Below are 57,671 nucleotides of genomic sequence, written 5' to 3'. Positions count from 1 at the left end.
TACTTCTTTGCCGCAAACCATCAATTCAAAACGTTCTGTCAATTCGGGATTCTCGCGGTGTTGTTTGCACAAAGGCGACATTTCCTTTGGATAATCTGTGATAAAAGTGGGCTGAATGTAATTTCCTTCGCATTTGGCGCCAAAAATTTCGTCTATTAATTTTCCTTTTCCCATTGTGGCATTCACATCAATTCCCATTCCTCTTGCGGCTTCAAAAAGTTCGCTTTCGGACTTTCGAGAAATATCAAAACCTGTAAAATGTTTGATGGAATCCGTCATTGTAACTCTCGCATACGGCGCTTTGAAATTGATTTGGTGTTCGCCAAAAGTTGCTTCACTTTTTCCGTTAACTGCAATGGCGCAATGCTCCAAAAGATCTTCGGCAAATTTCATCATCCAATTGTAGTCTTTGTAGGCTACATATATTTCCATTGCGGTAAATTCTGGGTTGTGCGTTCGGTCCATTCCTTCGTTACGGAAGTTTTTCGAAAACTCATAAACCCCTTCAAAACCACCAACAATCAATCTTTTTAAATACAATTCGTTGGCAATTCGCATATACAACGGAATGTCCAATGAGTTGTGGTGCGTGATAAAAGGTCTCGCCGCAGCACCACCAGGAATCGGTTGCAAAACCGGAGTTTCTACTTCAAGATAGCCTCTATCATTGAAGAAATTACGCATCGCATTGAACATTTTTGTTCTTTTGATAAACGTTTCTTTTACGTGGTCATTCACGGTCAAATCTACATAACGACGACGGTATCTTTGTTCCGGATCCGAAAAAGCATCGTGTGTTTTTCCTTCAGCATCCGTTTTTACAATTGGCAAAGGTTTCAGGGCTTTCGCCAAAACTGTTAAGCCATAAACGTGAACCGATATTTCGCCCACTTGAGTTTTGAAAACCGTACCGCGAACCCCAATGAAATCGCCAATATCCAACAGTTTTTTGAAAACTACATTGTACATCGTTTTTTCTTCATCAGTAGAAATGTCATCTCTCGAAACGTAGATTTGAATACGCCCTTCGGCATCTTTCAACTCCGCAAAGGAGGCCTTCCCCATAATACGTTTTCCCATCAAACGACCGGCCAGGATCACTTCCTTGCCTTCAAACTTCTCGAAATCGGCGTGGATTTCGCTGGAATAAGCGGTTGTGATTAATTCGGCTGCAGGATAAGGTTCAATACCTAAATTGCGCAATTGGGTGAGTGCTTCTCTACGAAGGATTTCTTGTTCGGATAATGCCATTCTGTTCTGATTTTAAGAGTACAAAGATAACAAATAGATTGCAGATTTCAGAAAGCAGATTTCAGAATTTTTTGGAGCAGAAATATCGGGTTTTTCAATCAACAGTCGTCCCGCTATTCGTTATAATCTTTTGGTGCAAACACTGCTCCAAAAGGATTTTTACTTCTATCGGGGCTAAGTGGCAACTTTTTGTTTTACATAATACTTTTTCAAAAGAACAACAATACTAAAATCCGTGACAATCAGTTAAATCCGTGTCATCCGTCTGCCATTTTTATTTAAAGGAACATTGCCAATAAAAACTTTGTAACTTTGCAGTTCAATATAAGGCAATGAACAAAACCATCCAACTTCAAGATTTAGGACGTCAGGATTATAAAACCACTTGGGAATACCAAGAAAAGATATTCAAAGGCATTGTCGATTTGAAAATCAAAAACCGAAATTCCAACTCCCAACTCCCAACGCCCAACTTCCTGCTTCTTGTAGAACATCCGCACGTTTATACTTTGGGAAAAAGTGGTGACTTGGAAAATTTATTGCTGAACGAAAAACAACTCGAAGCCAAAGGAGCGACTTTCTATAAAATCAATCGTGGTGGCGATATTACCTATCACGGCCCAGGCCAAATCGTGGGTTATCCTATTTTGGACTTAGAAAATTTCTTTACCGACATTCATAAATACCTGCGTTTTCTTGAAGAATCCATCATCTTGACTTTACAAGAATATGGATTAGAATGTGGTCGAAGCGAAGGCGAAACTGGAGTTTGGCTCGGAGTTGGAACACCGTTTGCAAGAAAAATTTGTGCACTTGGCGTTCGTGCTTCCCGTTGGGTGACGATGCACGGTTTTGCATTAAATGTCAACGTGGATTTGGGTTATTTTGACAACATTATTCCGTGTGGAATCCGAGGAAAAGCAGTAACGTCTTTAAATGTGGAACTCGGAGTGGAAAAAGTTGATGAAGCAGAAGTGAAAGCAAAAATATTGAAACATTTTTCTCAATTATTTGGAGCGGAGTTTGTGACTAAATAGGCCACAGATGACACGGATTTAACAGATTGACACTGATTTTATTTGGTGATTAATAATTCATTGTTCGTGGTGCGCACGCAACGAAACTCAAGCTGTTAGTGGTAGGCTTTATTTTACAATGCTGAATTTTATGTCATCGTTAAACATACTTATTAACTCAGGAAGTGTTTTAGTTGCTATTTCGAGGTCATAGCAGATTAGAGGTATTTTGTTAAAAAGTTTATTGTCGTTGCTAGAACTAGTTTCTTCTGTGATTAATAATACATCTTCTCCTTTTTGTATAAAATTTAAAGAAGCTATAACAAGTTTCATATCTGCATCTTCCAAAAAACGTTCTTTTTCAACTTCAAATTCAGCATCAGTAATTTTCTTTTGTTTTTTCACTATGGAATTCACAAAGTTATTATCCAGTAAATGAAAGAATTTTTTTGGATTTGGTATTAATAAGTCAGAAGTTTTAAATGGCTGTTTCGATTCTTTTAAAAAGTTTTTCTCTGTTAAAAATTCTAACTTCTCCAAAATTAACCCTTTTGCTTGATATTGACATTGTTGATAAACTTTGTCAATTATTACAATATTTCCATTAGCTATTTTACTTTGAAAAAAATCAAGTAAATGGTTTTCATTATCAAAAGGTAAATAGTATCGAACTAATGATAATAGTGAGTTTGTATCAATAACTATTTTCATAAGTACGCTTCTAATTTTTCTGGTTTAATATTTAATCGTTTACATACTTCGTATTCATTTATAACACCTTCATAAAATGCAGTCTGAATCGTTGAAATAAATAAAGGGGAATTTATTGGTTTAGGAACAGCTCCTCCAATTTTGATTCCTTTTAATTTATCTAATTCTTTTTTTCTATCTTCTTCTGCTATGCGTAATCTATATTGGTTGTCAAAATCTTCCCTTATGTTATTGTATGAAGATTTTGAAATTTTGTTTTCATATAATAAACGAGTGTAAAGTGATAATTTACTTAAATGCGTAAACTTAGAAATATCTTCAATTTCCTGTAAATAATAATCGTTTTGGGAATTTGCGAATTTTATATCGTTAATAAATTTTTCGTAGTTATTAATTAAGAAATAATAAGCAAAATCATTACACCATCTTTCAATTTTGCTTAAATTTTCACTTGCAATATTTAAAGTTGTTACTTGTTCAACTTCTTCTTTGTTTAGTAAATAATGTCCAAGTTCGTGAGCTAAAGTGAAAATTTCTCGTTTAAAAGATTTTTGTTGTCTTTTTAAAACAATGAAATTTGGTTGTAGAAAAAAACCATCAATATTCGCTTTTTCTTTTTTGTTCCAGGTTTCAATAAATTCAAAAACGAAGATATTATTCGCGCCAAGTTTTCCAATAAAAGCTTTTAAAAAATCGCGTGAATTCAACGTGAATTCAGGGTATAATTTACTTCTGACTTCATTTGCAACTTTTTGAGGCGAATCAGATGTTTTATAGATTTCAATTAATCTTTCAAAACTTAAATCAGATAGTTTAGATATAGTTGAAAGATTTAATTTTAATTCTTCAAAATGATTGACAATTTTTTTTGTACCAATATTTAAATCAGAATTGAAATGAGTTTTTCTAAAAAAAATACTTGCTTCTTTATTAACTTCAATGTCTTTTGGGTCTAAGTAGAAGTTTAAACCTTTATTAAAAATTTTGTCAATTCTTTTTAGAACATTTAAATTAATTTCTTCAGAATAAATGTCACTTATTTCTATTTTCTTTTTAAGACCTTCATTCACAGATGACAATAGATCGTACTTTGTCATATTGTATAATGACAATAAGTATTGAATTCTGTTTATATTATGCTCTGTTTTCAAGAAAATTTATTTTTTTTCAAAATTACAAATTAGATTCTGTTTTGTTACCAAAGTTTGGAAAAACTTAAGATAACTTGGATAAAGTAATCACGTTACCAATATTATACACCTAATTTTGGGTAGATAGGTATAATAAAAAGTCATCCTTCATTTGCTTCTCAAATATATAAATAATTCACTACAAATCATCAAAATAACTTTTATTGAAAACAATCTAAATTTCCAATTTCAACTGTTCTGGCAACAATCGAAACGTCATTCTATGGTATTTTGTCACACCATATTTTCGGATGGCTTCCCGATGTTCCATAGTGGGATAGCCTTTGTTTTTCTTCCAGTTGTACATTGGGAATTCTTCGTGAATAGCATTCATATATTCGTCACGATACGTTTTTGCCAAAACTGATGCTGCGGCAATACTCAAATATTTCGAATCGCCTTTTATAATACTTTGATTGGGGATCGATTTTAATAATTCAATTTCTTCTTTTGTAAATCGTTTTCCAAAAGTGTTTCTCAAACCCAATTTAGCATTCAATGCTCTGTTTCCGTCCACAATAATAAATTCGGGAATTTGGTTTAATTTCAAAATACATTCTTGCATTCCTTTCATAGAAGCATTCAGGATATTGATTTCGTCAATTTCTTTGGGATGTAAATGGGTTACGGCAAATGAAACGGCTTGGCTTTCGATAATGGGCCGGAGCTTTTCTCTTATTTTTTCGGATAATTGCTTGCTATCGTTCAAAATTATATTTTCAAAATCCTCTGGCAGCATTACGGCAGCTGCTGTTACTGGACCGGCAAGACAGCCACGACCGGCTTCGTCGGTGCCGGCTTCTAAGATGAATTTCGAAAAATTAGCAAGCAGCATATTAATTGTATTGGAACAACAAAGATTATAAAATTTTCTTAAAAATAACCCGTGTGTAATTATTAAATCTTTAGAAACAGTAAAATTTGAAACGCATAGAATCATAGAAAAAAGAGTTAGATAGACCAATTCTTGGATTCACATAGCTATGATTTGCTAAAATCAAGCGAAGCGTCTTGGTGAAATTAATAAAAACTATGTTTCTATGCGTTAAAAAATCTAAATTGAGTTATAACCAACGGGCTAAAAATAGCGTGTTTCATCTCCATTTGCCAAAACAATCCCATAAATTAGACTGTTTTTTTATTTGTACCTTTTTTCATTTACCTTTGCCTTGATTAAATAAACGGTTCCCTATAATTATATCCTTTCTCGATGAGAATTTCCTTTCTGGTAGTTTTATTATTTTGTACTACTTTGCTTTTTTCTCAAGAGAAAAACAGTGATAATTCAAACATTCCGAATAATAGTATGGCGAATGATTCATTGAGAATAAAAAAACCTGTAGCCACGATTGATATGTATCGAGTGATTACTTTGGAGCGCGACACCACTTATATCGACACTTCGCTTACGATTCAAAAAAAATACAGTCATAACTATCTGCGAAAAGACCTTTTTGGACTTTTGGCTTTTCCTAACGAAGGGCAAACGTATAATACATTGCAATACAGTTTGAATTCTTTTTCGCCACTTCCAGAATTTGGATTTAAAGCGAAGCACTTTAATTTTCTTGAAGCCAATCAAATTCGATATGGTTCAGTAGCCACTCCTGTTACCGAATGGTATTTTAAATCGGTTATGAAAAAAGGTCAAAATCTGGACGCCTTTTTTTCGGTAAATACTTCTCCAAGATTAAATTTTTCAATAGCTTACAAAGGATTACGTTCTGAAGGGAAATATATAAATCAACTCACAAGTACTGGAAATTTCAGGTTTACTACCAGTTACAACACAAAAAATAAACGATATTTTGCTAATTTTCATTTTACCGGTCAGGATATTATGAATGAAGAAAATGGTGGAATTACTACCGTTGAAGATTTTGAAAGTGGTAACCCAGCTTTTTTACAGCGAGATCGATTAGAAGTTTATTTGACAGATGCTCGATCGTTTCTAAAAGGGAAACGAGTGTTTTTAGATCATTTTTTTAGAATAAATTCCGTGAAGGGAAATAATAATTTGTTTGTGACTCACCAATTTAATTATGAAAATAAATATTTCGAGTACAATCAGCCTACCGTAACTTCGACTGTTGGAGGAACAACTGTATATCGATTTGGTGATTCCTATAAAACTAGTGGCATAAACGACCAAACACATTATAACAAAACCTATAATAAAGTAGGTTTAACGTACGAGAACACAACTTTAGGAAAGTTTAACTTTTTTGTTGATGATTTTTTTAGCAATTATTATTACAACCAAATTTTGATTAAGGATGACCAAACGGTTCCGGCGTCTTTGAGTCGAAGAATAGACAGTTACGGAGGTCAATATGACTATCAGAAAAAGAAATGGACAGGAAAATTTCTTTTCACTAGGTCGTTTACCAATCAATCGCTCTCGAATTTGGATGCTAAAATACAATATGAGCTAAATGAGGAAATGCAACTCTCTTTCCAATATCAAAATGTAAACAAACTGCCCAACGACAACTATAATTTGTATCAAAGTAGTTATGTAAATTACAATTGGTCCAACGATTTTAAGAACGAAAAAATTAATTCAATCAGTGTCAACGCCAATTCTCAGTGGATTAATGTTTCTGTGCAATATTCGACATTTAATGATCATTTGTATTTTGCTGACATTTCAACTGCGGAACAAATTGCTTTAAAACAACAAATAATAGCACCTTCACAGTATGCCAATACTATTAATTATTTGTCGGTAAAGGCGAGTAATGAATTTAAGTTTTGGAAATTTGCATTAGACAATACGATTTTATACCAAAAAGTAGATCAATCTGATTTGATACTGAATGTTCCAGAATTTGTCACTAGAAATACATTTTATTACTCTCAGGAGATGTTTCGTAAAGCCTTGTTTTTTCAAACAGGAATCACTTTTAATTATTTTACTAGTTATAATGGTAACGAATACAATCCTGTAATTGGGGAGTTTTTTGTTCAAAATCAGAAAAAAATGGGCAATTATGCCAACTTCGATTTTTTCTTCAATGCGCGAATTCAAAGGACTAGAGTTTATTTAACCTTAGAGCATTTTAATGCTGCGCTTTCCGGATACAATTATTTGTCCTCTCCAAATAACCCTACTGGTGACTTTATAATTCGTTTTGGATTGGTTTGGAATTTTTTCCAATAAAAATTGAACTTGTATAACTGATATAAGTTTTATATTTGTTGAGTAACTAATACAATCGATGAAAATAATTTCAGAAATACTTTTAGAAGATTATAAAAAAAACTTTCCACAAGGAGTAGAAGAAAAATTTAGCACCCTTTGTGATGCCGAAGTTTCTACGGAATCATTTAGTTTTTACACTTCGGTTGCGTCAGTTTTTTCTAGCAAAATTGAAGGTGAAGAAATAGAATTGGATTCTTATATCAAACATAAAAAATTTGGAATGGAATTTCTTCCAGATTATACCAAAAAAATCGACGATTTATATGATGCCTATTCTTTTGCAAAGTCAAATGCATTGAATAAAAACACTATTGCTGAAGCACATAAACTTTTATCAAAGAATATAGTTGCGAAAAGCCAGCAAGGAAAACACCGCTACCAAAATATGTTTATTACTAACGATGAAGGACAAATTGAATATGTCGCCGCTTTGCCTCATCAGGTGGATGACGAAATGATTCAATTTTATGAAGATATTGAAGCTTTGGTGAAACAAAAATTAAATTTTCAAGAAGTTTTCTATTTCGCAAGTATGATACATTTGGTTTTTGTAAAAATACATCCTTGGAATGATGGCAATGGTCGCTCAGGAAGATTGTTAGAAAAATGGTTCTTGTCGGAAAAACTTGGGCCAAAAGCCTGGTTTGTTCAAAGCGAAAAAAACTATTATCAAAATCATCAATTGTATTATGATAATCTTAGAAGGTTAGGTTTTGAGTACGAAACCTTAGATTACTCTAAAGCGATGCCTTTTCTTGAAATGTTTCCAAAATCACTGTTTGTGTAAAAGTAATAACAATATCAATGGCAATATCAATATCAATATCAATGGCAAAAATCAATTTCTAACCTCTAACCTTTAACCTTTAACCTTTAACCTCTAACTTATCAAATGACCTTCACCGCAATAGATTTTGAAACCGCTACAGCCTTCCACCCTTGTTCTGTTGGGATTGTTACGGTTGAAAACGGCGTTATTGTTGACGAATATGTTACCTTAATCAAGCCGCCAAGAAACGAATACAATTCATTTACGATAGCAGTTCACGGAATTTATCCACGAGATACAGTGAATGCAAAATCATTTGCGCAAGTGTTTCCTGAAATCCAAAAGCGATTACAAAACCGAATAATTGTAGCACACAACGAAAGTTTTGACCGAAATGTTTTGGCCAAATCGATGGCGCTTTACGGTTTAGATTATGAATCGTTGAATATTGGTTCTCGATGGGAATGTACAGTAAAAATTTACAAAGCGAAAGGTTTAAAGCCAACAAAATTAAGCGATTGTTGTCGTGAAATGCGGATTGAACTCAACCATCACGAAGCTTTATCTGATGCTCGGGCTTGCGCCAAATTGTATTTGATGCGTTAGTTGAACAATTTTTTGTTTGTGATAATACTTGAAAATTATTTAAATGCGCTTGTCCTGAACATATTTCTTTTTTTACTACTTTAGTCATCAATATAAAAGTCTAAAAATGAAAGAAAATTTTCTCCATTACCTTTGGAAATTCAAGAAATTCGACACTTTGAATTTAAAAACTTTCAATGGAGAAGAAATTGCCATAATCAATGTTGGACACTATTTAGAACTTGCCGGACCTGATTTTTTCAATGCTCAGATTGTTATTGGCAATCAAAAATGGGCTGGAAATGTGGAAATTCATCTTAAATCTTCCGATTGGTATGTGCATCATCACGAAAGAGACGAAGCCTATGAAAACGTCATTTTGCATGTGGTTTGGGAACACGACACTGAAATTTTCAGAAGCAACAATTCCGAAATTCCGGTTTTGGAACTGAAAAACCATGTTGATTCGGTAACAATAGCCAATTATCAATCGCTGATGTCGCCAAAGTCATGGATTTTTTGTGAAAAGCAAATCAAAGAAATTGATGAATTTGTTTTTAAAAATTGGCAAGAACGTTTGTTTTTCGAACGTTTAGAAAGAAAGTCAAAACCCATTTACGACTTATTAAAACTGACAAATAACGATTGGGAGGCGGTCTTGTTTTGCCTTTTGGCCAAGAATTTTGGGTTGAATACCAATGGTGAAATCTTTTTGAAAATTGTTCAATCCATTCCGTTTTCAATTCTAAGAAAAGAAAGTTTTGAGGTCGAAAATCTCGAAGCTTTATTCTTGGGAAATGCGGGTTTATTAGATGCCGAAAAAGAGGATAATTATTTCAAGGATTTAAAATTCAGGTATTTTTATTTGTTGCATAAATACCAAATGGAGAGGAGATTAGTAGAACCTGTTCAGTTTTTCAAACATCGACCAGATAATTTTCCTACCATTCGATTGTCGCAATTGGCGAATTTATACCACAGTCAACAAAATTTGTTTTCAGGAATCAGTGCTACCAATTCAGTGAAAAGTATTTATAAAATTTTCGAAATTTCGACATCAAATTATTGGGAAAACCATTATCAGTTTGACAAAGAAAGCCCAAAAAAGAAGAAGAAACTTTCCAAATCATTCATCGATTTAGTAACTATAAATACCATAATTCCGCTCCAATTCGCGTATGCAAAAAGTCAAGGCAAAGAAATTTCCGAAGATCTAATTCAATTGATAAACGAAGTGGCTCCAGAGAAAAATGCAATTATAGACAAGTTTAGTTCTTTTGGAATTAAATCGAAAAGTGCTTTTGAAACTCAGTCTTTACTGCAGCTTAAAAATGAATATTGCAACAAAAGTCGTTGTTTAGATTGTGCTATTGGAATGGAGTTATTAAAGAAAATTTCTTAATTTTACCCAAAATCCAAAAAATGCGAGCAGTCATACAACTCAAATATTTTTTCGAAAAACGTGGTTTTCATGTTTCTTCGCGCCTTGCTGATAGATTGGGAATGCGGGTATCGGATGTGAGATTATTTTTTATCTATATTACCTTTGTTACGGCAGGTTTGTGGTTTGGTGTTTATTTAACGCTGGCTTTCTGGATTCGGTTGAAAGATTTAATTCGAGGTAAGCGCACTTCAGTTTTTGATTTGTAACAAGAGTTTGAAAACAAAAAAAGGGATTATAAAGTTATGAAAAACTTTATAATCCCTTTACTATTTTCTCAATTGGATTTTCTCACCTTTTTAAAACTATAAGAATAAATTAATGCATGAATTGCTGCAAAAATTAGAGAAAAATAGAATAAGAAATGATCGTCAACTTCAATGTCGCTATGATGAATAAAAGCAATAATAATTAATGCTAAAACCATTCCTAAGCCAGAGCTAGCAACTGTTTTGTAGTTTTTTAGACTAAAATGACCTTGGTTTAATTTACTGTGTTTCATCCCGTAAAATAGGTATAAATCGAACCCAATCATCATCCAAACGATAAGTCTAATCCATGTGTCTAATGGTAAAAACACCATCATAAATAGGCATACTGCAACTCCAGCAATGGGTACAAATGGAACTAAAGGCGTTCTAAATGCTCTTGGTGCATCAGGCATTTTTTTACGCATAATCAAAACGCCTATGCAAACTAAAATAAAGGCGAATAGTGTTCCAATACTGGTCATTTCTCCAACAACTCTAGCGGGAACAAATGCTGCAAACAGACTCACAATTACCATAAACAATAAATTATTTTTAGCCGGAGTCCTAAATTTTGGATGTACTTCTGAGAATATTTTTGGCATCAAACCATCTTTACTCATCGAGAAAAACACTCTACTTTGACCCATAAGCATCACTAAAATAACAGAAGAATATCCTCCTAAAATTGCTAATAAAATCGCATTGTTAAGCCAAGGATAGGCTGGAGTTATCATTCCGTCAGGCCCTGCAGTTCCCATAGCTTCTACCGCAATCGCAACTGGGGCAATCCCGTCTTTTCCTGCAAATGCCTGATAATTTACCACTCCTGTCATTACGTGAGCAAAAAGAATGTAAAGAATAGTACAAATTGCCAAGGATAATAATATTCCGATTGGCATATCTCGTTTAGGGTTTTTAGCTTCTTGGGCTGCGGTTGACACAGCATCAAATCCTATGTAGGCAAAGAATACTATTGCTGCAGCTCTGATTATTCCTGAAAAACCAAATTCTCCAAATTTCCCTGTATTTTCTGGAATATAGGGGGTGTAGTTTTCAGGTCTAATATATTGCCATCCCACAGCAATAAATACTAGAACTACAGTAACTTTTAGTAAAACTATTATTGCATTAACAAATGATGATTCTTGGGTTCCGCGAATCAATAGGAATGATACGACCATAACTATTAATACGGCAGGAATATTTATAATACCTCCTTCAAAGGGCGAAAGCATATAGGCATCATCTATATGAATGCCATAGCCTCCTAAAAATTTGCCGAAATATCGAGACCAACTAATAGAAACCGTTGCAGCTCCAACGGCATATTCTAAAACTAAATCCCAACCAATTATCCAAGCTATAAATTCACCCATAGTGGCAAATGAATAAGTATAAGCACTTCCGGCAACTGGAATCATCGAAGAGAATTCGGCATAACATAAACCTGCAAAAACACAGCCAAAAGCTGCTACCAAAAAAGAAATAGTTATGGCTGGACCCGCATTTGCAGATGCTGCTAAACCTGTTATTGAAAATAATCCGGCGCCAATAATGGCGCCAATTCCAAGAGCAACTAATCCAGGCGCGGTTAGAGTTTTCTTTAATCCTTTTTCAGAATCATCAGCCTCGGACAAAAGCTGTTCTAATGGTTTTCTTTTCCAAATAGACATATTTTCACATTTATTGTTAATAGTTTTCAAATATATTGTTTTTTTAATGTTTTGGAGATATAGAGAACTGTATTTTTTTTAAAGTCACTCTTTTTAAATTTTTGTCATTATCTTATCTATAAAGTGATGTATTATAAATTATTTCATATTTTTAGGCTTTATAAAACATCCTTTTAATGATTTTAAAAACAATGAATTCCTTTTTTAAGTTTTCTAGAGAGCAGCGCACAGGTATTTTGTTGTTGTTTGCCATCATTATTATCTTTCAATTGCTTTATTATTTTGTAGATTTCAATTCTTTTTCTAAAGCTACTCCCCAAAAAGAAAAGTGGCTTTCCTTGCAATCACAAATCGATTCCTTGAAACAGGAAAAATTGAATTATGTTCCAAAGATTTATCCGTTCAACCCCAATTTCATTACAGATTATAAAGGATACAAACTCGGAATGTCTGTTGCTGAAATCGACAGATTGTTTGCTTTTAGAAAACAAAATAAATATGTGAATTCGCCCAAAGAATTTCAAACGGTGACCAAAGTTTCGGATTCCTTGTTGAATGCCATTTCGCCCTATTTCAAATTTCCGGATTGGGTCAATAACAAAAAAGAATTCAAAGAGTATAAAAAATATGACAATACGGCTTTCGCCAAAAAAGAGAAGATTGTAGTCATCGACATCAACCAAGCTACTCAAGAAGATTTAATTAAAATTTATGGAATAGGAGAGGCCATTTCGATTCGGATTTTAAAATTCAAAGAAAATCTTGGCGGTTTTGTTTCGATGGAACAAATGAATGACGTTTGGGGATTGTCGCCAGAGGTTATCGAAAATTTGAATTCTCATTTCAAGATTTCGGCTTCGCCAACAGTCAAAAAAATTGACATTAACAATGCTTCAATAAAAGAGCTTTCGCTATTTCCTTATTTTAAATATCCAATTTCTAAAAATATAGTAACTTTTCGGAGTATGAATGGCGATATAAAAAATAGTGAAGATTTAACAAAAATTAAAGGTTTGTCTATTGAAAAGGCAAAAATTATAGCCTTATATTTGAACTTTTAAAATTCTTACCTCTTTTACAATGAACTTTGATTACAGCGAAACACAAGTAATGATAGCCGAATCCGCAAGAGATTTTGCCGAAAAATATATTAGACCACATATTATGGAGTGGGATGAATCTCAAAAATTCCCAGTTTCATTATTCAAAAAAATGGGAAAAATGGGTTTTATGGGCGTTTTAGTTCCAGAAGAATTGGGTGGTTCAGGTTTAGGATATCACGAATATATTGCAGTGGTCGAAGAGATTTCAAAAGTAGATCCGTCGATAGGATTATCTGTTGCGGCGCATAATTCGTTATGTACGAATCATATTTTGACTTTTGGTAACGAAGAACAAAAGAAAAAGTGGATTCCAAAGCTAGCCACTGGCGAGCACATTGGTGCTTGGGGATTGACCGAACATAACACTGGTTCCGATGCAGGAGGAATGAATACAACTGCTGTAAAAGATGGAGATGATTGGATTGTAAATGGATCCAAAAATTTTATCACACACGGAATTTCAGGAGATATTGCTGTAGTTATAGTACGCACTGGCGAAAAAGGCGATTCTAGAGGTATGACTGCATTTGTTTTCGAAAAAGGAATGCCAGGATTTACCTCAGGAAAAAAAGCCAATAAATTAGGAATGCGCGCTAGCGAAACAGCTGAATTATTCTTTGATAATTGCCGAGTTGCAGACGCCAATAGATTAGGTGATGTAGGACAGGGATTCATTCAATCGATGAAAATTTTGGACGGTGGAAGAATTTCTATTGGAGCATTGTCATTAGGGATTGCGAAAGGTGCTTATGAAGCTTCCTTAAAATATTCGAAAGAAAGACATCAGTTTGGAAAAGCGATAAGCGAATTTCAAGCAATAGCTTTTAAACTAGCCGATATGGCCACCGAAATTGAAGCTTCAGAATTGTTGTTGCACAAAGCGGCTTACTTGAAAAACAATAACCGCAATATGACTACGCTCGGAGCAATGAGCAAAATGTATTCTTCAGAAGTTTGTGTAAAAGTTTCAACTGACGCCATTCAAGTTCACGGCGGTTACGGTTATACAAAAGATTATCCAGTAGAGAAATTCTTCAGAGATTCGAAATTATGTACCATTGGTGAGGGAACGACTGAGATACAGAAGTTGGTGATTTCGAGGAATATTTTGAAAGAATAAAATAAAATTGAATAAGATTATAGAGCCAAGAACAAAGTAATTGTAATTTGGCTTTTTTTTTAGTCTGTCATCTATTTGTCTATTGTCTTTAATCTGAAAAAATAATTCATAATTCATAACTCATAATTCAAAACTTTGATTACTTTTGCAACCTTAACGAAAGGGGGTGATAAAATTATGTTAATTATACCAATTAAAGACGGAGAAAATATCGATAGAGCATTAAAGCGCTATAAAAGAAAATTTGACAAAACTGGAACTGTTCGTCAACTAAGAGCGCGTACTGCTTTTATAAAACCATCAGTTATCAATAGAATCAAGATTCAAAAAGCTGCTTATATCCAGAATATGAGAGATAACATCGAGAATATTTAATTATTTTCTGTTACAATAAAATACCGTTAGTCATTAAAGTTTAATACCTTTGATGCTAACGGTTTTTTTATGATTAATAATAAGGACGCATTTAAAGATTATCTTCAATTGGAGAAAAAATATTCTCCACATACCGTAAATGCGTATTTGAATGACATCAATTTCTTCGAGTTGTTCAATAAAAATCAATTCGATCAAGAAAATATAGATCGCGCCAACTACAATCAGATCAGAACTTGGATAGTTTCGCTTGTAGATGATGCTATATCGAATGTTTCGGTAAATAGAAAAATGCAATCTTTAAAAGCGTATTATAAATTTCTATTAAAGACCAAGCAAATTGAACTTAGCCCGATGCTGAAACACAAAGCTTTAAAAACTCCTAAAACACTTCAAATTCCGTTTTCGGAAAATGAACTTACAGCCGTTTTGGATCAAATACAAAATCCAGTAGGGTTCGAAGAAATTAGAGATAAACTTATAATAGACTTGTTTTATACTACGGGAATTCGACGTGCAGAATTAATTCATTTGAAAACGGTAAACGTCAATACGTCAAATCACACCATAAAAGTTCTAGGTAAAAGAAATAAGGAAAGAATTCTTCCGTTGTTGCTAATTATTTCGCAACAATTAAATTTATATTTTTCAGAAAGAGCAGGTTTAGAGAAAGTTATGGATAGTGACTTTTTCTTTTTAACAAAAAAAGGATTAAAATTAAGTGAATCCTTTGTGTATCGATTAATAAATACATACTTTAGTACTGTCTCCGAGAAAGTAAAGAAAAGTCCCCATATATTAAGACACACATTTGCGACTCATCTTTTGAACAATGGAGCCGATTTAAATTCAGTAAAAGAATTATTAGGACATTCAAGTTTGGCATCGACACAAATATATACACATAGCAGTTTGTCAGAACTCAAAAAAGTCTATGAAGATGCCCATCCAAGAAATCTAAAATAATTCGAAAAATGTTTAACCAACTAAAAAAAATGATTATGAAGGTAGATGTTCACGCAGTTAACTTTACAGTTGACAGAAAACTAGTAGATTTTGTTCAAGAAAGAATGGTTAAATTGGAAAAATATTACGACAAAGTAGTATCTTCTGACGTTTATTTGAAAGTTGAAAAGACGAGTGACAAGGAAAATAAAATCGTAGAGATGAAAATAATTGTCCCGGGAGACGATTTTTTAGTAAAAAAACAATGCAAAACTTTTGAAGAAGCAATAGAGCTTGCGGCAGAATCTATAGAACGATTGTTGGTAAAAAGAAAAGAAAAAATCAATACACATAATTAATCTAAATTTTTCATAAAATTGTTTTGATTAAAAAACAAAAAGATATACATTTGCAGTCCGTTAGAAATAGCGGACTTTTTTTATTGTATTTGCCAGCGTAGCTCAGTTGGCTAGAGCAGCTGATTTGTAATCAGCAGGTCGTGGGTTCGAGTCCCTCCGCCGGCTCTTTTTTATTCCAAATGCGATTTGGAATTTGTTCTTTAAATTATTGAAATTTAAAAAAAAATGGGGAGATACTCAAGCGGCCAACGAGGGCAGACTGTAAATCTGCTGTGTGAACTTCGCAGGTTCGAATCCTGCTCTCCCCACAAAATGAAGTTTAAGGTTTACATAGTTTAAGGAAACAACTTTAAACTTTTAAACAATGTTAAACAAAATTTCTCTGCCGACTTAGCTCAGAGGTAGAGTGCTTCCTTGGTAAGGAAGAGGTCACGGGTTCAATTCCCGTAGTTGGCTCAAAAAAAGTATAAAATTGAACACTAATAATAACTAAGATTAAAAATTAAGTAAAATGGCAAAAGAAACCTTTAACCGTAACAAGCCCCACTTAAACATTGGAACAATTGGGCACGTGGATCACGGAAAAACAACTTTAACTGCAGCAATAACTAAAGTGTTATCTGATGCTGGTTACTGTCAAGCAAAATCATTTGATCAAATTGATAATGCTCCAGAAGAAAAAGAAAGAGGTATTACAATTAATACATCTCACGTTGAGTATGAAACTGCAAACCGTCACTACGCACACGTTGACTGTCCTGGTCACGCGGATTACGTAAAAAACATGGTTACAGGTGCTGCTCAAATGGATGGTGCTATTCTTGTTGTAGCAGCTACAGACGGACCAATGCCACAAACACGTGAGCACATTCTATTAGGTCGCCAAGTAGGTATTCCTAGAATGGTTGTATTCATGAACAAAGTGGATATGGTTGATGACGAGGAATTGTTAGAGCTTGTAGAAATGGAAATTAGAGACTTATTGTCTTTCTACGAATATGACGGAGACAACTGTCCAGTTATTCAAGGTTCTGCACTTGGTGGATTGAACAACGATCCAGCTTGGGTACCAAAAATTATTGAATTGATGGCTGCTTGTGATTCTTGGATTGAAGAGCCAATTCGTGATACTGCAAAACCATTCTTGATGCCAGTTGAAGATGTATTTACAATTACAGGTCGTGGAACTGTTGCTACAGGTCGTATCGAAACAGGTATTGCTAATACAGGAGATCCTGTTGAAATCATTGGTATGGGAGCTGAAAAATTGACTTCTACTATTACAGGAGTTGAAATGTTCCGTAAAATCCTTGATAGAGGTGAGGCTGGAGATAACGTAGGTTTATTGTTAAGAGGTGTTGATAAAGCTGATATCAAAAGAGGAATGGTTATCATTAAACCAGGATCTGTAAAACCACACGCTACTTTCAAAGCAGAGGTTTATATCTTGAAAAAAGAAGAAGGTGGTCGTCACACACCATTCCATAATAACTACCGTCCACAGTTCTACGTACGTACAACTGACGTAACAGGAGTTATCACTTTGCCAGAAGGAGTAGAGATGGTTATGCCAGGAGACAACTTAACAATCAATGTAGCTTTATTAAGCCCTATTGCAATGAATGTTGGACTTCGTTTTGCTATCCGTGAAGGTGGTAGAACGGTTGGTGCTGGACAGGTAACTGAGATAGTAGCATAATCCTAATAAATAATTTATAAAGCCAGTAACGTCTTCGGGCGTTACTGGTTTTTAACGAACGGGCGTAGTTCAAGGGTAGAATAGCGGTCTCCAAAACCGTTGATGGGGGTTCGAATCCCTCCGCCCGTGCAAAAAAATAAATCATAATGACAAAAGTTGTTAATTATATATCAGAAGCATTTGAAGAATTAAGATCAAATGTGACTTGGCCAGTTTGGGCAGAAGTACAACGTCTAACGATTGTTGTTGCTCTTTTCTCCGTATTATTTGCTTTGGCAACTTGGGGAGTAGATGAAATGTTTGCAAATGTATTAGAGAAATTTTTCACCTGGATAAAAGCGTAATTTTTTTGTTATGGCAGATAATAATTTGAAAAAATGGTACGTTGTTCGTGCAGTAAGTGGACAAGAGAATAAAGTAAAAGCGTACATCGAAACTGAAATCGCAAGATTAGGAATGGGTGATTATGTTTCGCAAGTTCTAGTTCCTACTGAAAAAATAGTTACTGTAAAAGAGGGAAAAAAAATAATCAAGGACAAAGTTTACTTTCCCGGTTATGTAATGATAGAAGCAAACCTAATAGGAGAAATTCCTCACATTATTAAGTCTATAACAAGTGTAATTGGTTTTTTAGGTGAAATAAAAGGTGGAGAGCCAGTTCCTTTAAGACTTTCTGAAGTAAATAGAATGTTAGGTAAGGTAGATGAATTGGCTGTAAATACCGATACTCGATCTATCCCATTCAATTTAGGTGAGACAATAAAGGTTATTGATGGTCCTTTCAACGGTTTCAATGGAACTGTTGAGAAAATTAATGAAGAAAAGCGTAAACTTGAAGTGATGGTTAAAATTTTCGGAAGAAAAACGCCATTAGAATTAGGGTTTTTGCAAGTTGAAAAAGTATAATTTTTGTTACATCTATAATAAACCACATTATCGCTTCCATTGTTAATGTGTTAAATTTTTAAAAAAAATGGCTAAAGAGATTAGTAAAGTAGTTAAACTACAAGTTAAGGGAGGTGCTGCGAACCCGTCGCCACCGGTTGGACCTGCTTTAGGTGCTGCTGGTGTTAATATCATGGAATTCTGTAAGCAATTTAATGCTAGAACCCAAGATAAACCAGGTAAAGTTTGCCCAGTGCAAATTACAGTGTATAAAGACAAATCTTTCGATTTTGTTGTAAAAACACCACCTGCTGCTGTTCAATTAATGGACGCGGCAAAGCTTAAATCTGGTTCAGGAGAACCAAATCGTAAGAAAGTAGCTAGCGTTACTTGGGATGTTATTAAAGCAATTGCGGAAGACAAGATGGTTGATTTAAATGCATTCACAATCGAGTCTGCTATGAGCATGATCGCAGGAACAGCTAGATCTATGGGTATAACTGTAACAGGAGATTCTCCTCTAAAACAAGCGTAAGACATGGCAAAATTGACAAAAAAGCAAAAAGAGGCTTCATCAAAAATTGAAAAGAACAAATTATACTCTTTAAAAGATGCTGCGGCATTGTTAAAAGTAGTTGCTTCTGCAAAATTTGATGAGTCGGTTGATATCGCAGTGCGTTTGGGTGTAGATCCAAGAAAAGCGAATCAAATGGTTAGAGGTGTAGTAACATTGCCTCACGGAACTGGTAAAGACGTAAAAGTATTAGCATTGGTTACTCCAGACAAAGAAGCGGAAGCTAAAGAGGCAGGAGCAGACTATGTAGGTCTTGACGAATATTTACAAAAAATTAAAGATGGTTGGACAGATGTTGATGTAATCATCACAATGCCAAGTGTTATGGGTAAATTAGGTCCATTAGGTCGTATTTTAGGACCTAGAGGTTTAATGCCAAACCCTAAGACTGGTACTGTAACTATGGACATTGCAAAAGCAGTTGCTGAAGTTAAAGCTGGTAAAATTGACTTTAAAGTTGACAAAACCGGTATCATACATGCAGGAATTGGAAGAATTTCTTTCGATGCTGATAAAATTGTAGATAACGCTCACGAAATTATTCAAACATTAATCAAACTTAAACCAACTGCGGCTAAAGGAACTTACATCAAAAGTATTTACCTAACTAGCACGATGAGTCCAGCAATTGCTTTGGATCCTAAAGCAGTATAATTGGTAGTTAAAAATTTTTAGTATGACTAGAGAAGAAAAATCAATCGCGATTGAAGATTTAACTGCACAGTTAGCTGGTACAAATATTATTTATGTATCTGATATTTCTGGATTAAACGCAGAAACAACTTCAAACTTGAGAAGAGCTTGCTTTAAAGCAGGTATAAAATTAGAGGTAGTTAAAAATACTTTGCTTGCAAAAGCAATGGAAGCTTCGGCTAATGATTATGGTGATTTACCATCTGTATTGACAGGTAACAGCGCCATCTTTATTTCTGATGTTGCTAACGCACCTGGAAAAATTATCAAAGATTTCCGCAAAAAGAATGCTAAGCCAATTTTAAAAGGGGCTTACATCAATGCAGAAGTTTACATTGGAGACGATCAACTAGATGCTTTGGCAACTATCAAATCGAAAGAAGAACTTGTTGGCGAAATTATTGGATTACTTCAATCACCAGCCCAAAGAGTTATTTCTGCTCTTCAAAACCAATTCGCTAATGTCGAAGAGGTTGCTTAATTAAACTAGTATTTAGTTTGAATTAAGTGCATTAAAACGCGCACAATAAACAATAATATTTTACAAATCATTTTAAAACGATAGAAAAAATGGCAGATTTGAAACAATTCGCAGAACAATTAGTTAGCCTAACAGTAAAAGAAGTTAACGAATTAGCAACAATATTAAAAGACGAGTATGGTATCGAACCAGCAGCTGCAGCAGTAGTTGTTTCTGGTGGTGGTGATGCAGTAGCTGAAGAAGTTCAAACTGAATTTACAGTAGTATTAAAAGAAGCAGGTCCTTCTAAATTAGCTGTTGTGAAAATGGTAAAAGAACTTACAGGTTTAGGTCTTAAAGAAGCTAAAGATGTAGTAGATAGCGCTCCAAGTAACGTTAAAGAAGGTGTTTCTAAAGATGAGGCTGAAGGTCTTAAAAAATCTTTAGAAGAAGCTGGAGCTGTAGTTGAATTAAAATAATTCAACCCTCTTTAGAGAATAGGTTTAGGTCTTGGGTACGCATCCAAAGACCTAAACCATTTTTCGTATAATAAAAATTTCCCCCATTTTATTATAAAATAGTTTAAAATACAAAAGTGTTTTTAAGTCAATACGATGAAAGAAAATAAAACTAAAGAGCTTGCTCTAGCATTATTTTTAAAGAGGTATTGATTAAAAAAGAAAGTATTGGTTAAACTGTGTTTTACACAAAAAATTACTTTTTTTTAATCAAAATTTTGTCCATAGATGATAACAAATCAGACTGAAAGATTGAATTTTGCCTCTACAAAAAACATACCTCAATATCCAGATTTTCTAGATGTTCAGGTAAAATCGTTTAAAGATTTCTTCCAATTGGAAACAAAATCTGACGAAAGAGGCGACGAAGGTTTATACAATACCTTCATGGAAAACTTTCCAATTACAGATACAAGAAATAACTTTGTATTGGAGTTCCTCGATTATTTTGTAGATCCACCACGTTACACAATTCAAGAATGTATTGAAAGAGGGCTTACGTACAGTGTGCCTTTAAAAGCTAGGTTAAAACTATATTGTACAGACCCAGAGCACGAAGATTTTGAAACTATTGTTCAAGATGTATATCTTGGTACAATTCCTTATATGACTCCTTCTGGTACTTTTGTAATCAATGGCGCCGAGCGTGTTGTTGTTTCTCAATTGCACCGTTCTCCAGGGGTTTTCTTTGGACAATCATTCCATGCAAATGGAACAAAATTATATTCTGCCCGTGTAATTCCTTTTAAAGGTTCTTGGATAGAATTTTCAACCGATATCAACAGTGTTATGTACGCTTATATCGACAGAAAGAAAAAATTACCTGTAACGACTTTGCTTCGTGCTATCGGTTTCGAAAGAGATAAGGATATCCTTGAGATTTTCGACCTTGCTGAGGAAATTAAAGTGTCTAAAACAGGACTTAAAAAATATATTGGTAGAAGATTAGCGGCTCGTGTGTTAAACACTTGGCATGAAGATTTCGTGGATGAAGATACCGGCGAAGTTGTTTCTATCGAACGTAACGAAATAATCCTTGACAGAGATACCATTATCGACAAAGATAATGTGGAAGAAATCATCGATTCTAACGTTAAATCTATTTTGTTGCACAAGGAAGATAATAATGCAGTCGATTATTCTATCATCCACAACACGCTACAAAAAGATCCAACCAATTCTGAAAAAGAAGCCGTTGAGCACATCTACAGACAATTGCGTAACGCAGAACCGCCTGATGAAGAAACTGCTCGTGGTATTATCGATAAATTATTCTTCTCTGACCAACGTTACAATTTAGGTGAAGTGGGTCGTTATAGAATTAACAAAAAATTAGGGTTAGATACCCCGATGGAAAAGCAAGTCTTGACCAAAGAGGACATCATCACTATCATAAAATATTTGATCGAATTAATCAATGCGAAAGCAGATATTGATGATATCGATCACTTGTCAAACCGTCGTGTTAGAACAGTTGGTGAACAATTGTCTCAACAATTCGGTGTTGGTTTGGCTCGTATGGCTAGAACCATTCGTGAGAGAATGAACGTTAGAGATAACGAGGTGTTTACACCAATCGATTTGATTAATGCCAAAACATTATCATCGGTTATCAACTCTTTCTTTGGTACCAACCAGTTGTCTCAATTTATGGATCAAACGAATCCATTGGCTGAGATTACGCACAAAAGAAGATTATCTGCACTTGGACCAGGTGGACTTTCGAGAGAAAGAGCAGGGTTTGAGGTGCGTGACGTTCACTATACGCACTACGGACGTTTATGTCCAATTGAAACTCCTGAGGGGCCAAACATTGGTTTGATCTCATCCCTTGGTGTTTATGCTAAAGTAAACGGAATGGGTTTCATCGAAACGCCATATCGTAAAGTAACTAAAGGAGTGGTAGACTTAGTTTCTACTCCGGTTTACTTAAGTGCAGAGGAAGAAGAAGGAATGATGATTTCTCAGGCAAATATCGAAATGGATGCCAATGGTAAAATTCTTGCTGACAATGTAATTGCACGTCAGGAAGGTGATTTCCCGGTAATTGATCCTACAAAAGTAGATTATGCCGATGTTGCACCTAACCAAATCGCTTCGATTTCAGCTTCATTAATTCCTTTCTTGGAACATGATGATGCGAATAGAGCGTTGATGGGATCTAACATGATGCGTCAGGCTGTACCCTTGTTACGTCCTGAAGCACCAATTGTTGGGACAGGTTTAGAACGTCAAGTAGCTTCAGATTCAAGAGTTTTGATCAATGCTGAAGGTCCTGGAGTTGTTGAATATGTAGATGCCAATATCATTAGAATCAAATACGACCGTTCCGAGGAAGAAAGAATGGTAAGTTTTGAAGAAGATGAGAAAACATACAATTTGATTAAATTTAGAAAAACCAATCAAAGTACCAGTATCAACTTAAAACCTATCGTAAGAAAAGGGGACAGAGTGGTTCTTGGACAAGTATTGTCAGAAGGATATGCAACCCAAAATGGTGAATTAGCTTTAGGGCGTAACCTAAAAGTTGCGTTTATGCCTTGGAAAGGATATAACTTTGAGGATGCGATTGTAATTTCTGAAAAAGTGGTTCGTGACGATATTTTTACTTCTATTCACGTAGATGATTATTCATTAGAAGTGAGAGATACTAAATTAGGTAACGAAGAATTGACAAATGATATTCCAAACGTTTCTGAAGAAGCTACTAAAGATTTAGATGAAAACGGAATGATTAGAATTGGTGCCGAAGTAAAACCTGGCGATATTCTAATTGGTAAGATTACTCCAAAAGGAGAATCAGATCCTACTCCAGAAGAGAAATTGCTTCGTGCAATCTTCGGGGATAAAGCAGGGGATGTGAAAGATGCATCATTAAAAGCATCTCCATCTTTACACGGTGTGGTTTTAGATAAAAAATTGTTCGCAAGAGCAGTAAAAGACAAACGCAAACGTACTCAGGACAAAGACGCTTTGGCTGCTTTGGAAATAGAATTTGAAACTAAATTTGTTGAATTGAAAGACAAATTGGTTGAGAAATTGTTCTTAATCGTAAACGGAAAAACCTCTCAAGGTGTAATGAATGATTTGGGTGAAGAAGTATTACCAAAAGGTAAAAAATACACTCAAAAAATGCTTTATGCTGTCGAAGATTTTGCTCACTTGAGTAAAGGACAATGGGTAGCTGACGATACAACAAATACTATGGTGAATGATTTAATTCATAACTATAAAATTAAGTTGAACGATTTACAAGGAGCATTGCGTAGAGAGAAATTCACAATTACTGTTGGTGATGAATTGCCATCAGGGATTTTGAAATTGGCTAAAGTGTATGTTGCCAAAAAACGTAAACTAAAAGTTGGGGATAAAATGGCGGGACGTCACGGTAACAAAGGTATTGTTGCACGTATCGTTCGTCACGAAGATATGCCTTTCTTAGAAGATGGAACACCTGTAGACATCGTGTTGAACCCACTTGGAGTACCTTCACGTATGAATATTGGTCAAATTTACGAAACAGTTTTAGGTTGGGCTGGAATGAACTTGGGTAGAAAATTTGCTACTCCAATTTTTGATGGTGCATCTCTAGACCAAATCAACGAATTGACTGATGAAGCTGGAATTCCACGTTTTGGACATACCTATCTTTACGATGGAGGAACCGGAGAACGTTTCCACCAGGCTGCAACAGTTGGAGTAATCTATATGTTGAAACTGGGTCACATGGTTGACGATAAAATGCACGCACGTTCAATAGGACCATACTCATTAATTACACAACAACCATTGGGTGGTAAAGCTCAATTTGGAGGTCAGCGTTTTGGAGAGATGGAGGTTTGGGCACTTGAAGCTTATGGAGCATCAAGCACACTACGTGAAATATTGACCGTGAAATCGGATGACGTTATTGGTAGAGCCAAAACTTACGAAGCAATCGTTAAGGGAGAATCTATGCCAGAACCAGGATTGCCTGAATCATTTAATGTATTAATGCATGAATTGAAAGGTCTTGGACTTGACATTCGTTTAGAAGAATAAATAAATTTTGTCCACTAGTAGAGACGCGATTAATCGCGTCTCTACTTTGGCATTTATAAGAGTTTTTAGGATTTAGACCCGTAACCCGTTCCGATTTTTTATATAGTCTATATAATTAGCACTTCAAAAATTTTGTTTGAAGTTTAGAGAAGTAATCCGAGGAAGTAGAGGCAAAGAATTACTAAGTCTGTACAAAATCAATTTTTAATTGCAAATAAATCAATAGTAATAACTATGATGAATACTAGAAATAATAACAATAAAGATAAGAATCCTGTAAAAAGATTCAGCAAAATTTCGATAGGACTAGCTTCTCCTGAATCTATCTTGAAAGAATCAAGAGGTGAAGTTTTAAAGCCAGAAACTATCAATTATAGAACACACAAACCAGAGCGTGACGGACTTTTCTGCGAAAGAATCTTCGGACCAGTAAAAGATTTCGAATGTGCTTGTGGTAAATACAAAAGAATTCGTTACAAAGGAATCATTTGTGACCGTTGTGGTGTTGAAGTTACCGAGAAAAAAGTACGTAGAGACAGAGTAGGACACATCAATCTTGTTGTGCCAATTGCTCATATCTGGTATTTCCGTTCGCTTCCAAATAAAATTGGTTACATATTAGGTCTTCCGTCTAAGAAATTAGACATGATAATCTATTACGAAAGATATGTTGTAATCCAAGCGGGTATTGCTAAAACTCCAGAAGGAGAATCAGTACAAAGATTGGATTTCTTGACTGAAGAAGAGTATTTGAATATTTTAGACACACTTCCTGCAGACAATCAATATTTAGACGATTTTGATCCTAATAAATTTGTTGCCAAAATGGGAGCAGAATGTATTATGGATTTATTAGCTCGTATTGACCTTGATGAATTGTCTTATCAATTGCGTCACTCTGCTAATAATGAAACGTCTAAACAACGTAAAACTGAAGCATTAAAAAGATTGCAAGTTGTAGAGTCATTCCGTGAGTCTAACTTGAACCGTGAAAACCGTCCTGAGTGGATGATTATGAAAGTTGTTCCAGTTATTCCACCAGAATTACGTCCTCTTGTGCCGCTTGATGGAGGTCGTTTTGCAACTTCCGATTTGAATGATCTATACCGTCGTGTAATTATACGTAACAACCGTTTGAAAAGATTGATGGAGATTAAAGCTCCAGAAGTAATCTTGAGAAACGAAAAACGTATGTTGCAAGAATCAGTAGATTCACTTTTCGATAATACTCGTAAAGCATCTGCTGTAAAAACAGAATCAAACCGTCCTTTGAAATCACTTTCGGATTCCCTAAAAGGAAAACAAGGTCGTTTCCGTCAAAACTTACTTGGAAAACGTGTGGATTATTCTGCTCGTTCTGTAATTGTTGTTGGGCCTGAGTTGAAATTATTCGAATGTGGTATCCCTAAAGATATGGCAGCCGAATTGTACAAACCTTTCGTTATCCGTAAATTGATAGAAAGAGGAATTGTAAAAACAGTGAAATCGGCTAAGAAAATAATAGACAAAAAAGAACCAGTAGTTTGGGACATCCTTGAAAATGTTATCAAAGGACACCCAATAATGCTGAATCGTGCTCCTACTTTGCACAGATTGGGTATTCAAGCATTCCAACCAAAATTAATTGAAGGAAAAGCAATCCAATTGCACCCTTTAGTTTGTACTGCATTTAATGCGGATTTTGATGGGGATCAAATGGCAGTTCACTTGCCGTTAGGACCAGAAGCTATTTTGGAAGCACAATTGTTAATGTTGGCTTCTCACAATATCTTGAATCCAGCCAATGGTGCGCCAATTACAGTACCTTCTCAAGACATGGTTTTGGGTCTATATTATATGACCAAAGAGCGTTTATCGACTCCAGAACACAAAATTTTAGGCGAAGGCTTAACTTTTTATTCTGCAGAAGAAACAAATATTGCATTAAATGAAGGTCGTTTAGAATTGAATGCTCGAGTGAAAATTCGTGCCAAAGATTTTAATGAAGCTGGTGAATTAGTGTACCAAATTATCCAAACAACTGCTGGTCGTATCTTGTTTAACGAAGTAGTTCCAGAAGCTGCAGGTTATATCAATGATGTTTTGACTAAGAAAAACTTGAGAGATATTATCGGACACGTTTTGAGCGTGACCAATGTACCTACAACAGCTGCCTTCTTGGATAATATGAAAGATATGGGATATAAATTTGCCTTCAAAGGTGGATTGTCATTCTCATTGGGAGATATTAGAATCCCAGATGAAAAACCAAAATTAATTGCAGATGCCAGAGAGCAAGTTGAAGGTATCTCTGCAAATTATAATATGGGTCTTATCACTAATAACGAACGTTACAACCAAGTTATTGACGTGTGGACTTCAACAAATGCACAGCTTACGGAAACAGCAATGAAAAACATTAGAGAAGACCAACAAGGTTTCAACTCGGTGTATATGATGCTTGATTCTGGAGCAAGGGGTTCCAAAGAACAAATCCGTCAGTTAACTGGTATGCGTGGTTTGATGGCTAAGCCAAAAAAATCTACTGCTGGTGGTGGTGAAATTATTGAAAACCCGATTCTTTCCAACTTTAAAGAAGGTCTTTCGATCCTTGAGTACTTTATCTCTACTCACGGTGCTCGTAAAGGTCTTGCGGATACGGCTTTGAAAACAGCCGATGCGGGTTACTTAACCAGAAGATTGCATGACGTTTCTCAAGATGTAATTGTAAATACGGTTGACTGTGGTACTTTAAGAGGTGTTGAAGTTTCAGCACTGAAAAAGAACGAAGAAATCGTAGAAACTTTAGGCGAAAGAATCTTAGGACGTGTGGCATTGCAAGATGTTATCAATCCTTTGACAAACGAGCTAATCATAGAAGCAGGAAATCAAATTACTGAAGCGTATGTTAAATTAATCGAGGCTTCTCCAATTGAAAAATTAGAGGTTCGTTCTCCATTAACTTGCGAAGCTACAAAAGGGATTTGTGCTAAATGTTACGGTAGAAACTTGGCAACAGGAAAAATGACCCAAAAAGGAGAAGCAGTGGGTGTAATTGCCGCTCAATCCATTGGAGAACCTGGGACTCAGCTTACATTGCGTACCTTCCACGTTGGTGGGGTTGCGGGTGGTATTTCTGAAGAATCAGGTATTGTTACAAGATTTGCTGGTAAACTAGAAATCGAAGATTTAAAAACGGTTAAAGGCGAAGACAACGATGGTAATGCAGTTGATATTGTAGTATCTCGTTCTACCGAATTGAAATTAATTGACGAAAAAACAGGCATTCTATTAAGTACAAACAATATTCCTTACGGTTCAAGCATCTTTGTTAAAGATGGTGAATCTGTAGCTAAAGGAACTTCTATTTGTAAATGGGATCCGTATAATGGAGTTATTGTTTCGGAATTTACAGGTAAAATCGCTTACGAAGATTTAGAACAAGGACAATCATTTATGGTTGAAATTGATGAGCAAACTGGTTTCCAAGAAAAAGTAATTTCTGAAGGTAGAGCTAAGAAATTGATTCCTACTTTATTAGTTTACGGTAAAGACGGTGAATTGATCCGTTCTTATAACTTACCAGTTGGAGCCCACTTGATGGTTGAAAATGGAGAGAAAATTAAAGCAGGTAAAGTATTGGTTAAAATTCCACGTCGTTCTTCTAAATCAGGAGATATTACAGGAGGTTTACCAAGAATTACTGAGTTGCTTGAAGCTCGTAACCCATCTAACCCAGCAGTCGTTTCTGAAATTGATGGTGTGGTTTCTTTTGGAAAAATCAAAAGAGGTAACCGTGAAATTGTAATCGAATCTAAATTTGGTGAGGTTAAGAAATACTTGGTGAAATTATCTAGCCAAATTTTAGTACAAGAAAATGACTTTGTAAGAGCGGGCGTGCCATTGTCTGATGGTGCTATCACTCCGGAAGATATTTTGAGAATTAAAGGTCCAGCTGCTGTTCAACAGTATTTGGTTAATGAAATTCAAGAAGTGTACCGTTTGCAAGGGGTAAAAATAAATGACAAACACTTTGAAGTAGTAATACGTCAAATGATGCGTAAAGTAAGAGTTCAAGATCCAGGAGATACTTTATTCCTAGAAGAACAATTGATTCATACTAAAGATTTTATCGTTGAAAATGATAAATTGTACGGTATGAAGGTAGTTGAAGACGCTGGAGATTCAAGTGTTTTAAAACCAGGTCAGATTATTTCACCTCGTGAATTGCGAGATGAAAACTCACTATTGAAACGTACAGATAAAAATCTTGTTGTAGCTCGTGATGTTATCACAGCAACTGCAACACCAGTTTTACAAGGTATCACAAGAGCATCACTTCAAACGAAATCGTTCATTTCTGCTGCATCGTTCCAAGAGACTACTAAAGTATTGAACGAAGCTGCGGTTGCAGGTAAAATCGATTACTTAGAAGGATTGAAAGAAAATGTAATTGTAGGTCATAGAATCCCAGCTGGAACAGGTATGAGAGAATATGATAATACTATTGTAGGTTCAAATGAAGATTACAATGAAATGATGGCAAGTAAAGAAGAATACATTTATTAAGATATGAACAATCAAATACCACAACAAGGACAACTCGATATTGAGTTGGATGAAAAAACGGCCGAAGGAATTTATTCCAACTTGGCAATCATTAATCATTCTTCATCTGAGTTTGTATTGGATTTTGTAAGTATCATGCCTGGTATTCCTAAAGCCAAAGTGAAATCGAGAATTGTCTTGACACCGCAACACGCCAAAAGGTTATTGAAAGCCATTGGAGAAAATATTCACCGTTTTGAAGTCGCTCACGGCGAAATAAAAGACACCGAACAACCTCCAGTTCCACTTAATTTTGGTCCCGCGGGACAAGCATAAATTACAAAAGGCTCCAGAAATGGAGCCTTTTGTTTTATAGAAAAGAATAGGTTCAGTTGTAATTACCAGATTTAAAACACTTTAAATATCATCATTTTGTGCTTTAAACGACTATTATTGTGATTCATCGAAAATATTTTTTAGTAGCTTAGTATTGATTTAGTTTTGGCCTCAGATAAGAGAATATAAACAAACTCTTTGCAACTAAATAACAATGAATCAATTTCCTAAACAATACGGTAACAAAAATAGCAACATTCTTTTAATGACAGTTGCCTTTATTTTAGTATCAGTTGGAACTACTTTTGGTCAAACAACAGTTGAATATAAATCTGATTTAAATTCTACAATTACTGCTAATACTGCCGAAACCATTGTTGTAAAACAAGAAGACGCTTCTACTAATTCTAATATGAATTTTGTGCTTTGGTTTATGGGTACAAAACAAGATCCAAATGCAAAAATTTTACCATCAGGATCAAATACTAAAAAACAATTTATGACTTCAGGTTCTGCACCCAATCGATTGTTGATTAAAGCTTTCTTGAAAAAAGCGGTTAACTACGAAAGTGTTATAGTTTAAAAATATTTTTATTACACATAGTAAACTCCCACCTTGGTGGGAGTTTTTTTTTGTTATATACAACCGTTTCTTAATCATTTCATAATGGAAAAAAATAGGTCTAGTTTTTTATTTTTATTTTTTTTGTCAATCTAAATTGTGAATTTAAAAACACGAAAAGTATTACATTAAATATATTGTGTAATTCACTAGAGCATCTGTTTTGTTAAAATGTTTAAAGGTTTGGTTGTCATTTTTTTAAAAACTAATTGAATCATTATTCTTTATAAATACTAAATAAATACAAACTACAATGAACAAAATTATTCTAGGTTTTTTTCTGGCAAAAAGTAAAACAACAATTAATGGATTGTTAGTATTGTTTGCCATAGTATTGATGAATACGCAGGTAAGTTGGGGGCAAGTAAATATTACTCCTATTCGTACAGATGTTTCAGGTTTTACGAATTGGACTGATGCTGTTGTTGCGGGGACTACTTATGTGCAATTATTACAAGCTACATCTTCAACAATTAGCCCAGCAATGGATTTTAATAGTTACACAAACGAAACTTTGAATTTTAAGGTAAGAACATTTGGAGGCAGTACAGCTGCCGAAATCATTTTAACAGTATGGATTTCTATTGATAATGGAACCAATTGGACTAGTTTAGGAACAAGAACGCCAACTAGTTCAACCTTATCGGCACAAACAGCTTTTGATATAAGCGCTTATAGTGGTACTCAAGTTAAAATAAGATTTACAGTTGGAGGAACATCAAATTCTATTGGAGTTGGAATTGACGATATTTCAATATCAGGAATTGTATATTCATCTGGTCCAGAAATTAACGTAAAAGGTAATGCTGTTTCAATTGTAGATGGAGCAACTCCAGCATCTATAACTAATGCTACTGATTTTGGCACAGTGGCTACAAACACAAATGTTACAAAAACCTATACTATAGAAAATACAGGTTCTTCCGATTTAGTTTTAACAGCACCATATGTTCAAAAATCATTGGGAACTACAGTGTTTGCAATTACGCAACCAGTATTAACTACAATTCCAACGGGAAGCTCAACTACTTTTTCGGTTACTTTCAATAGTTTAACAGCGTCAACTTTTGATGATGTTATTGAAGTATTAAGTAATGATTCAGACGAGGGTGTTTATAATTTTGCCATCAAAGCAATAGCACAAGCACCAACGCCAAACATTTCTTTAAAAGGGAATAATACTACTATTGTAGTTGGAGACACAACACCGAGCACCGCCGACCATACCGATTTTGGAAATGCAGCTAACAACACAAATGTGGTTAAAACCTACACAATAGAAAATACAGGAACGGGAAATCTAACCGTTAATACTATTTTGATGAATGTTGGTGCAACCAAATATACTATCGGGGGTATTTCACTTCCTGCAACAGTCCTGGCTGGTGGTTCTACTACATTTACTTTAACTTTCAACAGTGCAGTTGCAGGGACTTTTGCAGATACAGTAAATCTTAATAACGATGACCCAACAGATTCAACTTATACTTTTGGGATTACCGCTAAAGCTGTAGCCCTTAACTTTGGAGTTGGAGATATTAGTATTACTGCATTGTCTAATGACACACCAGATGGAATTTCGTTTGTAAACTGGGTACCAATTCCTGTGGATGCTGAATTGATTTTTACAGATAATGCTTGGGATGGTGCAGCATTATTAGTGAATGAAGGTACTTCATTGGTTTGGAAAAACAATACTGGAAACATTGTTCCAGTAGGCACAGTAATTTACATAAATACATTAACTGCTTCTTTGTCAGCTGATTTTGGATCTGTTACTGGTGCTTTGGACGGTTTGTCGGCCTCTGGAGAAAATCTTTTTATGTATGAAGGATCTGGAGTTAGTCCAAATTTTATTTATGGTTTGTCAAACTTGGCTTGGTTAACAACGGGAACGGTTACTTCAAACAGTTCGTATTTACCAACAGCATTAAATGTGACAAATGGTAATATTGTAACTGGCGATTTTGATAATGTTGAATATAGCGGATCTTTAGCTCTTAAAGATGAAAAATCATCATTTTCTGCATACAAAACATTGGTTAATGACCCAGTAAATTGGACAAAAAACAATACTCCTTTTATTTTGAATAGTTTAGATTTTGAATTAGCAGCCGTATGGGAAACTGCCGCGTGGAATGATGCACTAACGCCAACAGCATCATTAAAAGTAGTAATAAATGATAGTTACAGTACAACAACAAACGGTACATTTTCAGCCAAAAAAGTAACCGTTAAAGCAAGAGGTTCCTTGATTATTAATTCAGGAACAAATATTGTTGTTCAAAATGAGGTAATAAATAATGGTAGCCTTGTTGTCGAAAATAATGCCAACTTAATTCAAGTAAATAATGTGTCAAATACAGGCGTTATTACTGTAAAACGAAACAGTAATTCTTTATATCGTTTAGATTATACTTTGTGGTCATCACCTGTTGCAAATCAGAATTTAGAAGATTTCTCTCCATTGACATCACAATCACCAAGTCGTTTTTATACATTTGATACGACTTATAATACCGGAGGTATAAAAGGTGCGTATAGTGCAATTGAAACCCCTACTGTAACCAACTTTACTGCTGGAACAGGTTATTTGATACGTATGCCTAATACTGATGCTTTAACTGGATATGATGCTGGTACAGCTAGTTTGGCTTACTCTGGAGTATTTACTGGAGTACCTAATAATGGAGATGTTCCTGTAACCTTAAGTTATATTGATGCGCCACGTTCCTATAATTCAGTCGGAAATCCATATTCATCTGTAATTGATGCAAATACATTTATCACAGCCAACACAGCCAACATTGAAAGTACCTTGTATTTTTGGAGGAAAAAAAATGGTTCAGGTACTGCTTATGCTGCTTTTAATCCACTAGGAGGAACATTGACATACTCATCTACAGCAAGTGAAGTTTCAAATGGAAAAATACAAGTAGGTCAAGGTTTCTTTGTTCAGGCTAAAAATGCTATAACTGTTCCTGCATTTTTCACCAATGCTATGCGTGAAACAAGTCCAGCAAGCACACAGTTTTTCAAAACTAAGAAAGTGATTGCACAAGACCGCATTTGGCTAAACTTGACTAATACAACAGGAGTGTTTAGCCAATCTTTATTAGGTTACATAGTTGGTGCCACTCAAGGACTAGATAGCTATGATGGGAAATACATAAATGATAGTCCAATAGCTTTAACATCAAACATCAACAACGAAGAATATACCATTCAAGGGCGTTCTGCTTTCGATACGTCTGATATAGTTTCTTTGAATTTCAAAACAAATGTTGCTGGTGATTATACGATTGCTATTGACCACGTTGATGGATTGTTTGCTACTGATCAAGATATTTATTTAGTAGATAGCAAAACGGGAGCTGAAACCAATTTGAAAACAAGTTCGTACAGCTTTACCGCAGTATCAGGAATAGACAACACAAGATTTTCTCTGAAATATCAAAAAACATTGAGAGTTGATGATTCTATCTTCAATGAAAATAATGTAACTGTGTATTCTAAAAACGGAATTCTTTATCTGAATTCAGGAGAAATGGTTATCAATACCATTCAAGTATATGATGTGCAAGGAAGACTATTAGCAGAACGCAAAAATGTGAAAGCAACTACTACAACATTAGAAAATCTGATAGCAAACAACCAAGTGCTCTTGGTAAAAGTTTCTGGCGAGAATAACCAAGTAGTTATCAAAAAAGTAGTGAATTAAAAATCCGAAAAAACATCAAAAAATGAAAAATACAGTATTAAAATATTATATAGCGGTTTTCTATTTATGTTCAACCTTTGTAATGTTTGGACAGCCTGGAACGGGTTCAGATAATGGTGGAGTTGATGATGGAGGCACAGGAGATACTACTCCAGGAACCCCGATAGATGATTATGTTTGGGTTTTGGCCATTATTGCTATACTCTTTGTTTTTTTGAAGTTTAGGGCAATCCAAAAAAATAAGATTCAAGGATAATCCACAAAACGTTTTTTAAAAGCAAAAATCCTGTTCCAATTTTTTGGAGCAGGATTTTTGTTTAAAAAATGCGGTCAAATATAGTTGGTTTTTTTTCTTCTCATTTGAAGCGTTTCAATAGCTATTCGAATGGGAGTAGGGGTTATTCAAATTCCGAAGTAAAAAACAGCTTTACATTTGGATATTTGCTTTGTGTCATTTGAATCGTAAAATCAGAATCGGCAAGAAAAACCAATTGATTGTACTTATCGTGAGCCAAGAATTTTTGTTTGATTCTTCTAAATTCCTTAAACTCATCGCTTTTAATGTCATTGGGTTTTACCCAGCAGGCTTTGTGTACGGGGAAATTTTCATACGTACATTTTGCTCCATATTCGTGTTCCAATCGGTATTGAATCACCTCGTATTGAAGCGCTCCCACAGTTCCAATAATTTTTCTGTTATTCATTTCAAGTGTAAACAATTGTGCTACTCCTTCATCCATCAATTGATCAACGCCTTTGTCGAGCTGTTTGGCTTTCATTGGATCGGCATTGTTGATGTATCTAAAATGTTCTGGAGAGAAACTCGGAATTCCTTTGAAACTCATTAGCTCACCTTCTGTCAAAGTATCCCCAATTTTGAAATTTCCAGTATCGTGTAGTCCTACAATATCACCCGGATAAGAGATGTCAACGATTTCTTTTTTCTCTGCAAAGAAAGCATTGGGACTGGAGAATTTTAAATTTTTCTTTTGGCGAACGTGATAATAGGGTTTGTTTCTTTCGAAAGTACCCGAAACTATTTTGATAAAGGCCAAACGGTCTCGGTGTTTCGGATCCATATTGGCGTGGATTTTAAATACAAATCCACTCATTTTTTCTTCTTTTGGGTCAACCAATCTGGTTTCGGAATCTTTTGGTCTTGGCGATGGCGCAATTTGAATAAAACAATCCAAAAGTTCGCGAACACCAAAATTATTCAAAGCCGAACCAAAAAATACGGGTTGCAGTTTTCCGTCTAAATAATCCTGACGATCAAATTTGGGATAGACTTCATCAATCAATTCGAGTTCTTCCCGAAGTTTGTTGGCTGGTTTCTCTCCTATTATTTTCTCTAATTCAGGATTTTTAACATCCTGAAAAGCGATGGTTTCCTCAATATTCTTACGGCTGTCTCCACTAAAAAGGTTGATGTTTTCTTCCCAAAGATTGTAAATTCCTTGAAAATCATAACCCATTCCTATCGGAAAACTCAAAGGTGTTACTGTTAAACCCAGTTTTTGTTCCACTTCGTCCATCAGGTCGAAAGCATCTTTTCCTTCACGGTCCAGTTTGTTGATGAAGACAATGATAGGGATGTTTCTTAGTCTGCATACGGCGACTAATTTTTCCGTTTGCTCTTCGACCCCTTTGGCTACGTCAATAACGACGATTACGCTGTCAACCGCAGTTAGTGTTCTGAAAGTATCTTCGGCGAAATCCTTGTGACCTGGTGTATCGAGGATGTTTATTTTTTTATCTTGGTAATTGAAAGCCAAAACCGAAGTGGAAACCGAAATTCCCCTTTGGCGTTCAATTTCCATAAAGTCACTCGTGGCCCCTTTTTTAATTTTATTATTCTTCACCGCACCTGCTTCTTGAATTGCGCCTCCAAAAAGGAGTAGTTTTTCTGTTAAGGTGGTTTTACCGGCATCGGGATGCGAAATAATCCCAAAAGTTCTTCTACGTTGTATTTCTTCTAAAAAGCTCATCTTTGTATAAATAGTTTGCAAAAGTACTATTTATAAATGCGAATTCAAAAAGCAATTAATTATCATAAAAAAGCTTGGTAGAAAATAAAATTTAATAAACTCTAAAGTCACAACTTGAGTATTTATTATTTTGAAACGCAAAGGATATGATTCGAAAAAATCTAGGCTAAATAACATAGAACAATAAAATTGTTCAGCTCCTTAATTTTTAAAGTAGTATAACGTTTTCGTTAATAACATTACACTTTTTTAATTTTCTGTTAATTATGGAAATAGTATATTTGTAACTAAATAAAATATATTTCAACATTTAAATTAAAAAAAATGAGTATTATTATCAAAATTCACGCAAGACAAATTTTCGATTCAAGAGGGAACCCTACTGTAGAAGTAGATGTAGTTACAGAAAACGGAGTAATAGGAAGAGCAGCAGTTCCATCTGGAGCATCAACTGGAAAGTTCGAAGCAGTGGAATTACGTGACGGAGGGAAAAATTTTCTTGGAAGAGGAGTTCTTAAAGCGGTAGAAAATGTAAATACTTTAATTGCTGAAGAATTAGTTGGAACATCAGTTTTTGAACAAAACTTGATTGACCAAACTATGATTGAGTTAGACGGAACTCCTAATAAAGCTAAACTGGGTGCAAACGCAATTCTTGGAGTTTCTCTTGCCGTTGCTAAAGCAGCTGCAAATGAACTAGGAATGCCATTATATAGATATATCGGTGGGGTTTCTGCAAACACATTGCCGGTTCCAATGATGAATATCATCAATGGTGGTTCTCATTCCGATGCGCCTATCGCATTTCAGGAATTTATGATAATACCGGTAAAAGCAACTTCTTTTACACACGCATTGCAAATGGGAACTGAAATTTTCCATAGCCTTAAAAAAGTATTACACGATAGAGGATTGAGCACTGCTGTAGGAGACGAAGGTGGATTTGCTCCAAATTTAGCTGGTGGAACTGAAGATGCTTTGGAAACCATTCAAAAAGCGGTTGAAGCTGCTGGATATAAATTTGGTGACGAAGTAATGATTGCTCTAGACTGTGCTTCTTCTGAATTTTATGAGAACGGAAAATACGATTATACTAAATTTGAAGGACCAACAGGAAAAATCAGAACTTCTGCCGAACAAGTAGAATATATGGCTGAATTAGCGTCTAAATACCCAATTATCTCTATCGAAGATGGAATGGACGAAAACGACTGGGACGGATGGAAAATGCTTACCGAAAAAATTGGAGACAAAGTGCAATTAGTAGGTGATGATTTGTTCGTAACTAATGTAGAGCGTCTTTCTACTGGAATTGAAAGAGGAATTGCTAATTCAATCTTGGTAAAAGTAAACCAAATTGGAACTTTAACCGAAACTATTGCAGCTGTAAATATGGCTAAAAATGCTGGTTACACTTCAGTAATGTCACACCGTTCAGGAGAAACAGAAGACAATACTATTGCTGATTTAGCAGTAGCTTTGAACTGTGGACAAATCAAAACAGGTTCGGCTTCTCGTTCTGATCGTATGGCAAAATACAATCAATTAATTAGAATAGAAGAAGAATTAGGAAATACCGCCTATTTTCCTGGTAAAAATGCATTTAAAGTAAAATAAGCATACGATTTTTGTTTAAAAGCCATTTACGAAAAGTAAGTGGCTTTTTTTTTGAGTTTTAACAAAAACGTTGTGGTTTTCATTTTTTAATTCCCTTGGAATTCCCTAAATTTGAAAAAATAATTTTATTAAGATTTATTACGAAATACTATGTCAAAAACAGCAAAATTAGAAATTGACGGAAAAATATATGAGTTGCCAATTTTTATTGGAACTGAAAATGAAATGTCCATCGACATTAGCAAACTTCGTGATTTATCTGGAGCAGTTACTCTAGATCAGGGGTACAAGAATACGGGTGCTTGTAAAAGTGAAATCACATTTCTTGATGGGGAAGAAGGTATTTTGCATTACAGAGGCTATTCAATCGAAGAATTAGCCGAAAAAGCTCATTTTCTTGAAGTGTGCTATTTGTTAATTTTTGGAGAATTGCCAAACGCAGCACAATTATTAGAATTTGAAACCCACATCAGAAGATATACTTTGGTGAATGAAGAGATGAAAAGTATTATTGATGGCTTTCCTAAAACGGCTCACCCAATGGGAGTTTTGTCGGCTTTGACAAGTGCCTTGATTGCTTTTAATCCTTCGGCTGTAAATCCAGAAAACCCAGACGAATTGTATGAAGCAGTTTGTAAACTTATGGGGAAATTTCTTGTAATTGCTTCTTGGACGTATCGAAAAAGTCAAGGATTTCCTTTGAATTATTACGATAACACAATGGGATATGTTGAAAATTTTATGCAACTGATGTTTAAATTGCCAACTCAGCCTTATAAAGCTAATCCTGTAATTGTTCAAGCGTTAGATCAATTGTTTATCCTTCATGCTGATCACGAACAAAATTGTTCTACTTCTACTGTGAGAATGGTAGGCTCTTCGCACGCGGGCTTATTTGCTTCGATTTCTGCAGGTGTTTCTGCACTTTGGGGACCATTACATGGTGGAGCCAATCAGGCAGTTCTTGAGATGTTAGAAGAAATTTACGCCAACGGTGGTGATGCTGATAAATATTTGGACAAAGCAAAAGATAAAAATGATCCTTTCCGATTAATGGGTTTTGGACATAGAGTGTATAAAAACTTTGATCCAAGAGCCAAAATAATCAAAGCAGCTGCCGATGAAGTATTGAAAACATTGGGTTATGATGATCCAATTTTGGGAATTGCAAAAAAATTAGAAGCTGCTGCTTTAACTGATGAATATTTTATTTCCAGAAAATTATATCCAAATGTCGATTTCTATTCCGGAATTATTTACAGAGCTTTAGGAATTCCTACTGATATGTTTACCGTTATGTTTGCCATCGGTAGACTGCCGGGTTGGATAGCACAATGGAAAGAAATGAGACTCAACAAAGAGCCTATCGGAAGACCACGACAAATTTATACCGGTTATCCTTTGAGATCGTTTGTAGGAATGGATAAAAGATAATACAATCAGTCCTAATAATAAAGACCACTTCAATCGGAGTGGTTTTTTTGTGTCTTTTTCTTGGTGTTTTGTCAATTGTATAGGGTGTTTTTGTGCCAATTGAATCTATACAGAGCTATTGTTTTTTTTTTGTTAGTCGAGTCTTTCGGCTTCGCCCAAGACAGGCTAAAGTTGAGATTTTATAATGGTTCTCGCCTTACGGCTTCGCTCAGGATGACGAGTTCGAACGGAATAAGACCAATTTATGCATCTCAATGGTATTATTTGTTTTACCCAAAAGGCAGATGCTATTTAGCGGGATCTTAAAAATAGATATAAACAAAGTTTCTCTGAGTCAAAGAGCTTTTTTATCTTTGACAAAACCAAAACTGTTATTATGTTAAAATTAAACATAAAAAATGAGACTTCAAGATTACGAGCTGTTGTGCTTGGAATAGCCAATAGTAATGGACCAACACCAACAGTAAATGAAGCCTATGATCCCAAATCACTAGAACATATCTTGGCAGGAACCTATCCAAAAGAAGCGTATATGATTCCCGAAATGGAAGCTTTTAATAGTGTTTTTGAAAAATATGGAGTGACGGTTTTTCGTCCAGAAATCATTGCCAATTACAATCAAATATTTGTCAGAGACATTGGTTTTGTTATCGATGATGTGTTTATTAAATCGAATATATTGCCTGACAGAGCTCATGAAGTTGAGGCTATTCAATATGTAATCGATCAGATAGAACCTTCTAAAGTGGCAATTCCACCAGAGGAAGTACATATAGAAGGAGGAGACGTTATGTTGTGGAACGATTATATTTTTATAGGAACTTATAAGGGCAGCGATTACAGAGATTATATTACTGCAAGAACAAACATTCAAGGGGTTCAGTATATTAAGGATTTATTTCCCAATAAGATTGTCAAGGAATTCGACTTGATAAAATCTAAAATCGAAGCCAGAGACAATGCCTTGCATTTGGATTGTTGTTTTCAACCAGTTGGAGAAAATAAAGGAATCATATACAAACGGGGTTTCCGAGAAGAAGCCGATTATTTGTTTTTGGTTCAACTCTTTGGTGAAGAAAACTTGTTTCATATCACCAGAAAAGAAATGTATCATATGAATTCGAATGTTTTTTCAATAGATGCTAATGTGGTGGTTTCTGAAAAGAAGTTTACCAGGCTTAATAAATGGTTGAGAAAAAATGGATTCATTGTTGAAGAAATTCCGTATTCCGAAATTGCCAAACAAGAAGGATTGTTACGATGTTCTACCTTGCCGTTGATACGAGGTTAGAGGTGCGAAGTAAGAAGTATAAGAAATAGGAAGTTACAAATTAGAGATAAGAAATTAAAAGTAGAGAGCTGTCAATCAAAATCGATTCGGCTTTTCTAGAACTATAACCAGTTAACCCAAAAAACATGAGTCAAACTACAAATTCCATTCTAATGATTCGCCCAGTGGCGTTCCGAATGAACGAACAAACGGCTGTGAATAATTATTATCAAAAAGTCCTAAATGGATTATCTAAAGAAACTGTAAATGCCAAAGCGCAACAGGAGTTTGATACTTTTGTAACCAAACTTCGAATGGTGGGAGTCCATGTTATCGTAGTCGATGATACTTTAAATCCCAATACGCCAGACAGTATTTTTCCGAATAATTGGATATCCTTTCACGAAAGTGGTGATGTAGTTTTGTATCCCATGTTTGCCGAAAATCGTAGAGAAGAACGTAGGGAAGATATTTTAGATATTCTAGAAGATAATGGTTTTATTATCAACGAAATTATGGATTATACTTCGGCTGAAGCCGATGGTTTTTATCTTGAAGGCACAGGAAGTTTACTTTTAGATAGAGAGAACGAGAAAGCCTATTGTGCTTTGTCACCTCGTGCTGACGAAGAATTATTCATTGAATTCTGTGAGGATTTTGAGTATTCTCCAGTGATTTTTGAAGCTTTTCAAACGGTTAACGGTGAGCGAAAACTAATTTATCATACCAATGTGATGATGTGTATAGGCGATACTTTTGCTGTGATTTGTGCCGATTGTATCGATGACAAAAAGGAACGCAAAATGGTTTTGGACAGTTTGAAAGGAGATGAAAAAGAAATCATTCTGATTACCGAAGACCAAGTCAATTCTTTTGCAGGCAATATGCTTGAAGTTAAAGGCGCTGATGAAAGACGCTATTTAGTAATGAGCCAGTCCGCACATCAAAGTTTGACTAAAAAGCAAATTGCGCAACTCGAAGAACACGTTACCATATTGAGTTCCAGTCTTGACACTATAGAAGCTTGTGGAGGTGGAAGTGCCCGTTGTATGATGGCCGAACTGTTTCTTCCAAGAGAATAATTGCCAATGGCTACAGTAAATTTCCTTTAATTATACTGATAAGTGCGCTCACAATATATTGAATTCCTATTGCAATTACGATGAAACCAACTATCCTGGAGATAGCAACGATTCCAGATGCGCCAAGGATTTTTGAGAGATAATGAGCGCTTCTCAAAATAATGAATATGGCAATGGCGATAGCAAAAATGGCGCAACAAGAAATAATAATTTCATTTGTGGTATGATGCTCCTGATAGAATGCAATTAATAATGATATAGAGCCAGGTCCTGCAAGCATCGGAATCGCTAAAGGGGTTAATGCAATATCGTTTCTTAGTTGGGCATCCGTTTCTGCTTTTTTATTAATTCCTCGCTTTTTAGTAAACTTACCCGAAAGCAATGAGAATCCTGAGCTTACAATAATGATTCCTCCAGCAATTCGAAGCGCTTCAATACTGATACCAAAAAAGGTCAAGACGTATTGACCAACAAAAAGGGAAACAATTAGGATTAGAAACACATCTATTGCCGTCCATAACGAAATTCTGGAGCGCTCCTTTTTAGAATCGGATTGGGTAAGTCCTACGAAAATTGGCACAGTTCCAATAGGATTTAGCACAGAAAATAGTGCAGCAAATAAATAGATAAAAAGATCCATATTGACTTGTATTGAGGGTGTAAAAGTAATGTTTTTATTGTTTTTTGATTCTGTTTTTTTTCGGAAGGCTTCTCGATATAATTTTTGAATAGTAAAGCTGTCGTATTACTATTCAAAATCACTCAAAGTGACGTGTGTTAAAGAATAATGATAATTGCTCGTCAGTTCGATTTCGCAGCCGAGAACTACTGTAGCAACTCGACTGCGCTCGATGTGACAAAAATTAATTGGACTTTTATATTATTCTTATTGAACTTAGATTTTAAATATACTCCCCTTTAGCCGTTTTTTGACTACTTTTGTACCATAGAAATACAGAAAATGAAAAATAAAAAAACGGTGGTTCTAGGCGCTAGTGCGAAACCAGAAAAATATGCTTTTAAAGCCATCACAATGTTAGTCGAAAAAGGACATTCAGTTCTAGCAATAGGTCAAAATGCAGGGGAAGTAGCAGGGATAAAAATCCAAACTAAGGCTATTCCTTTAAAAAATATCGATACAATTACTTTGTATTTGAATTCTACACGTCAACGTGATTATTACAATTACATTGTTGAATCAAAGCCCAAAAGAGTACTATTCAATCCAGGAACCGAGAATCCGGAGTTTTACCAACTATTGGAACTGAATAATATAAAAGTTGAAGTAGCCTGTACTTTAGTGTTATTGGCTACTAACCAATATTAGGTTGATTTTTTTGAATCTCCTTTATTAATAAGAATTAAGCAACTAACCTCATTCGTTTTCAAAGCGAATGAGGTTTGTTTTTGTTGTATCCTTTGCTCTTATTCTAGACCTAATACAATAAAAACGGTTACTCATACCGTTTTTTTGACCATTTATGGATTTTTATTGAATTTGAATTAGTTTATTTAGATTTTTGTATTGACTTAGTGTGTCAATTTCAGAGGGAATAGGAATATCAAATAAACTATAAGTTGTAAAAACATCGGATTGGTTTTATTTGAATTCAATGATATCTGTATTAAATTTAGATGAAATGTGGAAAACAGGAATAATAATTTAAACTAGGTTTGGATGGATTATGAAGTTTAGCATAGTTTTTTTAGCTGTTTTTTTTATTTCAATTTACTGAATTTTACTGAGTTTTTTTTGATGGAATACAATGGGATTATTGAAGGAATTATTTTTATATAATTTTTGGTTTTTGTATTTAAAAGGAGTCTTAATAGTACAAATGAATGTTTGTTTTTTATCTTTGTAATCAAAAATAAAGATTTTCTTTACTCACAAGATTGTGAGTAGGAAAGGCGAAGCCGTGTAGAATTGTCATTCATTTAATTTGGGTTAGAAAAGGGCTGTTTGTTAATGCTTTAAGGTTTAAGGGTTTAAAATTCATTGGGTTTTAGTTTTGGATCAGATTGGCAGTTTGCACTCGAAAAGACAGAGGGAATGAGAAGCGTTTTTTATAGTTATATAAAGTTTTAATATTATACAAGCATTATTATGGTGAACTTAGAATCAAAAATTTACATCGCTGGTCATCGAGGTATGGTGGGTTCCGCGATTTGGAGAACACTTATTGCCAAAGGTTACACCAATTTGATTGGAGCCACAAGTAGTGAATTAGATTTGCGAAATCAGCAAGCGGTTCAGGATTTTATTTCGGCAGCAAAACCAGATGTTATTATTGATGCAGCAGCTAGAGTAGGAGGGATCTTGGCTAACAATAATTATCCCTACCAATTCATCATGGAAAATATGCAAATTCAAAATAATTTGATTGACTCGGCTTTACAAGATGGAGTTGAAAAGTTTATTTTCTTAGGAAGTTCATGTATATATCCTCGACTTGCGCCTCAGCCATTGAAAGAAGACTTTTTGCTTACGGGTGATTTAGAGCCTACAAATGAATGGTATGCCATTGCTAAAATCACCGGTGTAAAAGCATGTCAAGCGATTCGCAAGCAATTCGACAAGGATTACGTCAGTTTGATGCCTACTAATTTGTACGGCACTTACGATAATTTTGATTTAAATACTTCGCACGTACTTCCAGCGATGATGCGAAAATTTCACGAAGCCAAGGAAAATAATCATGCTCCTGTAACCCTTTGGGGCAGCGGAACACCCTTAAGAGAATTTTTGTTTGTGGATGATATGGCCGAAGCGGTTGTTTTTGCATTGGAAAATAAATTGCCAGACTATTTGTATAATATAGGAACTGGAGTAGATTTGACCATTAAAGAACTGGCCGAAACCATTCAAAAAATAACAGGACATCAAGGCGAAATCATTTGGGATGCCACTAAACCAGACGGGACTCCACGTAAATTGATGGATATTTCTAAAATGCACGAACTGGGTTGGAAACACAAAGTAGATTTAGAGCGAGGCATCCAAATGACTTATGATTGGTTTGTGAAGAATGTTGAGAATGTGAAAAAAGTGGCGTTTTAAATAATGGGTGAATCGGTTAGCCTTCTCCCTCGACATGCTTGGGATCTACTAGCTCAGGGTAACGCGTTAATCGATTAATGAAAATTTTTAATGTAACACTCAATTAACAAGTTAACCAATAATTCATTAACCAAATTAAAAACACAAATATTAGACATATATGAGCACTACTAAACAAAAAACAGCACTAGTTACAGGAATTACAGGTCAAGATGGATCTTATTTAGCTGAATTATTATTAGAAAAAGGGTATCAAGTTCATGGAGTTAAAAGACGTGCCTCTTCTTTTAACACTCAAAGAATTGATCATATTTATCAAGACCAACACGAAACAAATGTTGATTTTAAATTACATTATGGAGACTTGACGGATTCTACTAATATTATCAGAATCATTCAGGAAGTACAACCAGATGAAATCTATAATCTTGGAGCTATGTCACACGTAAAAGTTTCATTCGATTCTCCAGAATATGTGGCTAATGTGGACGGAATAGGTACTTTAAGAATATTAGAAGCGGTACGAATTCTTGGTCTTGAAAAGAAAACCAGAATCTATCAAGCCTCTACATCAGAATTGTATGGAGGTTTAGCCGAAAATAAAAATGCAGCAGGATTTTACGATGAGAATTCTCCGTTCTATCCCCGTTCTCCTTATGGTGTAGCCAAGATATATGGTTTTTGGATTACCAAAAACTACCGTGAAGCTTATGATATCTACGCTTGTAATGGAATTTTGTTTAACCACGAATCGCCAAGACGAGGAGAAACTTTTGTTACCCGAAAAATTACTATGGCCACTGCTGCCATAGCTTTGGGGAAACAAGATTGTTTGTATTTAGGGAACTTGAATTCACAACGTGACTGGGGACATGCCAAAGATTATGTAGAAGCGATGTGGAGAATTTTGCAACAAGATAAAGCTGAAGATTATGTTATTGCCACAGGAGTAACCACTTATATTCGTGATTTTGTACGTTACTCTTTTGCTGAAGTTGGTATCGAATTGGCTTTTGAAGGTGAAAATGAAAATGAAACTGCCAAAGTAGCGGCTTGTAACCATCCTGATTATCAATTGCCAATAGGTACCGTGGTGGTTCGAGTAGATCCACAGTATTACCGCCCTACAGAGGTAGATTTGTTGATTGGGGATCCCAGTAAGTCTAAAAAATTGGGTTGGACACCTCAATATGACCTAGCCGGATTGGTTAAAGAAATGGTAGCAAGTGATTTGGAAATTTTAAAAAGGGTTAGATAGAGAGTTAATTGGTTAAAAGATTATTGTTAAAAGGTAATTATTCTAACAGAATTATTAATGTTACTTTCATTTAACAAGTTCATCGATTAAGTCATAAAGCAAACTAAAAAAAATACAAGCAGCTCATCGTGTAGCTAAAAATACTAGAATTCTTTAAATTCGAAATACGTAGTATAGTAGTTTGGTATTTATGAGTTAATAGTAAACCTAAATTAATAAAATGAAAAAAATAGTAGTTATTGGTTCGGGAATTTCCGGGCTAAGTATTTCCCGAATGCTTTCAGATGAATATGATGTTGAAATTGTTGAAAAAGACCCAAAGTTTGGAGGTTTAATAAAATGCGAAAGAATAGAAGGAAATCTATTTCATCGTGTAGGCGGACATGTATTTAACAGTCGCAATAATGTAGTTTTAGATTGGTTTTGGAGTCATTTTGACAAGGATAAGGAGTTTTTAAGCGCAACTCGTAACGCAAAGATTAGATTGAATGGCGAGTTTGTAGGTTATCCTATTGAAAATTACCTCTATCAATTACCTGAACAGCAATTGAAACCGATTGTCAATGAATTAATGGACAAATTATCGGAAGAGAAACTTCAAACTACTGATTATTCCAATTTTAAAGATTTCTTAATTGGTAATTTTGGCGAGGAACTTTATAAACTTTACTTTGGACCCTATAATACTAAAATTTGGAATGCTGATCTAGCAGAAGTTCCTCTTGAATGGTTGGATGGAAAATTACCAATGCCTAAATTACGGGAAGTATTATTGAGTAATATTTTAAAAAATGAAGAATCGACAATGGTTCATTCTACTTTTTTTTATCCCCGCAGAGATGGTTCTCAATTTATAGTAAATAGGTTGTCAGAGGGATTGTCAATTAATTGTTCTTATCAAGTTCAGTCAATCGATTTTATAGAAAATAAGGGATTATCCATTAACAATAATGATAAAATTGTAAATGCTATAGTTTATTGTGGCGATGTAAGACAGTTAAGTGAAATTGTTCATATAAAAGACGATGCTTTGCAGTTAGCCATGAAAAATGTTACTGATTTAGTTTCTAATGGAACATCCAATGTTTTATGTGAAACAGACGATAATGATATTTCTTGGTTGTATTTACCAGAAGAGATATTTAAAGCTCACCGGATCATTTACACTGGTAATTTTAGTGAGACCAATAATGAAGGTTCTAACCGAAAAACTTGTGTTGTAGAGTTTTCTGGGAAACAAGATCAGCAAGAAATGATAAAGGAGTTAGGTAATTTACCTGGAAATTTAAAGCCACTCGCTTTTAATTATGAACCTAATTCTTATATTATACAAAATCATAATACTAGGAAAAATATTGCTCTCCTTAAATCATTATTAAAGCCTTATGGAGTTTTTCTTTTAGGTCGTTTTGCGGAATGGGAGTATTATAATATGGATAAATGTATTGAGGCAGCTATGGAACTTAAAGAAGAAAACTTTTAAATAAAAAAATATTTAAATAGGTCAAAATTTAATTTTTTTCAAATAGTTGCAATATGAAAATAAAAGCCTTAATCTCAGAAAGGAGATTAAATAAAAAAGCTCATATGGATTTAGTTTATGAGTGGGAAGATGTATTTGCTGAAAAGATGAATTTAGAAATTGAAACACCTTCCTCTATTTATTTATTTATTAATAGACTTTTTAGAAAATTCAATTTTGATTTTTTGTGGGTTTTTAGGAATACCACTAAACTTATGTTTGTATTAAGAGCTAACAAAACAAAATCTGACGGGTTTAATTCAAGAAAAGTTATACCAATGATTATAGATTTTTTTGAAAAACAAGAGGATATAAAACTGTTTTATGAAGGTTTTAAGAGGCATAAATGTTTACTGATATCAAGTTTAGAAGCCTATGAGTTTCTTATGAATAATAGTGTTGCTGTTCCTAAACATACTAAGCTATATCATTTTCCTTTATCAATTCCCGATCTTTATCGTATTGAACCCACTGTTAAGTTTACTAAAAAATATGATTTAGTATTATTAGGAAGACAGGATCCAGTTTTGGAGGAATTTGTGAAGATTTATAGTTCAAAGAATCCAAATTTTGTATACGTCTATCGTATTATGGAGCAAGACGGATTCAAATATTATACTTCAAAAAATGAATTTTTAGCGAATAACAATTCAAGAGAATTTTATTTTGAATTGATGAAATCATCCAAAGTTGGACTATATTCTACTCGCGGTTTAAGTGAAACAGTTACTAATGGATTTAACCAAGTTACCCCAAGGTTTTTCGAATTATTAACTTCGGGTTGTCATGTTTTAGCCCGTTATCCTAAAAATCCGGATACCGATTTTTTTAGTCTAAATGAATTTTCAGAATCAATTGAAAATTATGAACAATTTGAAAAGCAGATGACTTATGCTTTGACACACGAAGTTGATATAAGAAAATATGCAAATTATTTGAATCAACATTATACATCGAGAAGAGTTGAACAGTTAAAATTGATAATTAAAGACATCCAACACCTTAATTAAATTTCACAACTCTTATTTTATTTACAAGCAAGAAAATTATTATTTTAATTGTCTATTTGATGATCATAGAATGTTCTTTAACGATAAAATAAAAAATCATATTACTCATTTATTTAATGAAAAGAGTTACGGAACTTGTAAAACAAATTGTAAAGCATAAAATTTTTCAAAATTTTTCTTATTTATTATTGGGAAATGTTGGAATGCAGTTATTGAATCTGATAGCTGTGATGATTATTGCCAAAGTATTTAAGCCTGAATTGTTTGGGGTTTATTCGTTTATGATGGCTCAGTCGATGTTATTGGCAGTAATTGCTGATTTGGGAATACGCACCATTTTAATTCGTACTGCTGCAAATGGTAGTACTCCAATCTTAAATAAATATTTAAGTATTGCTACTATTTCTGGCTTAATTGGAAATTTATTTTTATTTAGTATTTACCTGATCTATAATTTATTTTTTGGGGAATTAGTTTTTTTTCAGATAGTATTAATTAGTTTATATAGTGTTGTTTTATCCTATAGTAACAGTTTAGAAAGTGTTTATTTGGGCAAACAAAAGATGTTGCCTGCTGTAGTGACTAATATATTGACCTCTATATTTTGGTTGTTTTTTGTGGTTTTTATTTTAAATGGAGCCATATCAATTAATTTATTCTTTTTAGTTTTTATTTTAATTTTTGCATTAAAACCACTTATACTTTTAATTATACTTTACAAAAAGTTTAACTTTCAATTTGAGATTAGCAACTTCAGATTAGATTTTAAATCGGTTTTTTTGCCAGCTATACCTTTTTTGGGTTTAGCTTTAATTTCATTACCCGCTAATAATTTAGCTAATAACTTCTTGGCTTATAATTCCACCTTTGAGCAAGTAGGTTTTTTTACTTTATCACAAAAATTTACATCTCCAGTTTCAATGGTTTTGTCTATATTGTTTTCCTCACTTTTTCCAAATTTTTCTATATTATGGTCTGATAATAGAAAAGATTTTCAACAAATTATTTATAAAAGCGTCCCTGTTTTCATTCTTTTTGGTACATTTTTGGTGGCGATTTTTTTAATGATTATTGATCCTGTTTTCAAAATGTTTTTTTCAATTCAATATTATAGTGTATTATTAATATTAAAATTTCAAATATGGTATGTGTTTCTGTTTGGCGTAGCTAGCTTAATAGGTACTGTGTTCACTGCGATGAATCAAGATAAATTACTATTCAAAATGGCAGTTTTAAACAGTGTAATTATTACGCCAGTTTTATGGATTGGGAGTTATTATGGAGGTTTTGGTCTTTCTGTAGGGTATCTAATAGGTTTTACAATTTTTTTGATTATTGAATGGTTTGTTTTTTCAAAGAAATTAGAAATGCCAATAAAAACTAATTATGTGTGGTTATTTCCAATACTTGTATTTTTTATCTATAATGCATTCTATTTTTATAATTTATGATAAATAAGAAATTCTATTTAGTAGTTTATGTATTCCTACTTATTGTTTATACTAGGTTTTTTGAATTTAGACCAGCGGAAACTCTTTTTATTAGGTCAACTGTTTTAGTGTTTTTTGTTCTTTTAGCTTTTACTATTAGGAGGCTTACTTATGAAAAAGGACATTTTATCAAACCAATTAAATTAATTATTTTTTCTTTTTTTCTTGCTATTATTCCTAGTGCTCTATTTTGGAGTCAAGATATATTTCAAAGTCTTGTCGCTATTGCTCCCTATTCTTATTTTTTATTGTTTTTATTTTTAATTGAGGCAAGAATCAATAAGGATGTTATTATAAAGACATTACTTGTTTTAGCTTATGTTGGTTTAATTTTATTTTTGTACCAATTTTTTTTCACAACAACAGTTCTCTTTGGTGGAAAGGAAGAATTTTTAGAAGATAGAGGAGTGATTCGTATTTTGTTTCCTGGAGAAGGGTTTACGTTTTTTGCTCTATTTTACTATTTGAATAAATTGAGTAAAAAATTCAAATTAAAACACCTATTATTATTATTGCCTTTTTTGGTGATGATGTTAATGCAAGTTACTCGTATATATATATTGGCTTTTGGTTTGATTGCGATTTATCATTTTATGATAAAATCAAAAGTTAAATATCGTATAGGTGGAATAATAATTTTTTTGGTATGTTACTTATATTACAACAATACTGAAAATGCTATTGTTAAAGGGATTCGAGATGCAACTGAAAATGATGTTGAACAAAAAGAAGATTATATTAGACTAATTGAAGCTGAGTATTTTTTATATGAGTTTTCAAATCATACTACTACCTATTTATTAGGGAATGGAGCCTATAATTATAATTCTTCTTACGGAAAAAAAATATTGAGCTTGAATGAAAATGAACACTTTTTTTTAGAAGACATAGGGATTGTTAAAGGCTATATTCTTTTCGGGATATTATTTGTTTTTGGATATATTTTGATCTTTATAAAATCATTTACTATAAAAATACCCCATAATCAGTTGTATCTTAAATATTATATTTGGATGATTTTGATATTGTCATTTACCACTAGAGCCAATACCAGTGCTGGATTTGGAGTTGTTTTAGTGAGTGTTTTGTATCTATTTGAGTTAGCCTATCTTGAACAGAATAATTTAATTGAAACAAAAAGTACGGGTATGTTAAAAAGAAATTTCAAACAATACAGTCCTTCAAAAACTTAAAAGCAACTTAACTGTTTTCTATTATAAATTCACGGTCTTTTTTTTTGTAAAACTCAGTACAGTCGGAGATCAGATTGACACGATAAAACAAATAAGATTTAATAATACCAAAGTTGTTTTGTCAGATATACTTTGATTGTAATTTTACTGTTGCTAATTATAAATACAATTGAGAATGAAAAATTATAAAAGATTGACTTCTATTTCTTCAAGTACACTTAAAGCAAGTAGTTTTGATACTTTGTACGAATGGGAAAAAATTATTTCGGAAAAACTGAATTTAAAAATTGAAAAACAAAATAAGGTTATCACTTGGATTTATCGTCAAATAGAAGTCAGGTTAAAAATGAGAGATCTTTTTCATTGTTTAGTCCCAAACTCTTCTATTTCCTTATTATTTGTGATGAAAGCAAATACTCAGAAATCTTGTAGATTAACTAAAAATACAATTCCTGTAATCATTGATTTTTGGTTGGCTGAAAATCAGTTGAATTCCTTTTATAGTAATTTTAAACATTGCCCTTTAGTTCTGATAACGAGTGCAGAGGTTTATCAGTTTTTGCTTGATCATAATTGTCCTCTAAATATAGCACATTGGCCATTATCCTTACCTGATTATCCTAAATTATCTCCTGATGCAGTCTTTGATAAGAAATGGGATTTAGCATTGCTGGGACGCACCAATCCTTATTTTTTAAATTTTTTGGAACGATATTGTGAAAAGCATCCTGATTTTGAATATGTGCTAGGTACTAATAATATAGACAATCGATTTTTTTATACCAATAAAGGAAAGAAAGTTGGACATGCTATTGGCAGAGATGCTTATCTAGATATTTTAAGGGCAACAAAAATTTCATTTTATACCACTCCCGGTTTGGATTTAGCAAAAACGGAAACCAATTTTTTCAATCAAGTTACGCCAAGATTTTTAGAATTGATTTCTGGGGGGTGTTTAGTAATGGCTCATTATCCTAAAAATGCTGATACAGACTATTATGAAATGGATAGCTTCTGTAAAGATATAGATTCATATGAAGAATTTGAAAAACAGCTGGACATCTTGAGGGATATTAAAGCGATTCCAATTAAAAAATACTCGGAATATTTAAGCAAACATATTACTTCACAAAGGATAAATTTATTTTTGAAGCTTTTAGAGCAAAATCTAATAAAAATATAAAATAGGATGATTATAAAAAGATTAAAGAGAGCTAAATTAATTTTTTCAAGGCATAAAATAGCATGGAGATGGATTTTTCTTAATTCAATTGTTACTCCAATGTATTCAAAGCATTTGCGTGCATTTATATTACGAAAAATGGGATCTAAAATTGCAAAAGGAGTTTCTATTTATAGAAATTGTTATATTTGGGATGGTTCAAAAATAGAAATTGAAACGGGTTCTACTATAGGCTTCAAAGTTCATTTAGACGATCGCAGAGGCATAAAAATAGGTAAGAATGTTACAATTGCTTCAGAAGTAATGATCTGGACGTTGCATCACGATTATAATGATATTCATTTCAAAGCGATTGGTGCCCCAGTGATTGTAGAGGATTATGTATGGATTTGTTCTCGGGCTATTATTTTACCTGGCGTTACTATTGGAGAAGGGGCAGTTATTGCTTCAGGATCTGTAGTTACTAAAGATGTAGCTGCTTGGACAGTTGTAGGTGGGGTTCCTGCAAAAAAAATATCCGAAAGAGAAAGAAAACAATATGATTATACTCCAAACGAATATTGGATTCCTTTTGTCTAGAATAAAAAAAAATCAATTTAAAAATAAGTATTCAAAAGTGCATTTTGTTTTAATGAATTTACTCTTTAAGAAAATTACCAATTAAATTATAGGAATGAGATTGTTATATTATACTAAGCCACCTTTTTTAGATTGTGATTTACCTTATTTAAAGTCGCAAAAGGAAAATATTAGTGAATTGTATACAATTATTGATTTACCGTCTTTTTTCTTACGTTCTTCAGTATTGGATATTGCCAAACAAATCTCAAAACCTGGAATATTTAAAGCTTCTCAATATAAAGAAATTATTTTTTTTGAAGATTACTTGGATCTCGATAAAACGTATGTTGTTAATAGGACTAATAAAAAAGTATTTTCGGTATCCAATCTAATATTGAATTTTAAACTCTTTTTTTTTATTTTAAAAATAAGACCTACTATAATTCATTCCACAGTATTTTATGATTTTCAAGAACTTTTTTTGTATTTTTTTAGAAAAAAAACTATTGTAACAGTACATGATCCTTTTCCGCATTCGGGAGAAGGGAATTTTAGAAAATATTTTTTCAGAAAATTAGGCTTTACTTTACTCAATAATTTTATTATACTCAACAAAAAGCAAAAAACACAATTTATTGCTACCTATAAATTAGAAAACAAAAATGTTTACGAAAGTAATTTAAGTATTTACAATGTTTATAATTTATATTTAGGGCAATTTTCTGAAAATAAACCACTGAAAAGTATTTTGTTTTTTGGCAGAATATCTCCATACAAAGGAATAAACATACTACTAGAGGCTATGAAATATGTACACAGCATTCATCCAGATGTAAAACTTATTATAGCTGGAAATGGCGAATATTATTTTGATAAGACTGAATTTGAACAATTAGATTATATAGAATTCCGGAATAGATACATTCCTAATGCCGAATTAGTAAAGCTTATCAAAGATTCTCTATTTGTTGTTTGTCCTTATATCGACGCAACGCAAAGTGGTGTGGTAATGACTTCATATGCGTTTTGTAAGCCTGTAATTGCGAGTAATATTGGAGGATTATCAGAGATGGTTATTGATAAAGTAACAGGTTGTCTTGTAGAACCTAATGACATCATTGAATTGCAAAACTCTATTATTGAATTAGTGTCTAATAAAAAACTATTAGACACAATGGAAAAGAATGTTTTTGATCATTTTCATCAAGGACAAAGAGGTTGGACTAAAATAAGTAAAGATTTATTTATAGTTTATAACACAATTATTAATGATAATAAAAAATAATTTATATGAGCCGAAAAGCAAGAGTTATAGCCTTTTATTTACCTCAATTTCATCCAATTCCTGAGAATGACGAAAATTGGGGAAAAGGATTTACAGAATGGACAAATGTTGCACAAGCAAAGCCTTTATTTAAAAATCATGACCAACCTCGCATACCTGCTGATTTAGGTTTTTATGATCTTCGACTTCCAGAAATTCGTGAAGCTCAAGCTCAAATGGCTCAGGAACATGGTGTTGAGGGTTTTATGTATTGGCACTATTGGTTTGGAAATGGAAAAATGTTATTAGAAAAACCATTTCAAGAAGTTCTTGCTTCTGGAAAACCCGATTTCCCTTTTTGTTTAGGCTGGGCAAACCATTCTTGGTCTACAAAAACATGGGTAAAAGATAAAAAATTGAAAAGGGACAAGATGATAGTGGAGCAATTATATCTTGGAGAAGAAGACTATCGCAAACATTTTGATTATGTTTTACCCGCTTTCAAAGATGAACGATACATTACAGTTGATGGATGTCCCATTTTTGTAGTTTATGATCCGTTAGCGATACCCGATATTGAAATTTTTATCAAAATATGGAGAGAAATGGCTTCTGCAAACGGACTAAAAGGGATTCATTTTGTGGGGTTGAGATCTGGACGCTTAGCTAATTTAGATAAAATTCTAAATATGGGATTCGATGCTGTAAATTCAAGAGGAATGTGGGAAGCTGAATGTGCCGCAGTAGGTAATAAATGGTTGAAAATGCTTAGAAGTCAAATTTCCTTCAAATTAGGTGGTGCTGTATTGCAAAAATATGAATATGAAGATATCATAAAAAATCTTTTTTCAGAAGAAGAAAAAATAGAAAATGTTTATCCCACTATTTTACCTGGATATGATCGAACTGCTCGTTCCGCTAGACAGGCTATAATTTATCATGGGAGTACTCCAAAACTCTTTGGTAAACATGTTGATATGGCAATAAAACTAATTGAAAACAAAAAGGATGAACATAAAATTGTTTTCTTAAAATCTTGGAATGAATGGGGGGAAGCCAATTATATGGAACCCGATTTGAAATATGGATTAGGCTATTTGAAAGAACTTAAAAAACGAATTTTTGGAAATTAAGAAAACTTTGAGCATACCATTTGTTCTTTTACAGTTGTTATAATAAGGCCTATTTGGTATCATTATTATATTAAAAAATATAAATTGAATTTCATCTAAGAGTTAATAGACAAAATATTTTGGTTATTAATTTTTTATAGTAAAGAAAAATGAAAATATTAGTTACCGGAATAGCTGGGTTTATAGGCTTTCATGTTGCCAAAAAGCTATTAGAGCAGGGCTTCGAGGTTTTTGGCTTTGATAATATCAATGATTATTATGATGTGAATCTGAAATATGCTCGTCTGCAAGAATTGGGATTGGAAAGAAACTCTATAGCAACAAACCAACAGGTTCAAAGCAGTAGCTATCCTAAACTCAGGTTTGCCAAGTTGTCTTTGGAAGATCGCTCTGTAATGGAAGACTTATTCAGGACGGAACAATTTGATTTGGTTTGTCATTTAGCAGCTCAGGCCGGGGTTCGGTATTCGTTAGAAAATCCGCACAGCTATGCAGAGAGTAATTTGATAGGTTTCTTGAATATTTTGGAGGGCTGTCGTCATAACAAAGTAAAGCATTTGACTTATGCTAGCTCGAGTAGTGTTTATGGATTGAATGAGAAAATGCCACTTTCAGCAACCAATTCTGTCGATCACCCAGTAAGTTTGTACGCCGCCACCAAAAAGGCCAATGAATTGATGGCGCATTCGTACAGTCATCTTTATGGCATGCCCACTACTGGTTTGCGATTTTTTACGGTTTATGGGCCATGGGGACGACCTGATATGTCCCCAATTTTGTTTGCGTCGGCTATAGCCTCGGGTAACCCTATCAAGGTTTTTAATCATGGTAAAATGATGCGGGACTTTACTTATATCGATGACATTGTTGAAGGTATTTTGCAAGTATTGGTTGCACCTGCCACATCCAATGCGGATTGGGATGCTTTGAACCCTAGTACAGCAAGTTCAAAAGCGCCCTACCGAATATATAACATTGGCAACGCCACGCCAATAGAATTGATGTATTTTATTGAAACTATCGAAAAGGCTATGGGGAAAGAGGCTGCAAAAGAGTATTTGCCGATGCAAGCTGGAGATGTTCTGAAAACATTTGCCGATGTATCGGAGTTGGAGCAGCAATTTGATTATCATCCGACCACCTCAGTTGAAGAAGGAGTGCAACTGTTTGCAGATTGGTTTAAGAAATATTATAAAGCATAAATTTTTAAAAGTAATATGAAAATTGCTTTAGTCAACTATCGTTATTTTGTTTCAGGAGGCCCTGAACGCTATATGTTCAATATCAAAGAGGTTTTGGAAAAGCACGGACATATTGTGGCACCTTTCAGTATCAAACACAACAAGAATATTAAGAGTGACTATGAGCCTTATTTCTTAGATGCTATAGGGACAGGAAATGAAGTGTATAACCACGAATATCCTGCGGATTTAAAAACTAAAATTCAAGTCGTGGGTCGTATGCTTTATTCTTTTGAAGCCAAACGAAAGTTTAAGCATTTTTTGAAAGAAGTTCAACCAGATATTGTTTATATTCTTCATTTTCAGAACAAGCTATCCTGTAGTATTATTGATGCTGCTAAGGAAATGAATATTCCTGTGGTGCAACGGATTTCAGATTTTGGGCATATTTGCCCGAATGCTCATTTATATAGGGAGAAGGTCGGTATATGTGAAAGTTGCACGAGTAAAAGTCTTTTTCAAGCGGTAAAACACAAATGTATTTCAAATTCATATTCGCATTCCGCATTAAAAGCATTTTCATTGGCCATAATGAATATCAATCGAGTTAAAGATAAGGTTGATGGGTTTGTTTTTCCTTCTTCATTTACAAGGAATAAATATATAGCAAAAGGATTTGATGTAAAGAAAACATTTCATATTCCAACTTTTTTCAATGCAGAACAATTAGCACAAAGCAAGGAAATTAGATACGGTAATTTTGCCGTTTATGTAGGACGACTAGAGAAAGAAAAAGGTATTGAGACATTGATTAATGCTTTTCTTAAAACGAATCACAAACTTAAAATTATAGGATTTTCAAATGATAGTTATGAGACTTCTTTAAAAAATATGGCTCAGGGAAGAGAGGATCAAATAGAGTTTATAGGTAAATTGGATTTTGAAGAAATTTCACATTATCTACAAGAATGTTTATTTACAGTAGTGCCCTCAGAGTGGTTTGAAAATTTCCCTAATACGGTTTTAGAAAGTTTTGCGTTTAAGAAAGCGGTTTTGGCAACGAATATTGGTTCTTTACCTGAAATTGTAAATGAATCTAATGGATTTTGTTTTGATTATGCTTCGTCTGATTCTTTGAGAGAAAAGATTAATTATATGTTTTCGAACAAAGAGGAAGCTCAAATCAAAGGAGAAAACGGATTTAAAGATCTAAGTGCTAGTTATTCAGCCGATTATCATTACAGCCAACTTATTTCTGTCTTTAAAAGGATTAAAAATAATTAACTCTTTTAAACCTCGGTATTGTAATTATTTGATTTTTTTGATTGTCCGCAATTACCTATAATTGAATTAA

The 57,671-nt window shown here is 33.9% G+C and carries 47 protein-coding genes, 4 tRNA genes and 1 pseudogene (1 of these 52 running past the window's edge); 45 read left to right on the top strand and 7 right to left on the bottom strand.

Annotated elements, in window-relative coordinates:
- Positions 1 to 1,251, bottom strand: partial view of a lysine--tRNA ligase gene (lysS, locus tag FNW17_RS10920; RefSeq protein WP_144071644.1) — the 5' portion only. It extends 459 nt beyond the left edge of the window; the window shows 1,251 of its 1,710 coding nt (coding positions 1–1,251); its start codon is at positions 1,249 to 1,251; the stop codon falls past the left edge of the window.
- A 332-nt stretch (positions 1,252 to 1,583) separates the two neighbouring features.
- Between lysS and lipB the strand changes: the two genes are divergently transcribed.
- Positions 1,584 to 2,288 carry a lipoyl(octanoyl) transferase LipB gene (gene lipB, locus FNW17_RS10915; protein WP_143389560.1) on the top strand — a complete coding sequence of 235 codons (705 nt, stop codon included), beginning with the start codon at positions 1,584 to 1,586 and terminating at the stop codon, positions 2,286 to 2,288.
- 108 nt (positions 2,289 to 2,396) lie between these two features.
- On the opposite strand, the gene FNW17_RS10910 is transcribed toward lipB, so the two are convergent.
- The 3 genes from FNW17_RS10910 to FNW17_RS10900 form a co-directional block, all read right to left on the bottom strand.
- Complete coding sequence (locus FNW17_RS10910; protein WP_126563280.1) at positions 2,397 to 2,978, bottom strand: DUF4411 family protein; 582 nt, start codon at positions 2,976 to 2,978, stop codon at positions 2,397 to 2,399.
- Entirely contained in the window at positions 2,975 to 4,075 is a 1,101-nt protein-coding gene (locus FNW17_RS10905) for an ImmA/IrrE family metallo-endopeptidase (RefSeq protein WP_143389561.1), read from the bottom strand. Before FNW17_RS10905 ends, FNW17_RS10910 begins: the two co-directional genes overlap by 4 nt.
- Before the next feature lie 268 nt (positions 4,076 to 4,343).
- Positions 4,344 to 5,003, bottom strand: a complete 660-nt coding sequence (locus FNW17_RS10900; protein WP_144071643.1) for a ribonuclease HII — start codon at positions 5,001 to 5,003, stop codon at positions 4,344 to 4,346.
- Positions 5,004 to 5,378: 375 nt separating this feature from the next.
- Between FNW17_RS10900 and FNW17_RS10895 the strand changes: the two genes are divergently transcribed.
- The 5 genes from FNW17_RS10895 (at position 5,379) to FNW17_RS10875 (ending at position 10,377) form a co-directional block, all read left to right on the top strand.
- Positions 5,379 to 7,331: a putative porin gene (locus FNW17_RS10895; RefSeq protein ID WP_143389563.1), complete on the top strand. Its 1,953-nt coding sequence runs from the start codon at positions 5,379 to 5,381 to the stop codon at positions 7,329 to 7,331.
- Positions 7,332 to 7,389: 58 nt separating this feature from the next.
- Positions 7,390 to 8,160 (top strand): Fic family protein, encoded by a 771-nt coding sequence (locus FNW17_RS10890; RefSeq protein ID WP_143389564.1) that lies wholly within the window; start codon positions 7,390 to 7,392, stop codon positions 8,158 to 8,160.
- A 105-nt stretch (positions 8,161 to 8,265) separates the two neighbouring features.
- Positions 8,266 to 8,748 (top strand): 3'-5' exonuclease, encoded by a 483-nt coding sequence (locus tag FNW17_RS10885; protein WP_143389565.1) that lies wholly within the window; start codon positions 8,266 to 8,268, stop codon positions 8,746 to 8,748.
- A gap of 106 nt (positions 8,749 to 8,854) precedes the next feature.
- Positions 8,855 to 10,129 (top strand): DUF2851 family protein, encoded by a 1,275-nt coding sequence (locus FNW17_RS10880; RefSeq protein WP_144071642.1) that lies wholly within the window; start codon positions 8,855 to 8,857, stop codon positions 10,127 to 10,129.
- Between the two features lie 20 nt (positions 10,130 to 10,149).
- Complete coding sequence (locus FNW17_RS10875; RefSeq protein WP_143389567.1) at positions 10,150 to 10,377, top strand: PspC domain-containing protein; 228 nt, start codon at positions 10,150 to 10,152, stop codon at positions 10,375 to 10,377.
- Between the two features lie 68 nt (positions 10,378 to 10,445).
- Here FNW17_RS10875 and FNW17_RS10870 read toward each other — a convergent pair whose 3' ends face one another.
- Positions 10,446 to 12,092, bottom strand: coding sequence for an amino acid permease (locus FNW17_RS10870; protein ID WP_144071678.1), 1,647 nt, complete (start codon positions 12,090 to 12,092; stop codon positions 10,446 to 10,448).
- A 176-nt stretch (positions 12,093 to 12,268) separates the two neighbouring features.
- On the opposite strand from FNW17_RS10870, the gene FNW17_RS10865 reads away from it, so the two are divergent.
- From FNW17_RS10865 to FNW17_RS10760, 22 genes are all read left to right on the top strand, one after another.
- Complete coding sequence (locus tag FNW17_RS10865; protein WP_143389568.1) at positions 12,269 to 13,153, top strand: ComEA family DNA-binding protein; 885 nt, start codon at positions 12,269 to 12,271, stop codon at positions 13,151 to 13,153.
- Between the two features lie 19 nt (positions 13,154 to 13,172).
- A complete protein-coding gene (locus FNW17_RS10860; protein WP_143389569.1) occupies positions 13,173 to 14,315 on the top strand; it encodes an acyl-CoA dehydrogenase family protein in 1,143 nt (380 codons plus the stop codon).
- A gap of 177 nt (positions 14,316 to 14,492) precedes the next feature.
- Entirely contained in the window at positions 14,493 to 14,690 is a 198-nt protein-coding gene (rpsU, locus tag FNW17_RS10855) for a 30S ribosomal protein S21 (RefSeq protein WP_143389570.1), read from the top strand.
- 69 nt (positions 14,691 to 14,759) lie between these two features.
- Positions 14,760 to 15,656: a tyrosine-type recombinase/integrase gene (locus FNW17_RS10850; RefSeq protein ID WP_143389571.1), complete on the top strand. Its 897-nt coding sequence runs from the start codon at positions 14,760 to 14,762 to the stop codon at positions 15,654 to 15,656.
- A 35-nt stretch (positions 15,657 to 15,691) separates the two neighbouring features.
- Positions 15,692 to 15,994: a ribosome hibernation-promoting factor, HPF/YfiA family gene (hpf, locus tag FNW17_RS10845; protein WP_126563208.1), complete on the top strand. Its 303-nt coding sequence runs from the start codon at positions 15,692 to 15,694 to the stop codon at positions 15,992 to 15,994.
- A 91-nt stretch (positions 15,995 to 16,085) separates the two neighbouring features.
- Positions 16,086 to 16,159 (top strand) — tRNA-Thr (locus FNW17_RS10840).
- A gap of 62 nt (positions 16,160 to 16,221) precedes the next feature.
- A tRNA-Tyr gene (locus tag FNW17_RS10835) sits at positions 16,222 to 16,302 on the top strand.
- A gap of 76 nt (positions 16,303 to 16,378) precedes the next feature.
- A tRNA-Thr gene (locus FNW17_RS10830) sits at positions 16,379 to 16,450 on the top strand.
- 55 nt (positions 16,451 to 16,505) lie between these two features.
- Complete coding sequence (tuf, locus tag FNW17_RS10825) at positions 16,506 to 17,693, top strand: elongation factor Tu (protein WP_143389572.1); 1,188 nt, start codon at positions 16,506 to 16,508, stop codon at positions 17,691 to 17,693.
- Between the two features lie 58 nt (positions 17,694 to 17,751).
- A tRNA-Trp gene (locus FNW17_RS10820) sits at positions 17,752 to 17,822 on the top strand.
- 17 nt (positions 17,823 to 17,839) lie between these two features.
- Positions 17,840 to 18,037, top strand: coding sequence for a preprotein translocase subunit SecE (secE, locus tag FNW17_RS10815; protein ID WP_143389573.1), 198 nt, complete (start codon positions 17,840 to 17,842; stop codon positions 18,035 to 18,037).
- 10 nt (positions 18,038 to 18,047) lie between these two features.
- Positions 18,048 to 18,599: a transcription termination/antitermination protein NusG gene (nusG, locus tag FNW17_RS10810; protein ID WP_143389574.1), complete on the top strand. Its 552-nt coding sequence runs from the start codon at positions 18,048 to 18,050 to the stop codon at positions 18,597 to 18,599.
- A 67-nt stretch (positions 18,600 to 18,666) separates the two neighbouring features.
- Entirely contained in the window at positions 18,667 to 19,113 is a 447-nt protein-coding gene (gene rplK, locus FNW17_RS10805; RefSeq protein WP_143389575.1) for a 50S ribosomal protein L11, read from the top strand.
- A 3-nt stretch (positions 19,114 to 19,116) separates the two neighbouring features.
- Positions 19,117 to 19,806: a 50S ribosomal protein L1 gene (gene rplA, locus FNW17_RS10800; protein ID WP_144071641.1), complete on the top strand. Its 690-nt coding sequence runs from the start codon at positions 19,117 to 19,119 to the stop codon at positions 19,804 to 19,806.
- 22 nt (positions 19,807 to 19,828) lie between these two features.
- Positions 19,829 to 20,326, top strand: a complete 498-nt coding sequence (gene rplJ / locus FNW17_RS10795; RefSeq protein ID WP_143389577.1) for a 50S ribosomal protein L10 — start codon at positions 19,829 to 19,831, stop codon at positions 20,324 to 20,326.
- A gap of 89 nt (positions 20,327 to 20,415) precedes the next feature.
- Complete coding sequence (rplL, locus tag FNW17_RS10790; protein ID WP_144071640.1) at positions 20,416 to 20,784, top strand: 50S ribosomal protein L7/L12; 369 nt, start codon at positions 20,416 to 20,418, stop codon at positions 20,782 to 20,784.
- 267 nt (positions 20,785 to 21,051) lie between these two features.
- Positions 21,052 to 24,864, top strand: coding sequence for a DNA-directed RNA polymerase subunit beta (gene rpoB, locus FNW17_RS10785; protein ID WP_144071639.1), 3,813 nt, complete (start codon positions 21,052 to 21,054; stop codon positions 24,862 to 24,864).
- A gap of 234 nt (positions 24,865 to 25,098) precedes the next feature.
- On the top strand, positions 25,099 to 29,412 hold the full coding sequence (gene rpoC, locus FNW17_RS10780) for a DNA-directed RNA polymerase subunit beta' (protein ID WP_143389580.1): 4,314 nt from the start codon (positions 25,099 to 25,101) through the stop codon (positions 29,410 to 29,412).
- Between the two features lie 3 nt (positions 29,413 to 29,415).
- Positions 29,416 to 29,727 carry a DUF3467 domain-containing protein gene (locus FNW17_RS10775; RefSeq protein WP_144071638.1) on the top strand — a complete coding sequence of 104 codons (312 nt, stop codon included), beginning with the start codon at positions 29,416 to 29,418 and terminating at the stop codon, positions 29,725 to 29,727.
- 214 nt (positions 29,728 to 29,941) lie between these two features.
- Positions 29,942 to 30,310, top strand: a complete 369-nt coding sequence (locus tag FNW17_RS10770; RefSeq protein WP_143389582.1) for a hypothetical protein — start codon at positions 29,942 to 29,944, stop codon at positions 30,308 to 30,310.
- 292 nt (positions 30,311 to 30,602) lie between these two features.
- Positions 30,603 to 34,070 (top strand): choice-of-anchor D domain-containing protein, encoded by a 3,468-nt coding sequence (locus tag FNW17_RS10765; RefSeq protein WP_144071637.1) that lies wholly within the window; start codon positions 30,603 to 30,605, stop codon positions 34,068 to 34,070.
- 22 nt (positions 34,071 to 34,092) lie between these two features.
- On the top strand, positions 34,093 to 34,326 hold the full coding sequence (locus FNW17_RS10760) for a signal peptidase (protein WP_144071636.1): 234 nt from the start codon (positions 34,093 to 34,095) through the stop codon (positions 34,324 to 34,326).
- Between the two features lie 142 nt (positions 34,327 to 34,468).
- Here the strand turns inward: FNW17_RS10760 and FNW17_RS10755 are convergent, their stop codons facing one another.
- A complete protein-coding gene (locus FNW17_RS10755) occupies positions 34,469 to 36,058 on the bottom strand; it encodes a peptide chain release factor 3 (protein ID WP_143389585.1) in 1,590 nt (529 codons plus the stop codon).
- A 324-nt stretch (positions 36,059 to 36,382) separates the two neighbouring features.
- On the opposite strand from FNW17_RS10755, the gene eno reads away from it, so the two are divergent.
- From eno to ctlX, 4 genes are all read left to right on the top strand, one after another.
- Entirely contained in the window at positions 36,383 to 37,675 is a 1,293-nt protein-coding gene (eno, locus tag FNW17_RS10750; protein WP_143389586.1) for a phosphopyruvate hydratase, read from the top strand.
- A 150-nt stretch (positions 37,676 to 37,825) separates the two neighbouring features.
- Positions 37,826 to 39,109: a citrate synthase gene (locus FNW17_RS10745; RefSeq protein WP_143389587.1), complete on the top strand. Its 1,284-nt coding sequence runs from the start codon at positions 37,826 to 37,828 to the stop codon at positions 39,107 to 39,109.
- 376 nt (positions 39,110 to 39,485) lie between these two features.
- Positions 39,486 to 40,400 carry a dimethylarginine dimethylaminohydrolase family protein gene (locus FNW17_RS10740; protein WP_143389588.1) on the top strand — a complete coding sequence of 305 codons (915 nt, stop codon included), beginning with the start codon at positions 39,486 to 39,488 and terminating at the stop codon, positions 40,398 to 40,400.
- 125 nt (positions 40,401 to 40,525) lie between these two features.
- Positions 40,526 to 41,461, top strand: a complete 936-nt coding sequence (gene ctlX / locus FNW17_RS10735) for a citrulline utilization hydrolase CtlX (RefSeq protein WP_143389589.1) — start codon at positions 40,526 to 40,528, stop codon at positions 41,459 to 41,461.
- Between the two features lie 10 nt (positions 41,462 to 41,471).
- Here the strand turns inward: ctlX and FNW17_RS10730 are convergent, their stop codons facing one another.
- Positions 41,472 to 42,101: a MarC family protein gene (locus FNW17_RS10730; RefSeq protein WP_143389590.1), complete on the bottom strand. Its 630-nt coding sequence runs from the start codon at positions 42,099 to 42,101 to the stop codon at positions 41,472 to 41,474.
- Between the two features lie 321 nt (positions 42,102 to 42,422).
- Between FNW17_RS10730 and FNW17_RS10725 the strand changes: the two genes are divergently transcribed.
- The 13 genes and pseudogenes from FNW17_RS10725 (at position 42,423) to FNW17_RS10665 (ending at position 57,601) form a co-directional block, all read left to right on the top strand.
- Positions 42,423 to 42,788: a CoA-binding protein gene (locus FNW17_RS10725; protein ID WP_143389591.1), complete on the top strand. Its 366-nt coding sequence runs from the start codon at positions 42,423 to 42,425 to the stop codon at positions 42,786 to 42,788.
- A 780-nt stretch (positions 42,789 to 43,568) separates the two neighbouring features.
- Entirely contained in the window at positions 43,569 to 44,522 is a 954-nt protein-coding gene (locus FNW17_RS10720) for a GDP-L-fucose synthase family protein (protein WP_143389592.1), read from the top strand.
- Positions 44,523 to 44,682: 160 nt separating this feature from the next.
- The gene (gene gmd / locus FNW17_RS10715; protein ID WP_143389593.1) at positions 44,683 to 45,780 is read left to right on the top strand and encodes a GDP-mannose 4,6-dehydratase; all 1,098 of its coding nucleotides are present in this window, start codon (positions 44,683 to 44,685) and stop codon (positions 45,778 to 45,780) included.
- Positions 45,781 to 46,000: 220 nt separating this feature from the next.
- A complete protein-coding gene (locus FNW17_RS10710; protein ID WP_144071635.1) occupies positions 46,001 to 47,263 on the top strand; it encodes a protoporphyrinogen/coproporphyrinogen oxidase in 1,263 nt (420 codons plus the stop codon).
- A gap of 53 nt (positions 47,264 to 47,316) precedes the next feature.
- Positions 47,317 to 48,312, top strand: coding sequence for a glycosyltransferase (locus FNW17_RS10705; protein ID WP_144071634.1), 996 nt, complete (start codon positions 47,317 to 47,319; stop codon positions 48,310 to 48,312).
- 116 nt (positions 48,313 to 48,428) lie between these two features.
- Entirely contained in the window at positions 48,429 to 49,763 is a 1,335-nt protein-coding gene (locus tag FNW17_RS10700) for an oligosaccharide flippase family protein (protein ID WP_144071633.1), read from the top strand.
- Positions 49,760 to 50,995, top strand: a complete 1,236-nt coding sequence (locus FNW17_RS10695; protein ID WP_143389597.1) for a hypothetical protein — start codon at positions 49,760 to 49,762, stop codon at positions 50,993 to 50,995. The genes FNW17_RS10700 and FNW17_RS10695 overlap by 4 nt, the downstream gene beginning before the upstream one ends.
- A 175-nt stretch (positions 50,996 to 51,170) precedes the next feature.
- Complete coding sequence (locus FNW17_RS10690) at positions 51,171 to 52,178, top strand: hypothetical protein (RefSeq protein WP_144071632.1); 1,008 nt, start codon at positions 51,171 to 51,173, stop codon at positions 52,176 to 52,178.
- A 6-nt stretch (positions 52,179 to 52,184) separates the two neighbouring features.
- Positions 52,185 to 52,703 (top strand): annotated as a pseudogene (locus tag FNW17_RS16735) (acyltransferase); the annotation flags it as partial.
- A gap of 148 nt (positions 52,704 to 52,851) precedes the next feature.
- Positions 52,852 to 54,024: a glycosyltransferase family 4 protein gene (locus FNW17_RS10680; RefSeq protein ID WP_143389600.1), complete on the top strand. Its 1,173-nt coding sequence runs from the start codon at positions 52,852 to 52,854 to the stop codon at positions 54,022 to 54,024.
- A gap of 5 nt (positions 54,025 to 54,029) precedes the next feature.
- Positions 54,030 to 55,136 carry a glycosyltransferase WbsX family protein gene (locus FNW17_RS10675; RefSeq protein ID WP_144071631.1) on the top strand — a complete coding sequence of 369 codons (1,107 nt, stop codon included), beginning with the start codon at positions 54,030 to 54,032 and terminating at the stop codon, positions 55,134 to 55,136.
- A 149-nt stretch (positions 55,137 to 55,285) separates the two neighbouring features.
- Positions 55,286 to 56,338: an NAD-dependent epimerase gene (locus tag FNW17_RS10670; RefSeq protein WP_144071630.1), complete on the top strand. Its 1,053-nt coding sequence runs from the start codon at positions 55,286 to 55,288 to the stop codon at positions 56,336 to 56,338.
- Positions 56,339 to 56,353: 15 nt separating this feature from the next.
- A complete protein-coding gene (locus tag FNW17_RS10665) occupies positions 56,354 to 57,601 on the top strand; it encodes a glycosyltransferase family 4 protein (RefSeq protein ID WP_144071629.1) in 1,248 nt (415 codons plus the stop codon).
- The last annotated feature ends 70 nt before the right edge of the window (positions 57,602 to 57,671 follow it).

The sequence above is a fragment of the Flavobacterium franklandianum genome, from assembly GCF_007097365.1.
In the GTDB taxonomy this organism is placed as follows: Bacteria; Bacteroidota; Bacteroidia; order Flavobacteriales; family Flavobacteriaceae; genus Flavobacterium; species Flavobacterium franklandianum.
The sequence above is the reverse complement of the archived record's forward strand: the minus strand, read 5'-3'. Positions and strand labels throughout refer to the sequence as shown.

What these genes read in the sequence shown, in the direction of transcription:
- lipB (WP_143389560.1), top strand. Translation starts at nt 1,584, where the DNA reads ATGAACAAAACCATCCAACTTCAAGATTTAGGACGTCAGGATTATAAA.
- FNW17_RS10910 (WP_126563280.1), bottom strand. Translation starts at nt 2,978, where the DNA reads ATGAAAATAGTTATTGATACAAACTCACTATTATCATTAGTTCGATAC.
- FNW17_RS10905 (WP_143389561.1), bottom strand. Translation starts at nt 4,075, where the DNA reads ATGACAAAGTACGATCTATTGTCATCTGTGAATGAAGGTCTTAAAAAG.
- FNW17_RS10900 (WP_144071643.1), bottom strand. Translation starts at nt 5,003, where the DNA reads ATGCTGCTTGCTAATTTTTCGAAATTCATCTTAGAAGCCGGCACCGAC.
- FNW17_RS10895 (WP_143389563.1), top strand. Translation starts at nt 5,379, where the DNA reads ATGAGAATTTCCTTTCTGGTAGTTTTATTATTTTGTACTACTTTGCTT.
- FNW17_RS10890 (WP_143389564.1), top strand. Translation starts at nt 7,390, where the DNA reads ATGAAAATAATTTCAGAAATACTTTTAGAAGATTATAAAAAAAACTTT.
- FNW17_RS10885 (WP_143389565.1), top strand. Translation starts at nt 8,266, where the DNA reads ATGACCTTCACCGCAATAGATTTTGAAACCGCTACAGCCTTCCACCCT.
- FNW17_RS10880 (WP_144071642.1), top strand. Translation starts at nt 8,855, where the DNA reads ATGAAAGAAAATTTTCTCCATTACCTTTGGAAATTCAAGAAATTCGAC.
- FNW17_RS10875 (WP_143389567.1), top strand. Translation starts at nt 10,150, where the DNA reads ATGCGAGCAGTCATACAACTCAAATATTTTTTCGAAAAACGTGGTTTT.
- FNW17_RS10870 (WP_144071678.1), bottom strand. Translation starts at nt 12,092, where the DNA reads ATGTCTATTTGGAAAAGAAAACCATTAGAACAGCTTTTGTCCGAGGCT.
- FNW17_RS10865 (WP_143389568.1), top strand. Translation starts at nt 12,269, where the DNA reads ATGATTTTAAAAACAATGAATTCCTTTTTTAAGTTTTCTAGAGAGCAG.
- FNW17_RS10860 (WP_143389569.1), top strand. Translation starts at nt 13,173, where the DNA reads ATGAACTTTGATTACAGCGAAACACAAGTAATGATAGCCGAATCCGCA.
- rpsU (WP_143389570.1), top strand. Translation starts at nt 14,493, where the DNA reads ATGTTAATTATACCAATTAAAGACGGAGAAAATATCGATAGAGCATTA.
- FNW17_RS10850 (WP_143389571.1), top strand. Translation starts at nt 14,760, where the DNA reads ATGATTAATAATAAGGACGCATTTAAAGATTATCTTCAATTGGAGAAA.
- hpf (WP_126563208.1), top strand. Translation starts at nt 15,692, where the DNA reads ATGAAGGTAGATGTTCACGCAGTTAACTTTACAGTTGACAGAAAACTA.
- tuf (WP_143389572.1), top strand. Translation starts at nt 16,506, where the DNA reads ATGGCAAAAGAAACCTTTAACCGTAACAAGCCCCACTTAAACATTGGA.
- secE (WP_143389573.1), top strand. Translation starts at nt 17,840, where the DNA reads ATGACAAAAGTTGTTAATTATATATCAGAAGCATTTGAAGAATTAAGA.
- nusG (WP_143389574.1), top strand. Translation starts at nt 18,048, where the DNA reads ATGGCAGATAATAATTTGAAAAAATGGTACGTTGTTCGTGCAGTAAGT.
- rplK (WP_143389575.1), top strand. Translation starts at nt 18,667, where the DNA reads ATGGCTAAAGAGATTAGTAAAGTAGTTAAACTACAAGTTAAGGGAGGT.
- rplA (WP_144071641.1), top strand. Translation starts at nt 19,117, where the DNA reads ATGGCAAAATTGACAAAAAAGCAAAAAGAGGCTTCATCAAAAATTGAA.
- rplJ (WP_143389577.1), top strand. Translation starts at nt 19,829, where the DNA reads ATGACTAGAGAAGAAAAATCAATCGCGATTGAAGATTTAACTGCACAG.
- rplL (WP_144071640.1), top strand. Translation starts at nt 20,416, where the DNA reads ATGGCAGATTTGAAACAATTCGCAGAACAATTAGTTAGCCTAACAGTA.
- rpoB (WP_144071639.1), top strand. Translation starts at nt 21,052, where the DNA reads ATGATAACAAATCAGACTGAAAGATTGAATTTTGCCTCTACAAAAAAC.
- rpoC (WP_143389580.1), top strand. Translation starts at nt 25,099, where the DNA reads ATGATGAATACTAGAAATAATAACAATAAAGATAAGAATCCTGTAAAA.
- FNW17_RS10775 (WP_144071638.1), top strand. Translation starts at nt 29,416, where the DNA reads ATGAACAATCAAATACCACAACAAGGACAACTCGATATTGAGTTGGAT.
- FNW17_RS10770 (WP_143389582.1), top strand. Translation starts at nt 29,942, where the DNA reads ATGAATCAATTTCCTAAACAATACGGTAACAAAAATAGCAACATTCTT.
- FNW17_RS10765 (WP_144071637.1), top strand. Translation starts at nt 30,603, where the DNA reads ATGAACAAAATTATTCTAGGTTTTTTTCTGGCAAAAAGTAAAACAACA.
- FNW17_RS10760 (WP_144071636.1), top strand. Translation starts at nt 34,093, where the DNA reads ATGAAAAATACAGTATTAAAATATTATATAGCGGTTTTCTATTTATGT.
- FNW17_RS10755 (WP_143389585.1), bottom strand. Translation starts at nt 36,058, where the DNA reads ATGAGCTTTTTAGAAGAAATACAACGTAGAAGAACTTTTGGGATTATT.
- eno (WP_143389586.1), top strand. Translation starts at nt 36,383, where the DNA reads ATGAGTATTATTATCAAAATTCACGCAAGACAAATTTTCGATTCAAGA.
- FNW17_RS10745 (WP_143389587.1), top strand. Translation starts at nt 37,826, where the DNA reads ATGTCAAAAACAGCAAAATTAGAAATTGACGGAAAAATATATGAGTTG.
- FNW17_RS10740 (WP_143389588.1), top strand. Translation starts at nt 39,486, where the DNA reads ATGTTAAAATTAAACATAAAAAATGAGACTTCAAGATTACGAGCTGTT.
- ctlX (WP_143389589.1), top strand. Translation starts at nt 40,526, where the DNA reads ATGAGTCAAACTACAAATTCCATTCTAATGATTCGCCCAGTGGCGTTC.
- FNW17_RS10730 (WP_143389590.1), bottom strand. Translation starts at nt 42,101, where the DNA reads ATGGATCTTTTTATCTATTTATTTGCTGCACTATTTTCTGTGCTAAAT.
- FNW17_RS10725 (WP_143389591.1), top strand. Translation starts at nt 42,423, where the DNA reads ATGAAAAATAAAAAAACGGTGGTTCTAGGCGCTAGTGCGAAACCAGAA.
- FNW17_RS10720 (WP_143389592.1), top strand. Translation starts at nt 43,569, where the DNA reads ATGGTGAACTTAGAATCAAAAATTTACATCGCTGGTCATCGAGGTATG.
- gmd (WP_143389593.1), top strand. Translation starts at nt 44,683, where the DNA reads ATGAGCACTACTAAACAAAAAACAGCACTAGTTACAGGAATTACAGGT.
- FNW17_RS10710 (WP_144071635.1), top strand. Translation starts at nt 46,001, where the DNA reads ATGAAAAAAATAGTAGTTATTGGTTCGGGAATTTCCGGGCTAAGTATT.
- FNW17_RS10705 (WP_144071634.1), top strand. Translation starts at nt 47,317, where the DNA reads ATGAAAATAAAAGCCTTAATCTCAGAAAGGAGATTAAATAAAAAAGCT.
- FNW17_RS10700 (WP_144071633.1), top strand. Translation starts at nt 48,429, where the DNA reads ATGAAAAGAGTTACGGAACTTGTAAAACAAATTGTAAAGCATAAAATT.
- FNW17_RS10695 (WP_143389597.1), top strand. Translation starts at nt 49,760, where the DNA reads ATGATAAATAAGAAATTCTATTTAGTAGTTTATGTATTCCTACTTATT.
- FNW17_RS10690 (WP_144071632.1), top strand. Translation starts at nt 51,171, where the DNA reads ATGAAAAATTATAAAAGATTGACTTCTATTTCTTCAAGTACACTTAAA.
- FNW17_RS10680 (WP_143389600.1), top strand. Translation starts at nt 52,852, where the DNA reads ATGAGATTGTTATATTATACTAAGCCACCTTTTTTAGATTGTGATTTA.
- FNW17_RS10675 (WP_144071631.1), top strand. Translation starts at nt 54,030, where the DNA reads ATGAGCCGAAAAGCAAGAGTTATAGCCTTTTATTTACCTCAATTTCAT.
- FNW17_RS10670 (WP_144071630.1), top strand. Translation starts at nt 55,286, where the DNA reads ATGAAAATATTAGTTACCGGAATAGCTGGGTTTATAGGCTTTCATGTT.
- FNW17_RS10665 (WP_144071629.1), top strand. Translation starts at nt 56,354, where the DNA reads ATGAAAATTGCTTTAGTCAACTATCGTTATTTTGTTTCAGGAGGCCCT.